General features: G+C 68.6%; 53 protein-coding genes and 2 pseudogenes (1 of these 55 running past the window's edge). 20 read left to right on the top strand and 35 right to left on the bottom strand.

Features of this window, described 5'->3' with window-relative positions:
• Positions 1-801: 801 nt before the first annotated feature.
• From ABD209_RS05135 to fabG, 3 genes are read right to left on the bottom strand one after another with little or no spacing between them, the layout of a single operon-like run.
• Positions 802-2,982: a tetratricopeptide repeat protein gene (locus ABD209_RS05135; protein ID WP_344063053.1), complete on the bottom strand. Its 2,181-nt coding sequence runs from the start codon at positions 2,980-2,982 to the stop codon at positions 802-804.
• Positions 2,983-2,989: 7 nt separating this feature from the next.
• A complete protein-coding gene (fabI, locus tag ABD209_RS05140) occupies positions 2,990-3,748 on the bottom strand; it encodes an enoyl-ACP reductase FabI (RefSeq protein WP_344063056.1) in 759 nt (252 codons plus the stop codon).
• A 49-nt stretch (positions 3,749-3,797) separates the two neighbouring features.
• On the bottom strand, positions 3,798-4,508 hold the full coding sequence (fabG, locus tag ABD209_RS05145) for a beta-ketoacyl-ACP reductase (protein WP_344063059.1): 711 nt from the start codon (positions 4,506-4,508) through the stop codon (positions 3,798-3,800).
• A gap of 173 nt (positions 4,509-4,681) precedes the next feature.
• On the opposite strand from fabG, the pseudogene ABD209_RS19740 reads away from it, so the two are divergent.
• Positions 4,682-4,873, top strand: a pseudogene (locus ABD209_RS19740) (DUF3099 domain-containing protein); the annotation flags it as partial.
• A 190-nt stretch (positions 4,874-5,063) separates the two neighbouring features.
• Here the strand turns inward: ABD209_RS19740 and ABD209_RS19745 are convergent.
• Both ABD209_RS19745 and moaA read right to left on the bottom strand, forming a co-directional pair.
• Positions 5,064-5,129 carry a hypothetical protein gene (locus tag ABD209_RS19745; protein ID WP_425564578.1) on the bottom strand — a complete coding sequence of 22 codons (66 nt, stop codon included), beginning with the start codon at positions 5,127-5,129 and terminating at the stop codon, positions 5,064-5,066.
• 20 nt (positions 5,130-5,149) lie between these two features.
• Positions 5,150-6,154, bottom strand: a complete 1,005-nt coding sequence (moaA, locus tag ABD209_RS05155; protein ID WP_344063230.1) for a GTP 3',8-cyclase MoaA — start codon at positions 6,152-6,154, stop codon at positions 5,150-5,152.
• Between the two features lie 398 nt (positions 6,155-6,552).
• Here moaA and ABD209_RS05160 point away from each other — a divergent pair, with 398 nt between their 5' ends.
• The 3 genes and pseudogenes from ABD209_RS05160 (at position 6,553) to ABD209_RS05170 (ending at position 8,011) form a co-directional block, all read left to right on the top strand.
• A complete protein-coding gene (locus ABD209_RS05160; RefSeq protein ID WP_344063064.1) occupies positions 6,553-6,885 on the top strand; it encodes a hypothetical protein in 333 nt (110 codons plus the stop codon).
• Positions 6,886-6,906: 21 nt separating this feature from the next.
• A pseudogene (locus ABD209_RS05165) lies at positions 6,907-7,128 on the top strand (M15 family metallopeptidase); the annotation flags it as partial.
• Between the two features lie 4 nt (positions 7,129-7,132).
• Positions 7,133-8,011, top strand: coding sequence for an SURF1 family cytochrome oxidase biogenesis protein (locus ABD209_RS05170; protein WP_344063067.1), 879 nt, complete (start codon positions 7,133-7,135; stop codon positions 8,009-8,011).
• 6 nt (positions 8,012-8,017) lie between these two features.
• On the opposite strand, the gene ABD209_RS05175 is transcribed toward ABD209_RS05170, so the two are convergent.
• The 8 genes from ABD209_RS05175 to ABD209_RS05210 all read right to left on the bottom strand — a co-directional run bounded on the left by ABD209_RS05175 (position 8,018) and on the right by ABD209_RS05210 (position 17,887).
• On the bottom strand, positions 8,018-8,713 hold the full coding sequence (locus ABD209_RS05175; protein WP_344063070.1) for a DUF47 domain-containing protein: 696 nt from the start codon (positions 8,711-8,713) through the stop codon (positions 8,018-8,020).
• 20 nt (positions 8,714-8,733) lie between these two features.
• Positions 8,734-9,765 carry an inorganic phosphate transporter gene (locus tag ABD209_RS05180; RefSeq protein ID WP_344063073.1) on the bottom strand — a complete coding sequence of 344 codons (1,032 nt, stop codon included), beginning with the start codon at positions 9,763-9,765 and terminating at the stop codon, positions 8,734-8,736.
• An 83-nt stretch (positions 9,766-9,848) separates the two neighbouring features.
• Positions 9,849-11,726 (bottom strand): ABC transporter ATP-binding protein, encoded by a 1,878-nt coding sequence (locus ABD209_RS05185; protein ID WP_344063076.1) that lies wholly within the window; start codon positions 11,724-11,726, stop codon positions 9,849-9,851.
• A 44-nt stretch (positions 11,727-11,770) separates the two neighbouring features.
• Complete coding sequence (locus tag ABD209_RS05190; RefSeq protein WP_344063080.1) at positions 11,771-12,490, bottom strand: sirohydrochlorin chelatase; 720 nt, start codon at positions 12,488-12,490, stop codon at positions 11,771-11,773.
• A gap of 9 nt (positions 12,491-12,499) precedes the next feature.
• Entirely contained in the window at positions 12,500-13,810 is a 1,311-nt protein-coding gene (cobA, locus tag ABD209_RS05195; RefSeq protein ID WP_344063083.1) for a uroporphyrinogen-III C-methyltransferase, read from the bottom strand.
• Positions 13,807-14,529 (bottom strand): phosphoadenylyl-sulfate reductase, encoded by a 723-nt coding sequence (locus ABD209_RS05200; protein WP_324385475.1) that lies wholly within the window; start codon positions 14,527-14,529, stop codon positions 13,807-13,809. The genes cobA and ABD209_RS05200 overlap by 4 nt, the downstream gene beginning before the upstream one ends.
• Positions 14,526-16,196, bottom strand: coding sequence for a nitrite/sulfite reductase (locus ABD209_RS05205; RefSeq protein WP_425564575.1), 1,671 nt, complete (start codon positions 16,194-16,196; stop codon positions 14,526-14,528). Before ABD209_RS05205 ends, ABD209_RS05200 begins: the two co-directional genes overlap by 4 nt.
• A 92-nt stretch (positions 16,197-16,288) precedes the next feature.
• Entirely contained in the window at positions 16,289-17,887 is a 1,599-nt protein-coding gene (locus ABD209_RS05210) for an ABC-F family ATP-binding cassette domain-containing protein (protein ID WP_344063089.1), read from the bottom strand.
• 160 nt (positions 17,888-18,047) lie between these two features.
• Here ABD209_RS05210 and ypfJ point away from each other — a divergent pair, with 160 nt between their 5' ends.
• Positions 18,048-18,968 carry a KPN_02809 family neutral zinc metallopeptidase gene (gene ypfJ / locus ABD209_RS05215; protein WP_344063092.1) on the top strand — a complete coding sequence of 307 codons (921 nt, stop codon included), beginning with the start codon at positions 18,048-18,050 and terminating at the stop codon, positions 18,966-18,968.
• A 16-nt stretch (positions 18,969-18,984) separates the two neighbouring features.
• Here ypfJ and ABD209_RS05220 read toward each other — a convergent pair whose 3' ends face one another.
• The 10 genes from ABD209_RS05220 to ABD209_RS05265 all read right to left on the bottom strand — a co-directional run bounded on the left by ABD209_RS05220 (position 18,985) and on the right by ABD209_RS05265 (position 27,489).
• A complete protein-coding gene (locus tag ABD209_RS05220; protein WP_344063095.1) occupies positions 18,985-19,605 on the bottom strand; it encodes an acVLRF1 family peptidyl-tRNA hydrolase in 621 nt (206 codons plus the stop codon).
• Between the two features lie 16 nt (positions 19,606-19,621).
• Positions 19,622-19,951, bottom strand: a complete 330-nt coding sequence (locus ABD209_RS05225) for a metal-sulfur cluster assembly factor (RefSeq protein ID WP_344063098.1) — start codon at positions 19,949-19,951, stop codon at positions 19,622-19,624.
• A gap of 11 nt (positions 19,952-19,962) precedes the next feature.
• Positions 19,963-20,394 carry a Fe-S cluster assembly sulfur transfer protein SufU gene (gene sufU / locus ABD209_RS05230; protein ID WP_344063101.1) on the bottom strand — a complete coding sequence of 144 codons (432 nt, stop codon included), beginning with the start codon at positions 20,392-20,394 and terminating at the stop codon, positions 19,963-19,965.
• Positions 20,394-21,701: a SufS family cysteine desulfurase gene (locus ABD209_RS05235; protein WP_344063104.1), complete on the bottom strand. Its 1,308-nt coding sequence runs from the start codon at positions 21,699-21,701 to the stop codon at positions 20,394-20,396. The genes sufU and ABD209_RS05235 overlap by 1 nt, the downstream gene beginning before the upstream one ends.
• 7 nt (positions 21,702-21,708) lie before the next feature.
• Positions 21,709-22,467, bottom strand: coding sequence for a Fe-S cluster assembly ATPase SufC (sufC, locus tag ABD209_RS05240; RefSeq protein ID WP_344063107.1), 759 nt, complete (start codon positions 22,465-22,467; stop codon positions 21,709-21,711).
• A gap of 6 nt (positions 22,468-22,473) precedes the next feature.
• Positions 22,474-22,839: a non-heme iron oxygenase ferredoxin subunit gene (locus ABD209_RS05245; RefSeq protein WP_344063110.1), complete on the bottom strand. Its 366-nt coding sequence runs from the start codon at positions 22,837-22,839 to the stop codon at positions 22,474-22,476.
• Positions 22,836-24,041 carry a Fe-S cluster assembly protein SufD gene (gene sufD / locus ABD209_RS05250; RefSeq protein ID WP_344063113.1) on the bottom strand — a complete coding sequence of 402 codons (1,206 nt, stop codon included), beginning with the start codon at positions 24,039-24,041 and terminating at the stop codon, positions 22,836-22,838. The genes ABD209_RS05245 and sufD overlap by 4 nt, the downstream gene beginning before the upstream one ends.
• Before the next feature lie 59 nt (positions 24,042-24,100).
• Positions 24,101-25,522 carry a Fe-S cluster assembly protein SufB gene (gene sufB, locus ABD209_RS05255; RefSeq protein ID WP_324385486.1) on the bottom strand — a complete coding sequence of 474 codons (1,422 nt, stop codon included), beginning with the start codon at positions 25,520-25,522 and terminating at the stop codon, positions 24,101-24,103.
• Positions 25,519-26,247 (bottom strand): helix-turn-helix transcriptional regulator, encoded by a 729-nt coding sequence (locus ABD209_RS05260; protein ID WP_344063233.1) that lies wholly within the window; start codon positions 26,245-26,247, stop codon positions 25,519-25,521. The genes sufB and ABD209_RS05260 overlap by 4 nt, the downstream gene beginning before the upstream one ends.
• A gap of 87 nt (positions 26,248-26,334) precedes the next feature.
• The gene (locus tag ABD209_RS05265; RefSeq protein ID WP_344063117.1) at positions 26,335-27,489 is read right to left on the bottom strand and encodes a PQQ-dependent sugar dehydrogenase; all 1,155 of its coding nucleotides are present in this window, start codon (positions 27,487-27,489) and stop codon (positions 26,335-26,337) included.
• 116 nt (positions 27,490-27,605) lie between these two features.
• Here ABD209_RS05265 and ABD209_RS05270 point away from each other — a divergent pair, with 116 nt between their 5' ends.
• The 6 genes from ABD209_RS05270 to ABD209_RS05295 all read left to right on the top strand — a co-directional run bounded on the left by ABD209_RS05270 (position 27,606) and on the right by ABD209_RS05295 (position 33,444).
• Entirely contained in the window at positions 27,606-28,313 is a 708-nt protein-coding gene (locus tag ABD209_RS05270) for an ABC transporter ATP-binding protein (protein ID WP_324385489.1), read from the top strand.
• Positions 28,310-29,062, top strand: coding sequence for an ABC transporter permease (locus ABD209_RS05275; protein ID WP_344063119.1), 753 nt, complete (start codon positions 28,310-28,312; stop codon positions 29,060-29,062). The genes ABD209_RS05270 and ABD209_RS05275 overlap by 4 nt, the downstream gene beginning before the upstream one ends.
• Before the next feature lie 58 nt (positions 29,063-29,120).
• Positions 29,121-30,638, top strand: coding sequence for a molybdopterin-dependent oxidoreductase (locus tag ABD209_RS05280; RefSeq protein WP_344063121.1), 1,518 nt, complete (start codon positions 29,121-29,123; stop codon positions 30,636-30,638).
• A 38-nt stretch (positions 30,639-30,676) separates the two neighbouring features.
• A complete protein-coding gene (locus ABD209_RS05285; protein ID WP_344063124.1) occupies positions 30,677-31,696 on the top strand; it encodes a DUF695 domain-containing protein in 1,020 nt (339 codons plus the stop codon).
• Positions 31,697-31,781: 85 nt separating this feature from the next.
• Positions 31,782-31,931, top strand: coding sequence for a hypothetical protein (locus ABD209_RS05290; RefSeq protein WP_344063127.1), 150 nt, complete (start codon positions 31,782-31,784; stop codon positions 31,929-31,931).
• Positions 31,921-33,444 (top strand): DEAD/DEAH box helicase, encoded by a 1,524-nt coding sequence (locus ABD209_RS05295; RefSeq protein WP_344063130.1) that lies wholly within the window; start codon positions 31,921-31,923, stop codon positions 33,442-33,444. Before ABD209_RS05290 ends, ABD209_RS05295 begins: the two co-directional genes overlap by 11 nt.
• Positions 33,445-33,486: 42 nt before the next feature.
• On the opposite strand, the gene pgi is transcribed toward ABD209_RS05295, so the two are convergent.
• Positions 33,487-35,157, bottom strand: a complete 1,671-nt coding sequence (gene pgi / locus ABD209_RS05300; protein ID WP_344063133.1) for a glucose-6-phosphate isomerase — start codon at positions 35,155-35,157, stop codon at positions 33,487-33,489.
• A 322-nt stretch (positions 35,158-35,479) separates the two neighbouring features.
• Here pgi and ABD209_RS05305 point away from each other — a divergent pair, with 322 nt between their 5' ends.
• Positions 35,480-36,418: a COX15/CtaA family protein gene (locus ABD209_RS05305; RefSeq protein WP_344063136.1), complete on the top strand. Its 939-nt coding sequence runs from the start codon at positions 35,480-35,482 to the stop codon at positions 36,416-36,418.
• Between the two features lie 177 nt (positions 36,419-36,595).
• Here the strand turns inward: ABD209_RS05305 and ABD209_RS05310 are convergent, their stop codons facing one another.
• The gene (locus tag ABD209_RS05310; RefSeq protein WP_344063139.1) at positions 36,596-37,537 is read right to left on the bottom strand and encodes a heme o synthase; all 942 of its coding nucleotides are present in this window, start codon (positions 37,535-37,537) and stop codon (positions 36,596-36,598) included.
• Between the two features lie 105 nt (positions 37,538-37,642).
• Between ABD209_RS05310 and tkt the strand changes: the two genes are divergently transcribed.
• The 5 genes from tkt to pgl are packed head-to-tail and all read left to right on the top strand — an operon-like array spanning position 37,643 to position 44,591.
• Positions 37,643-39,901: a transketolase gene (gene tkt / locus ABD209_RS05315; RefSeq protein WP_344063142.1), complete on the top strand. Its 2,259-nt coding sequence runs from the start codon at positions 37,643-37,645 to the stop codon at positions 39,899-39,901.
• Positions 39,902-39,928: 27 nt separating this feature from the next.
• Positions 39,929-41,041: a transaldolase gene (gene tal / locus ABD209_RS05320; protein WP_344063144.1), complete on the top strand. Its 1,113-nt coding sequence runs from the start codon at positions 39,929-39,931 to the stop codon at positions 41,039-41,041.
• Between the two features lie 43 nt (positions 41,042-41,084).
• Positions 41,085-42,629 (top strand): glucose-6-phosphate dehydrogenase, encoded by a 1,545-nt coding sequence (zwf, locus tag ABD209_RS05325; RefSeq protein WP_344063147.1) that lies wholly within the window; start codon positions 41,085-41,087, stop codon positions 42,627-42,629.
• Between the two features lie 55 nt (positions 42,630-42,684).
• On the top strand, positions 42,685-43,872 hold the full coding sequence (locus ABD209_RS05330) for a glucose-6-phosphate dehydrogenase assembly protein OpcA (protein WP_344063150.1): 1,188 nt from the start codon (positions 42,685-42,687) through the stop codon (positions 43,870-43,872).
• Entirely contained in the window at positions 43,869-44,591 is a 723-nt protein-coding gene (gene pgl / locus ABD209_RS05335; protein ID WP_344063152.1) for a 6-phosphogluconolactonase, read from the top strand. The genes ABD209_RS05330 and pgl overlap by 4 nt, the downstream gene beginning before the upstream one ends.
• A gap of 193 nt (positions 44,592-44,784) precedes the next feature.
• On the opposite strand, the gene ABD209_RS05340 is transcribed toward pgl, so the two are convergent.
• From ABD209_RS05340 to rapZ, 8 genes are all read right to left on the bottom strand, one after another.
• Positions 44,785-45,135 carry an RNA polymerase-binding protein RbpA gene (locus ABD209_RS05340; RefSeq protein ID WP_344063155.1) on the bottom strand — a complete coding sequence of 117 codons (351 nt, stop codon included), beginning with the start codon at positions 45,133-45,135 and terminating at the stop codon, positions 44,785-44,787.
• A gap of 99 nt (positions 45,136-45,234) precedes the next feature.
• Complete coding sequence (gene secG, locus ABD209_RS05345) at positions 45,235-45,480, bottom strand: preprotein translocase subunit SecG (RefSeq protein WP_324385504.1); 246 nt, start codon at positions 45,478-45,480, stop codon at positions 45,235-45,237.
• A gap of 141 nt (positions 45,481-45,621) precedes the next feature.
• Positions 45,622-46,416: a triose-phosphate isomerase gene (tpiA, locus tag ABD209_RS05350; RefSeq protein WP_344063236.1), complete on the bottom strand. Its 795-nt coding sequence runs from the start codon at positions 46,414-46,416 to the stop codon at positions 45,622-45,624.
• Positions 46,413-47,615 (bottom strand): phosphoglycerate kinase, encoded by a 1,203-nt coding sequence (locus ABD209_RS05355; protein ID WP_344063158.1) that lies wholly within the window; start codon positions 47,613-47,615, stop codon positions 46,413-46,415. The genes tpiA and ABD209_RS05355 overlap by 4 nt, the downstream gene beginning before the upstream one ends.
• Before the next feature lie 6 nt (positions 47,616-47,621).
• Positions 47,622-48,629: a type I glyceraldehyde-3-phosphate dehydrogenase gene (gene gap / locus ABD209_RS05360; protein WP_344063160.1), complete on the bottom strand. Its 1,008-nt coding sequence runs from the start codon at positions 48,627-48,629 to the stop codon at positions 47,622-47,624.
• A gap of 160 nt (positions 48,630-48,789) precedes the next feature.
• Complete coding sequence (whiA, locus tag ABD209_RS05365; RefSeq protein WP_344063163.1) at positions 48,790-49,770, bottom strand: DNA-binding protein WhiA; 981 nt, start codon at positions 49,768-49,770, stop codon at positions 48,790-48,792.
• Between the two features lie 45 nt (positions 49,771-49,815).
• The gene (locus ABD209_RS05370) at positions 49,816-50,763 is read right to left on the bottom strand and encodes a gluconeogenesis factor YvcK family protein (protein ID WP_324385508.1); all 948 of its coding nucleotides are present in this window, start codon (positions 50,761-50,763) and stop codon (positions 49,816-49,818) included.
• Positions 50,760-51,635, bottom strand: a complete 876-nt coding sequence (gene rapZ, locus ABD209_RS05375) for an RNase adapter RapZ (RefSeq protein WP_344063239.1) — start codon at positions 51,633-51,635, stop codon at positions 50,760-50,762. The genes ABD209_RS05370 and rapZ overlap by 4 nt, the downstream gene beginning before the upstream one ends.
• 96 nt (positions 51,636-51,731) lie before the next feature.
• Between rapZ and ABD209_RS05380 the strand changes: the two genes are divergently transcribed.
• Complete coding sequence (locus ABD209_RS05380; protein WP_344063167.1) at positions 51,732-52,727, top strand: polysaccharide deacetylase family protein; 996 nt, start codon at positions 51,732-51,734, stop codon at positions 52,725-52,727.
• Between the two features lie 10 nt (positions 52,728-52,737).
• Here ABD209_RS05380 and uvrC read toward each other — a convergent pair whose 3' ends face one another.
• Positions 52,738-54,654, bottom strand: coding sequence for an excinuclease ABC subunit UvrC (gene uvrC, locus ABD209_RS05385; protein WP_344063171.1), 1,917 nt, complete (start codon positions 54,652-54,654; stop codon positions 52,738-52,740).
• Between the two features lie 35 nt (positions 54,655-54,689).
• The gene (locus tag ABD209_RS05390) at positions 54,690-55,133 is read right to left on the bottom strand and encodes a Rieske (2Fe-2S) protein (protein ID WP_344063174.1); all 444 of its coding nucleotides are present in this window, start codon (positions 55,131-55,133) and stop codon (positions 54,690-54,692) included.
• Positions 55,134-55,394: 261 nt separating this feature from the next.
• Between ABD209_RS05390 and ABD209_RS05395 the strand changes: the two genes are divergently transcribed.
• Together ABD209_RS05395 and ABD209_RS05400 are read left to right on the top strand one after the other, a co-directional pair.
• Positions 55,395-56,624, top strand: coding sequence for a branched-chain amino acid ABC transporter substrate-binding protein (locus tag ABD209_RS05395; RefSeq protein ID WP_344063177.1), 1,230 nt, complete (start codon positions 55,395-55,397; stop codon positions 56,622-56,624).
• A gap of 140 nt (positions 56,625-56,764) precedes the next feature.
• Positions 56,765-57,671 carry the 5' portion of a branched-chain amino acid ABC transporter permease gene (locus tag ABD209_RS05400; protein ID WP_344063180.1) on the top strand. The gene runs 59 nt beyond the window's last position, so only the first 907 of its 966 coding nucleotides appear in the window; it begins with the start codon at positions 56,765-56,767; the stop codon falls past the right edge of the window.

Below are 57,671 nucleotides of genomic sequence, written 5' to 3' on the forward strand. Positions count from 1 at the left end.
GGTCCAGTACAGCGTCGGGTTCGCGGTCACCGAGACCATCCGCGAGGCCATCACGCGGGTGCCGAAACGGGCCTGGACCCCCGCGATGGACACCGACGGCGATGTTCCGTGAGCACGCCGACATCGTCGAGATCACCGGCCTACTCCCGAAGGAGATGACCGAGAAATGGCCGACCGGGATGCGGGTGATCGTCCGACAGGAACACCCCCACCCCGGCGCGCAACTCTCCCTCTTCGAACACGCCGACGGGTGGCGCTACCAAGCGTTCGCGACCAACACCACCACCGGACAGTTGGCGTTCCTCGAAGCCCGCCACCGCGCCCACGCCCGCGTCGAAGACAGCATCCGGCACGCGAAAGACACCGGCCTCGGCCGCTTCCCCTCCCCCGCAAGCGGGAGGTACCCNGCGCGCTGCCCGAGACGTTGAAGACCTGCGAACCGAAAGCCCTGCGCTACCGCTTCCTCCACATCCCCGCCCGACTCACCACCAGCGGACGACGCCGCCACCCCCCGCCTGCCGGAAACCTGGCCCTGGACCCAGGCCGCCGTCGCCGCATTCACCGCTGTGATGGCCATCCCGCTCCTGACCTGACAACACACTCGGCCCTGACCACCGCGACCCAAGGACCCTCGAAGACCCGCACCGCAGCGCCACGCGGCACCCCCCAGCCAGCCCACCCACCACAAACAGCACCAGCGCGAACATCAAGGCATCAAACCGCTGCCCGTGAAAGACGGAGGCTAGGGCCGAGTGCATCTTCCTGGCCGGGCCATTGTCCCCGGACGTCGTCGGGCTACTGTCACGTGCGCAGAAGCGCGGCATGTCTGGAGATGGCCGCGCGGTACTGCTGGCTGTCATCGTCGATCGCGCGGGCGAGGAGGGCGTCGATGAGGTCCGCCACGGCGACCTGCGCCCGGCCGGCCTCGAGGGCCGCGAGGGCTCCGAAGGCGATGACGGCCGCGCTCTCCGGTCGCTCGCTGGCCAGCTCGGCGAGCAGGGCGCTCGCCTCGTCGGCGCGGCCCGCGAGCCGCAGGCTCGAGGCGAGTTGGATGCGGGCACGGTGGCGGTGGGGCTCGCGCAATCCGGCGGCCAGGGCCGCTTCATACTGCTCGATCGCGGCGGCGGTCTCGTCCCCGGCGTCGAGGGCGCCGGCATACTCGAAGGTGACGCGCGGGTCTCCCGGATTGGCCGTATGCAGTGTGCTCGCCATCGCGATGCGCTCGGCCGGGTCGGTGCTCGCCCACACCGCGTCGAAGTTGGCGTCGAGGTCGTGTTTCCCTTGCGCCACCGTGACTTTGCGACGAATGTCGGCGGGCAGGTCGGGGGTTGCGCCCCGGCTGTGCAACCAGTCGACACAGGCGAGTCGCTGCTCGTGCGTCATGATCGCGATGACATCGCCGTCCGCTGCGAGGGCTGCGAGCGCCTCGAGGCCGGCGAGTTCGCTGGCATGCGCCGGGACGCTGCCGCGTCCGGTGCGTGCCAGCCCGATGCCGAAGTGCGTCTCGAAGTCGGCCGTGGTGCGATCGCGAAGGTATTTGTCCTTGTGGGCGATGACCACGACGTCGGCGCGTTGTCCGGCGATCTCGCCCAGGGACGCCAGGATCTCGTCGGTGCGGTCCCCCGCCGTCCCCAGCGCGAGCAGGACGCGCCCGCCCGCCGGGGTCAGCCCGCGGGCGACGTCGAGGAGGGCCTCCAGACCGGCCTCGTTGTGGGCTAGGTCGAGGATGACCGAGGCGCTGCCCCCGGCGACCGGCAGCGAGTAGATATTCATCCGGCCGGGGTTGAGGGTCTCGTCGGGGATGAAGGAGCGCAAGCCCTCGACCACGGCGTCCACGGGCAGGCCGAGCCCGAGGGCCGCGGCCGCCCCGGCGAGGGCGTTGGCGATGTTGTGCACCGACAGTCCGGACAGCGTGGCCGGAATATCGCGCAGCGGCAAGAGTCGCTCGGTGCGGCCGCCCGGATACAGGATCGTGACGTCCCCGTCGGCGACGGTGATTCCCCGCCCGCCGGCATCGATCGCCTCGCGCAGAGCGGGGGCGCTGGGGTCGAGGGCAAAGGCCCACGGCCGCCCCGGTGAGCGCGCACGCATGGCCCAGGCGCGGGGGTCCTCCCCGTTCAGGACTGTCCAGCCGGTCGGCCTGGTGACCGTGGTGACAATGGCCTTGACCTCGGCAAGTTGATCGACGGTGTCGATCCCCTGCAGACCGAGATGGTCGGCGGAGACATTGGTGACGACGCTCACGTCGTTGGTCGTGACGCCCATGCCCTTCAGGAGCAGGCCCCCGCGGGCCGTCTCGAGAACGCCGATCTCCAAGTCCGGGGTCGCGAGCACGCCGCGTGCGCCGGCCGGGCCGGAATAGTCACCGGGTTCGACGACCTCGCCCATGACGACGACACCGTCCGTCGAACTCCACGCGGTCTTCTTGCCGGCCGTCATCGCGATGTGCGCGACCAGCCGGGTGGTCGTCGTCTTGCCATTGGTGCCGGTGATCGACACGACGGGGATAGTCGGCGTCAGCACCGTAGCGGCCCGACCCCGCTCCGCAGCGTTCATCCGATCTGCCAGATCACTAAGGAGCGGCTCCGGCTCGGCACTTGAAAGCAGTTGCGCCAGAACGGGGGCCAGGCCGTCGCCGAGCACCTCGGCGCGGCCGCGAGAGCGCCAGACGGCCGCGACGACGACATCCTCGGGATGGACGCCGGGTCGGGCGCGGACGCCGACTCGGGCCGTGCCCGCCCGCTTGGCGACGGCGCGGACGAGGAAGACCGGCAGGCGCAGGATGAAGGCGCGACGTTGGACCGACCCGGGCGTGCCGACCCGGGCACGCATACCGAGTCGGTGCACGATCTCGGTCAGTTGCGCGGCCGGCGCGTCGAGATAGCCGGGCAGGGCCAGCATGACCTTCAGTGCGGGGCGGGTGAAATAGAGGTTGGGGCCCTCGAGTAGGCGGACCTCGGAAGCGCTGACAGGTTCGGTCATCGAGGAGTTACTGGCCCATGGCGTGCACGCCACCGTCGACGTGCACGATCTCGCCGGTGGTGGCGGGGAACCAGTCGCTCAGGAGCGCAACGCAGGCCTGGGCGGCCGGCACCGGGTCGTTGACATTCCAGCCGAGCGGGGCTCGCTCGTCCCAGATCTGCTCGAAGCGCTCGAATCCGGGGATCGACTTGGCAGCCGTCGTCCGGATCGGACCGGCAGCGACGAGATTGCAGCGAATCCCCTTGGGCCCGAGGTCGCGAGCCAGGTAGCGGTTGGTCGACTCGAACGCTGCCTTGGCGACACCCATCCAGTCATAGACGGGCCAGGCGAACTTCGCGTCGAAGGTCAGGCCGACGATTGAGCCGCCGACACCCATCAACGGCAGTGCCGCAACACCGAGGGCCTTGAGGCTGTAGGAACTGATCTGGATCGCGGTCGAGACGTCCTCCCACGTGCCTTCGAGGAAGTTGAAGGCGCCCTGCGGGGCGAAGCCGATCGAGTGCAGGACCCCGTCGAGGGTGTCGGTGTGCTCCTTCAGCCGCTCGGCAAGGGTGTCGAGGTGCCCCTGGTCGGCGACGTCGAGTTCGATGACGGCAGGTGTCTCGGGCAGACGCTTGGCGATCGTCGAGGTGATCTTCATGGTCCGTCCGAAGGAGGTCAGGATGACCTTCGCGCCCTGCTCCTGCGCCAGCTTGGCGACGTGGAAGGCGATGGAGGAGTCCATCAGAACTCCGGTGATCAACAAGGTCTTGCCCTCGAGCAACATCGGGCGTCCTTTCGCGTGGTGTCGGCGAGAATCTGGTGTGGAGTCGGTGTCAGTGGCCCATGCCGAGGCCGCCGTCGACCGGGATGACGGCCCCGGAGATGTAGGCCGCCTCGTCCGACGCGAGGAAGAGCACGGCAGCCGCCACCTCCGCGGGCGTGGCAAATCGGCCCGCCGGTATGGCCGCCTTGTAGGCCTTCTGCCGGTCCTCGGGCAGTTCCGCCGTCATATCGGTCTCGATGAAGCCGGGGGCGACGACATTGGCCGTGATACCGCGTCCACCGAGTTCGCGGGTGATTGAGCGGGCGAGGCCGACCAGGCCGGACTTGGACGCCGAATAGTTCGTCTGCCCCGGGCCGCCATAGAGCCCGACGACGCTGGAGATGAAGACGATCCGGCCGAAGCGCTTCTTGATCATGCCGGCGCTCGCCCGACGGGCACAGCGGAAGGCGCCGGCGAGGTTGGTGTCGATGACAGCCTCGAAGTCGTCATCCGACATCCGCATCAGCAGGCCGTCCTTGGTGATGCCAGCGTTGGCGACGACGACTTCGACCGGCCCACCGAAGTGCTCCTCAGCGGCCTTGAAGGCCGCATCCACGGACTCGGTGTCGGTGACATCGCCCTGGACAGCGGTCAATCCGTCCGGTGCCTCGCCCGAGCGGCTGGTGATCAACACAGTGTGGCCTGCCGCTTGCATCGCCTCGGCGATCGCCTGACCGATACCGCGGTTGCCGCCGGTGACGAGGACGTTGCGAGCAGTCATACGAAGATTCCTCCTGAGGGTCCGGAAAAGGCCGCTGGGGACGACCCTAGTGGGCCAGCGTGGACGATGACGGGACCGACGGTGTGGTGCCCGGGGCAGATGCTCGGATCACGGTCAGTCCGGCCCAGGAGGGCGAGGCATAGAGTTGAGCGGTGATCAGTGGGCCGCGCGAAGTGCCGTCGGTCACGACCGCACCCGAGAGCCTGGCGCTAGAACAGGAATCCCGCATCAAGCGCTACCTGATCACGATGGGCATCCGGACGACCTGCTTCTTGGCTGCCGTGCCGCTACACGGCTGGATGCGCTGGACTGCCGTCGCCCTGGCCGTCCTTTTGCCCTATATCGCGGTCGTCTTGGCCAATGCCGTCAAGCCTCGGCCCGAAGGCACGATGACGTATGCCGGCACGAGCGAGACGCCGTTGTGGCTCGAATCGCAGCCAGCAGCCAAGCCGTCGGGTGCCGAACGCGTCATTCTCGAGGGCCAGATCGTCACGCCCGACGACTCAGGCGTAGGCGGCACGCCTTCGGCGTCCCCGAGGATAGCCAAGGTCTCGATCAACGAGTCTCATCATCGACGGCGAGCAACACGGCCGCCCGCCGCCCGTTCTTGGTGACTTCCACACGCTGATGAGTCCGCGCGGTCAGCCGCCGATGGCGGACATCGGCCGGTCGGGCTGGTGGAAGTCCGGGCTGCCGATGCCATGGCCGCGGGCCTTGCGCCACATCTCACCCCGGATCAACTCGGCCAGCTCCGCGTCGCTCGCGCCGGCGCGCAGCGGCGTGCGCAGGTCGGACTCGGCGTTGGCGAACAAGCAGTTGCGGACCTGCCCGTCGGCGGTGAGCCGCACTCGGTCGCACGCGGCGCAGAAGGGCGCCGAGACGCTGGCGATGATGCCCACGGTCGCCGGCCCGCCGTCGATGAAGAAGCGCTCCGCGGGCGCACTCCCCCGCCCGGGCGCCGGCGTCAGGGCGAAGCGTGCGCTGAGCCGGTCGTGGATCTCCCCCGCGGTCACCATCTCGCTGGCCTGCCAGTGGTGGCCCGCGTCCAGCGGCATCTGCTCGATGAAGCGCAGCTCATAGCCGCGCGCCAGGCACCAGGCGAGCAGCTCGGCGACATCGGTGTCATTGATGCCACGCATCGCGACCGCATTGACCTTGACCGGGGTCAGCCCCGCCCGATGAGCCGCCCGAAGTCCCGCCTCGACATCGGCCAGCCGGTCGCGCCGCGTCAGGGCGACGAACTCCTCGGGATCGATCGTGTCCAGCGAGACATTGACGCGGTCCAGGCCGGCCGCGCGCAAGGGCTCCGCCAGCCGGTCGAGACCCAGCCCATTGGTCGTCATCGCGATGGTCGGCCGCGGCTCGAGTTCGGCGATCCGACGCACCAGGTCCACGAGCGAACGCCGCAGGAGCGGCTCGCCGCCGGTCAGCCGGACTTGACGCACGCCCAGCCCGGCGAAGACGCCGATCAGCCGGATCAACTCGTCATCCGAGAGCATCTCGGCCTTGGGCAGCCAGGGCAGGCCCTCCGCGGGCATGCAGTAGGTACACCGCAAATTGCACCGGTCCGTCACCGAGACCCGCAGATCGCGGGCCACCCGCCCGAAGGTGTCGACGAGCCCGTCGTCGGGCCGCCAGGTCGGCATGGGCAGATCGGTCACACAGCCCACCCTAAGTTGTCCGGGGCATGCCCCCCTGTTCAATAGCCGTATGCCGTTGGACCCGCCGCATTCACACCGCTCGGTCCCGCTTGTGGCTCGGACCGCAACGGTCGTGGCTGGGGTCGCGCTGTCGGCCGCCAGCACCGGGTCCGCTTCACCATCCACGGCCTCGCAGCCCACAGCCGCGACGACAAGGCTGTCCCCTTCGCCGAGCTCCGGGGGGTCGTCGTCATCCCCAGCGAACCGTGCGTCATCCGTCCCCAGCGCATCGCGAACGAGCACAAGCGTGCCAACCCCAACAGCGGGCCTGACGCCGTCACCCAGTCCCGCCGCGCTGCTCGCCCCGGCCGTGGGGGAGGGCGTCAACCCGGGTCATCACACGGGTGGACGACTCGACATGGGCCGCCCTCGAGGGCGTCGCATGGACCTCGGCCTGCCCGGTCGGCCGGGACGGGCTGCGCGTCCTCGCCGTGAACGCCTACGGATTCGACGGGTCCCGCCATCGCGGGCGCCTGGTCCTCGCGGCCGCTGCGGCTACCCCCGCGGCACTTCGCCGCGCTCTACGCCCAGCGCTTCCCGATCCGCCAGATGCATCCGCTCGACGCTCCTGGGGCCGCAACCCGAAGGGACCGGGAGCCGACGACTACGCCTCGATGACCGCCGACAACACCTCCGCCTTCAACTGCCGCTATGTGGGCGGTGCGGAGGCGAGCTAACGGTGGAGGACGCACGCATACGGGGTGGCGATCGACATCAATCCCTTCGAGAACCCGTATGTCAGCGCCTCCGACACCGTCTATCCCGACACCTACTTCCTCGAGCACCGCCGCGCGCCGGGGACCTTCACGAGTGCGACGAGCCCGGCCGTCCGCGCCTTCACCGATCAAGGGTTCACCTGGGGCGGGACGTGGGCGCAACCGGACCTGCAGCATTTCCAGCTGCCACGGCAGGTACCGTGAGCCGGTGATCCGCCCGCTGCTGACCCCTCGGTGGCTCGGCGCCCTGCTGCTCGCGGCTCTGTTCGCCTTCGTCGCCTACCACCTCGGCTGGTGGCAGTACTCGCGCTATCAGGCCAAGGCTGATCGCAACACCCGGATCTCGGCCCACTACGACGCCCCACCGCGGCCCCTCACCGACATCCTCACCGCGAGGCCGCTCCCCATCGCCGACGAGTGGACGCATGTCACCGCCACCGGAACGTATGCCGATCCCACCCTCGTCGCCCGCGGCCGCACCTTCAACGGCGACGTCGGTTATGAGGTATTGACGCCCTTCCGCACCACCGACGGCGCCCTCGTGCTCATCGACCGGGGCTGGATCCCCTTGGGCGACAACGGCGCCGAGACGATTCCGCGGATCGCCCCCGCGCCGGCAGGTCAGGTCACGATGACCGGTTGGCTGCGGGTCGGCGAGCAAGCGCGGGGCAAGGTTGCCGCGCAGGGGCAACTGGCCAGCATCAACCTCCCCGAGGCAGCCGCGGCCCTCGGCACCCCGCTGCTCGGCGGCTATGTCCAGTCGGCCGGCGACCCCGGCGCTGCCTCGACCCCGACCGCGGGCGGGGTGCCGACGCCGCTCGGCTTGCCCGACACCGGGCTCGGGCCCCACCAGGCCTACGCCTATCAGTGGTGGGTCAGCATGCCCTTGGGCTTCATCCTGATCTTCTTCGGACTGCGTCGCGAGGAAGGAGTGGCCGCGGACGAATCGGAGGCACCCGGCTCGGCTTCCCCGCCCACCGACGCTCTCGACACCCGCGCCGAAGCCCGCCCGGTCGCTCGACGGAGGCCGCGCGCGACGGAGCGCAAGCCGGGCAAGGTGCGGATCTGGGACGAAGAGGATGCCTGAGCGCCGTCAGACCAACTTCACCACGATGTCGTGCAGGGTGTCACCCGCCCGTGCCACCCGGTCGCCGGCATTGGACAGGTGCCGATAGACCTCACGGCGTTTGAAGACGTCCATCACCATCGCGTAGGCCGCGGGCCCCGTCGGTCCGTCCAGCGACTCCAGGCGGCGCACGTCCTCGGCTGGGTCGAAGAGCTCGGCAAGGGCCTTGCGATATTCCTTCTCGACGCGCCGTTCGCTGATGCGGGCCCTGTCCGCCAGGCCCTCGGCCATCGCCGTCTCGTGTTCGAGCTTGCCGTAGCCCTCGTCCAGGGCCCGGGCGCCCTCCAGCAGGAGCGACGCCATCCGGATGGTGTGTGCGTCCGGCGCCACGCGGAGCACCTCCATCTCGCGAACCGTCGTGCGGGCATAGGTGGTCAGCCGGTGCAGGGACGAGATCGCTCGGTAGAGCTCCTCTCGGTCCATCGGGGTCGAGAAGGCAGCGTTGAGGGCGTTCATGCTGGCCTCTTTCATCGCCGAGGCCGCGATCTCGTTGTCCTTGACCCGGGCCCCGAAGTCTGGGTCACCGTCGGACTCCATGAACTCCACGAGCAACTCCAGGCTCGCGACCGCTCCTTTGGATTGTGCGCGGAGCAGGTCGAAGAAGTCCGGGTTCTTGGGGAAGACCCGGCGCACCAGCCGCATCGGTCCGTGCTCAGTGTCCATTGGGCGCTCCTTGTCGGGGGTTACCAGAAGAGTCGGATGATCAGGATCGTCACCACGGAGACGGCGGCTGATCCGGGGATCGTGACCAGCCAGGTGGTGAGGATCTCCTTGGCCTTGGCCCAACGCACGTCGCGGGCATGGTCGGCGGCACCGATGCCCATGATCGAGGACGAGACGACGTGGGTGGTCGAGACCGGTGCGCCGAGCAGGGAGGCGGCGTAGATGACGCCGGCGGAGGTCAGTTGGGCATCGAGTGCGTGGATGGGCCGGATCTTGTAGATGCCGAAACCGACGGTCCGCACGATCCGCCACCCGCCCGAGAGGATCCCGCAGGTGATCGCGCTCGCGCATATCAACATCACCCAGAAGGGCACGGCGAAGTCGGCGATCCGCCCTGCGAGCAGGAGGACGAGGGTCAAGATACCCATCGACTTCTGGGCGTCATTGGCGCCGTGCGAGAAGGCCAGCCACGCCGAGGTCACCCATTGGGCGCGCCGCAGCCCGGTGTTGGCGCTCGGCCGGGCGCGACGAAGCAGCAGGGCGGAGATCTTCTGCAGCAGGAAGCCGATGACGAAGCCGACGATCGGGCTGAGCAGTAGCCCCATGAGCACCTTGGTCACGCCCGTGACATGCCCGCGTCCCAGCTCGCCGAAGCCCCAGATCACGTGTCCCGCACCGACACTCGCAACGACGGCGCCGCACAGGCCGCCGGTCAGCGCGTGCGATGACGATGACGGTATGCCGAGCCACCAGGTCCCGAGATTCCACACGATCGCGCCGACCAGGCCCGCGAGAATGATCAGGATCGCGCGTCGCGCATCCACGTCGCCGAGTTCGACGAACTTCCCGATGGTGTTGGCCACCGCCGAGCCACCGAGCAGGGGCCCGAGGAATTCGAACGTCGCGACGATGACGACCGCCTGGATCGGGGTCATCGCTCGCGAGGCGATGACGGTTGCAATGATGTTGGAGGCGTCGTGGAAGCCGTTGGTGTAGTCGAAGAGCACGACAAGGACGACGGCGAGCACCGCGAGCGCGGTCAAGCTCGTCATGGCGTCTTTGCCTTCCGTTCACCTGGAATTCATCCGGCGCCGACTGTAGGGCTCACCCTCGTATTTGGGAAGAGAGGCAAGACTCACCCCGCGACGGGCGCGTCCGCCTCGCTGAATTGGGTGCGGTAGAGATCGGCATACAAGCCACCGGCCGCGAGCAATTCGTGGTGGCGGCCACGCTCGACGATGCGGCCGCCGTCGACGACGAGGATCTGGTCGGCCCGGCGAACGGTGGAGAGGCGGTGGGCGATCACCAGGGCAGTGCGGCCGGCCAGCGCGGTGTCGAGGGCGCGCTGCACCATCAACTCCGACTCGCTGTCCAGGTGCGCGGTCGCCTCGTCCAGGACGAGCAGGCCCGGCCCCTTCAGCAGCAAGCGAGCAATGGCCAGTCGCTGCTTCTCACCGCCGGAGAGCCGGTAGCCCCGGTCACCGACGACCGTGTCGAGGCCATTGGGCAGGCCGGCCACCAAGCCGCCGATCTGCGCCGCCTCGAGAGCGGCATGGATCTGCTCCTCGGTCGCCTCGGGAGCCGCGAAGAGGAGATTGGCCCGGATGGTGTCGTGGAAGAGATGCGACTCCTGGGTCACCACGCCGACCGCGCCGGTGACCGAAGCTAACGTGGCGTCACGCAGATCCATCCCCTGCAGCCGGATCGTCCCGGAACTCGGATCATAAAGGCGCGCAACGAGATTGGTGATCGTCGTCTTGCCCGCACCGCTGGGGCCGACGAGGGCGACCAGCTCGCCCGGCGCCGCAGAGAAGGTCACCTCGCGCAGCACCACAGCCCCGGCGGACCGGTCCCCGGACACCGTCGTCTCGAGCGACTTCAGCGATGCCTGATCCGCGCCGGGATAGCGGAAGTCGACCTGGTCGAAGTCCACGCCCAGGGCTCCCCCCGGCAGGGGTTGAGCGTTCGGGGCCTGGCGGATCGCGGGGGTCAGGTCGAGGATCTCGAAGACCCGGGTGAATGAGACCAGGGCCGTCATGACGTCGACGCGCACATTGCTCAGGGTGGTCAGCGGCCCGTAGAGGCGGGCGAGCAGCGTGGCGAGGGCGATCAGGGTGCCGACGGTCAGGGTCTTGTCGATGGCCATGACGCCACCGAAGCCGTAGACCATCGCTGTCGCCAGCGACGCGATGAACGTCAACGCGATGAACAAGATCGTGCGGTTCATCGCGATCTTGATCCCGATGTCACGGACGCGGGCGGCGCGATCGGCATACTCGCGATCCTCGCGCTCGGGGTCACCGAAGAGCTTGACGAGCAGGGCTCCCCCCACGTTGAAGCGTTCGGTCATCCGGGAGCCCATCTCGGCATTGAGATTCATCTGCTCGTGCGCCAGGGCGGCGAGCCGACGCCCCATCCACCGGGCGGGCAGCAGGAAGAAGGGGACAAGGGCGAGCGCCGCCAGGGTCAGTTGCCACGACAGCGCGAGCATGGCGGCGACGATCAGGGTGAGTGAGACGATATTGCTCACCACGCTCGACAGCACGCTGGTGAAGGCCTGTTGCGCCCCGATGACGTCATTGTTGACGCGAGAGACGAGGGCACCCGTCTGCGCGCGGGTGAAGAAGGCGATCGGCTGCCGCAGGACGTGTCCGAAGACCTGCGTGCGCAGGTGATAGATCAGCCCCTCGCCGATGCGCGCGGAATACCACCGCGAAAAGACCGAGACGCCGGCGTCGAGGACGGCGATGACGGCGATGATCGAGGCCAGCTCTATGACCAGCGCCTTGTCGCCGGGGATGACCCCGCGATCGACGAGCCGGGCGAGCAGCAGCGGGGTGGCGACGACGAAGAGGGCGTCGATGACCACCAGCGTGAGGAAGGCCGCGATGACCGCGCGGAAGGGGCGGGCATACGTCAAAACGCGACGCGCGGTCCCGGGCGGCAGCGCGGTCTGGGCGACGCTGCCGTCGCGGGTGAGGCTGTGCATCACTTGCCAGGGCGACGTGCTCATGGCCCAAGTCAACCGTCAGGCACCGACAACGATTCCCGTGTGGGTCACCGCGCGGCAGCGGCCCGGGCCAGCACCAGCCGTGCCACCGCATCGGTATCCCCGAGCACGCCCCCGACAAAAGGTATGCCGTCGGCGCGGCACCGCGCGACCATCCGGTCGCGCAACACCCCCTCGGCGAGCATCGCCGAGACCCCGACCACCTGGGCGCCCCCGTTAAGGTGGCCGACGGCATCGTCCAGGGGTTTGTAGTCGTCCAGGGTGGCGAAGGCATAGTGCGGGCCAGGCGGCACACCCGCAGCGATCGCGGCGAGCAGTTCGTCGACGGCGGCACGCCGCGAACTCCCGGCGACGTAGACGACGACGCCGTCGGCGCTCGGACGATCCCGCCGCAGGAGCTCCCCGATGGCCTCCCCGATCGCCGCGTCCGGGCCCAGAGCGTCCGCCAGCAGGACGCGACGCCCGTATGCCGTGGCCAACGCCGCGGCCGCATCGGGGACGTCCACCTCGACATGGAAGGCGCGGCTGAGCAGGGCCGGAACGACCACGACGTCCCGGTCGGCACCCGCAACCGACAGCACGTGACCGCTATGCCCCGGGGTCGGGCCATGGTGATCGAGATAGGCGATCCGGACCTCGCGGCCGGGGTCGAGCACGGCGACGCGGGCGGCCAGTGCCTCGATGCCGTGCGCGTGCCGCGGATCGGGCGACCCATGCGCGAGCAGCACGATGGTGGCCGCCACGGCGTCGTCGGGAAGTGGCGTCATACGTCCGATCTAAGCCGACGCGGTCGGCCCGGCAAAGGGCTCGGCCGACCCGGAGAGGAGCTGCAGTTGTTCGCGAACCGCGACGACGTCGCCGACGACGATCACCGCCGGGGCGCGAACGCCGACGCGGGGGGCGTCGGCAGCGGCGCGCTCCAGAGCGGTGACGGTCGTGCGTTGCTCGGGTGTCCAGCCGGACTCGATGATCGCCACCGGGGTGCGGGGGTCGCGGCCGGAGGCGATGAGCCCCTCGGCGATGGTGGCGAGCGCGGAGACCGCCATCAGGAGCACCAGGGTGGCATCGGGTGCCGCGTCGCGGGCGGCGGCGAGCACGGACGCGGGCCCGTCGTGGCCTGAGGCGAGCACAAAGGAGGCGGTGATGCCCCGGTGGGTGACCGGGATGCCGGCGGCGGCGGGGACCGAGATGCCGGAGGTCACACCGGGCACGACCTCGATCGGAATGCCGTGCGCCGCGCAGTGCAAGGCCTCCTCACCGCCGCGGCCGAGGACGAAGGGGTCGCCGCCCTTGAGGCGGACCACCTGGGCGCCCTCCTTCGCGTGGCGCACGAGCAGTTCATTGATCTCGAATTGCGGCACCGGGTGATGACCGGCCGTCTTGCCCACGGGCACGATGAGCGCGTTGGGCGCCAGGTGGGCGAGCGCGGTCGTGGGGCCGAGGCGGTCGGCCACGACGACGTCCGCCTGCGCGAGCAGGCGGCGGCCACGGACGGTGATCAGATCCTCGGCGCCGGGCCCGCCCCCGACGAGGGCGACCCGCCCGGGCGGCTCCTGTCGAGCGTCGTTACCGCGCTGCCGGCGGCTGGGCAGCTCTCCGGTGTCCAGAGCGACGAGGATCGCATCGCGCAGCGCCGTTGCGCGCCGAGGGTCCCCGCCCGCGGTGACGGCGACCTGGATGCCGTCGGCGTCCCCGCGGCCGACGCCGACGGCCGGCACCCAGGCGGCCGACGCCGACGCGTCGTCCGCGCGGATGCACCAGATCGCCTCTGCTGCAGCCGCATCCGCGACCGCTTGATCCACCGTTGGCACGCCCGTTGCCGTATGCACGAGCCACGCCCGAACGGGCAGCGTCAGGTCCCCGGGGGCGAAGGTGCGTTGCGCCCACTCCACCTCACCGGTGGCAGCGAATGCGCGCAGCGCTTCGGTGGCAGCGGGCGAGACGAGGTGCACGGCGGCGCCAGCGGCGACGAGGCGCCGGACGCGGCGCTCGGCCACCACTCCCCCGCCCACGACGAGGACCCGGCGGCCGCGCACGTCCAGCGTCAGCGGGTAGTCGGGGGCGCAGCCGAGCGTCAGCGCGGTCATATGTGCAGCCCGCATTCGACCTTGTCCTGGCCCGCCCACCGGCCGGCCCGGGGGTCCTCGCCTTCACCGACAGCGCGGGTGCACGGCGCGCAGCCGATGGAGGCAAAACCCAACTGCCGCAACGGGTTCAAGAAGACGCCGTTCTCGGCGGCGTAGCGGTCCGCTTCGTCGTGGGACCAGCCGACGATCGGGTTGATCTTGAGCATCGAGCGCTTGGCATCCCACTCGATGAGCTGGGCGTCGGCGCGGGTCGCGGCGTCGGCGCGACGCACCCCGGTGACCCAGGCGGCATACCCCTCCAGGGCGGCATTGAGCGGCGCGACCTTGCGCATCCGGCAGCAGAGGTCGGGGTTGCGGTCGTGCAGCCGGGGACCGAATCGCACGTCCTGGCTCTCGACGCTCTCGCGCGGGTAGACCGTGCGGATCGACAGGGGGAGCATCACGGCATACGCATCGCGGGTGCCGATCGTCTCAGGGAAGTGGTAGCCGGTGTCGAGGAAGAAGACGTCGAATCCCGGGGCCGTCGTCCCGGCGAGGTGGAGCAGGATCTCATCGCCCATCGAGCTGGCAATGGTCAACTGGTCCCCGAAGCGCTCACGAGCCCAGGCGAGGACGTCGCGCCCGAGGGCGATCTTCTCCTCATAGGTGGTGGCCGCGGCCTCGCGCTCGAGGAACTCCTCGATGTCGGCCGTCTGATTCTCGGCGGGGATCACGCTCACCGCAGGTCGTCCTCGTCGGCTCGGTGCGCCCACGCCGCGAAGCTCTCACCCTCGGCGCGCTGCTCGAGATAGTGGCCGGCAACCCGGTCGATGTAATCGGGCAGGTCCTCGGCCGTGACCTTCAGGGCGCGGGTCTTGCGCGCCAGCGTCGGGTTGATGCCGAGTGCACCGCCGAGATGCACCTGAAAGACCTCCTGCAGTTCGTCGTTCTCGTCGCGCTGCACCATGCCCTTGAGGCCGATGTCGCCGACCTGGGTGCGAGCGCATGCGTTGGGGCAACCGTTGACGTGGATGCCGAAGGGCACATCCATCTCGGGCCGGCGTCGTTCGAGCGCGACGACGACCGTGCGGGCCCGGGCCTTGGTCTCGGTCAGGCCCAGCTTGCAGAACTCGATCCCGGTGCAGGCCAAGGCATTTCGTCGATAGACGCTGGGCTGCGCGATCAGGTCGTGGGCCGCGAGCCGCTCGGCCAAGGCGGGTGCGTCCGCCTCCTCGACGTCGAGGACGAGGAACTTCTGATGAGGGGTCAGCCGGACACGGAACGAGCCGTAGCTCTCGGCAAGGTCGGCGACCGCGGTCAGTGTCGATCCGCTGACGCGGCCGGCGATAGGAGCCGTGCCGACCCAGACCTTGCCGTCCTTCTGCTTGTGGATGCCCACGTGGTCGCGGTGGCCGTCCGGCGGCGTGACCGGCTCGGGACCGTCGGGGAGGGCATACCCCAGGTATTCGTCCTGGAGGATCCGCCGGAACTTCTCCGGACCCCAGTCGGACATCAGGAACTTCAGCCGGGCCCGGTTGCGCAGGCGGCGGTAGCCGTAGTCGCGGAAGATGCCGATGACCCCGGCCCAGACCTGTGGCACCTGCTCGAGGGTGACGAAGGCGCCGAGCCGGCGGGCGAAGATCGGGTTCACCGAGAGGCCGCCGCCGACCCACAGGTCGAACCCGGGGCCAAGCTCAGGGTGGTTGACCCCGACGAAGGAGACGTCGTTGATCTCGTGGACGACATCGAGTGCCGGCGAGCCCGAGATCGCGGTCTTGAACTTGCGTGGCAGGTTGGAGAACTCGGGGCTGCCGATGTAGGTGCGGCGGATCTCCTCGATCGCCCACGTGCCGTCGATGATCTCGTCCGCCGCGATTCCCGCGACCGGTGAGCCGATGATCACGCGGGGGGCGTCGCCGCAGGCTTCCAGTGTGTGCAGACCGACCGCATCGAGGCGCTCCCAGATGGCTGGCACGTCCTCGATGCGGATCCAGTGCAGCTGGATGTTCTGCCGGTCGGAGATGTCGGCGGTATCGCGCGCGAACTCGGTGCTGAGCGCGCCGATCGTGCGCAACTGTTCGGTCGTCAGGATGCCGCCGTCGCTGCGCACGCGCATCATGAAGAACTCGGCGTCCAGTTCCTCGGGGGCGAGGGTCGCGGTCTGGCCGCCGTCGATGCCCTCCTGGCGCTGGGTGTAGAGGCCCATCCAGCGGAATCGGCCGCGCAGGTCGTCGCTCGGGATGGACGCGAAGCCCTCCTTGGCGTAGACGTCGATGATGCGCTGCCGGACGTTCAGCGCGTCGTCGGCCTGCTTGAAGGCTTCGTTTCCGTTCAGCGGGGTCAGGTCGCCGTCCGCCCAGGCGCCGGTGACGGCGGTCCGAGTCGGTCGGGTTGCAGTGTCGGTCACATCGCAAATGCTACAAGGTGACGTTATGGACCGCATAACGCACCGTTATACGTATCACGTGTTGGACAGGACGTCTGGCCGCCTCGGGCCGGTCAGGCGAGGGCCACCAGGTCGAGGTAGTCCGGGCCCCAGAGGTCCTCCACACCGTCGGGGAGCAGCAGGATCCGCTCCGGCTGAAGTGCTGCCACGGCGCCCTCGTCGTGGGTGACGAGCACGACCGAGCCCTTGTAGGTCGACAGGGCGCTGAGGATCTCGGCCCGGGAGGCGGGGTCGAGGTTGTTGGTCGGCTCGTCCAGGAGCAGCACGTTAGCCGCCGAGACGACAAGTAGAGCGAGCGATAGGCGGGTCTTCTCGCCACCCGAGAGCACCCGCGCTGGCTTCTCGACGTCGTCACCGACGAAGAGGAAGGAACCGAGCACCTTGCGCACCTCGGTCTCCCCCAGGTCGGGAGCGGCCGACTTCATGTTCTCCAGGACCGAGCGCGCGAGGTCGAGATTTTCGTGCTCCTGCGCGTAGTAGCCGAGCTTGAGCCCATGCCCCGGCTCGACCTGCCCGGTGTCCGGCGGGTCGATGCCGGCCAGGATGCGCAGCAATGTGGTCTTGCCTGCCCCGTTGAGGCCGAGGACGACGACCTTCGAGCCGCGGTCGATCGCCAGATCGACGTCGGTGAACACCTCGGTCGAGCCGTATGACCGCGACAACCCGCTCGCCCGCAGTGGCGTGCGCCCGCTCGGGGCCGGGTCGGGGAAGCGCAGCTTGGCCACCCGGTCGTGCTGGCGCTCCCCCTCCACGCCGGCGAGCATCCGCTCGGCGCGCCGGATCATGTTCTGTGCAGCCGTGGCCTTGGTCGCCTTGGCGCGCATTTTCTCGGCCTGGTCGAGCAGGGCGCCGGCCTTCTTCTGGGCGTTGGCGTATTCGCGTTTGCGACGCCGCTCGTCGAGTTCGCGCTGCTCGAGATAGGCCTTCCAGCCGACGTTGTAGACGTCGATGACCCCGCGGTTGGCGTCGAGGTGGAAGACCCGGTTGACGACGACCGCGAGCAGGTCGACATCGTGGGAGATGACGATCAGGCCACCCGGGTAGCCCTTGAGGTAGTCGCGAAGCCAGACGATCGAGTCGGCATCGAGGTGGTTGGTCGGTTCATCGAGCAGGAGCGTCTCGGCCCCGGAGAAAAGGATGCGCGAGAGTTCGATCCGGCGGCGCTGGCCGCCGGAGAGGGTGCCGATCTCCTGGTCCAGTTGCTTCTCGGTGAGCCCGAGAGCGGCGGCGATCGATGCGGCTTCGGACTCGGCGGCATACCCGCCGGCGGCGGTGAATTCGGCGTCCAGGCGGGCATACCGGCGCATCGCCTTCGAGCGCGCTTCCTCGGTGGCGGCCGCCATCGCGTGCTCGGCCTTGCGCAGGTCGCGAACAATGGTGTCCAGGCCGCGCGCCGAGAGGATGCGGTCGCGGCCGGTGACACTCAAGTCGCCGGTGCGCGGGTCCTGCGGGAGGTAGCCGACCTCGCCGGAACTGACGGCCGACCCGGCCGCGGGCAGCGCCTCACCGGCCAGGACCTTGCACAGCGTGGTCTTGCCGGCGCCATTGCGGCCGACGAGCCCGACGCGGTCGCCGGCGTTGATCCGGAAGGTCGCGTCGTCCAAAAGAAGCCGCGAACCGACGCGCAGTTCGAGACCGCTGACAGCGATCACGGCAGACTCCTGGTTGATACGATGTGGGCCCGGGCGCGCGCAGGTCACGACACGGTCATTACGGGCTCCCTCAGGAACACGTCACTGAGGGCTGACAGTTAGTCTAAGGCGCACGCACACCGGGGCCGAAATGGCCCCACTGCCGGGAAAGGTCCCCTGCATGAGTTTTAACGACGACGTCCAACTGGACACCTCCTCCATCGGTAGCGGTGGAGGAGGCGGGGGGGGCCGTGGCGGGCTGGTGGTCGGCGGCGGCATCGGTGGGTTGATCCTGGCGATCATCATCATGCTGCTCGGCGGCAATCCCGGCAGCCTCGGTGGCGATCAGACCGGCTCGGACCCGAATGCGCAGAATGTCGACAGCAGCGCGATCCAGCAGCAGTGCAAGACCGGCGCGGACGCCAACAAGTACGCCGAGTGCCGCATCGTCGGCACGGTGAACTCGGCCAAGTCCTTCTGGAGCGATGAATTGCCCCGCTACGGCAAGCAGTTCCGCGAGCCCGGGACGATCATCTATAGCGGAGCCACGCAATCAGCCTGCGGCACGGCCTCCAACCAGGTCGGCCCGTTCTATTGCCCGCTGGACGAGAAGATCTACATCGACGCGAGCTTCTTCGACCTGCTCACCCAGCGCTTCGGCGCCGACGACGGAGCGCTCGCGCAGGAGTATGTCGTCGCGCACGAATACGGCCACCACATCCAGAACATCCTCGGCTTGCTCGGCCGGGCGCAGCAGGACCCGCAGGGCGAGACCAGTGGAGCCGTGCGCATCGAGTTGATGGCGGACTGCTTTGCCGGCATGTGGGCCGGGCACGCCTCTAGCACCAAGGACGCGACCGGCACCACCTATCTCAAGCCGCTGACCGAGACCGACATCCGCTCGGCCCTCTCGGCCGCCTCCGCCGTCGGCGACGACCAGATCCAGGAGAAGACGCAGGGCCGGGTCACTCCGGAGTCCTGGACCCACGGCTCCGCCGAAGGGCGTCAGCGCTGGTTCATCCAGGGGATGAAGGCCGGCGACGACATCAACAAGTGCAACACCTTCAACGTCAACGACCCCAACACCCAGGTCGTCAGCTGACCCAGCGCCGATGAGGTCAGGCGATGGGCGTGTCGAGCAGGTAGACGCGCACGGACGTGCCGCGCTTGATGGCGGTCTCCAGCACGGCCCGGTTGGGGTCGGGCAGGTCGTAGAGGCCGCGCCGGGGCAACTCGCGCAGGGCGGCGAGCCGGCGATCGGAGAGCACGGACGCGACCAGTTCGCGGTCGCCGCCGACGATCAGGCCCGGGCCGGGAGGCAGCGCCCCACCGGCAGGCAGTTCGCCTGTCTCATCGATCGGGGCGGCGAGGTCGACAAGGATCCGGGCGGCGTGGTCGGCCACGGCGCCCACCAACTCGTCGGCCTGGTTGTCGCGACGCCGGGCATACCGCTGTTGCGACCAGCCACCGGCCGAGGTGCGCGATTGAACGTAGCGCGTCCCGACCTTGTGCAGCACCAGGCGGCCGGCGCGGACGCGCCCCACGGCATACCCGCCGCGGCGCACCAGGATCAGGCCCAGGGGGTCGTGATCGAAATATTCCAGGCGGGCGACGGCGCCGTCGTCGCCGACGATCCGGTCGGGCCGGCCGGTCGCTGTGGGGCCGCCGTGGCGGTCGGCGAAGCCGGTCAGCCAGCCGGCCAACCGGTCCGCCGCCACTTCGACGGTGCGCGGTGCCACGGGGACACCACCTGCGTTAGATGTTGAAACCAAGGGCACGAAGTTGCTCCCGGCCGTCGTCGGTGATTTTGTCAGGGCCCCATGGTGGCATCCAGACCCAATTGATGCGATACGACGCGACGAGACCGGTCAAAGCTTGATCGGTTTGATCCTCGATCACGTCGGTCAGCGGACAGGCCGCGGACGTCAGGGTCATATCGAGCACAGCATGGTTTTGGACGTCCACGGTGATCCCGTAGACGAGGCCGAGGTCGACGACATTGATCCCGAGCTCGGGGTCCACGACATCGCGCATCGCTTCTTCGACGTCGGCGACATTGGCGGGCAGGGTGTCGGTGTCAGACATGGCACTCCAATTCAGAGATCGATTCCGGTCATGGCCAGCGCATCGGCGAGGGCCATCCAGGGCAGTAGGGCGCACTTGACGCGCGCGGGGTAGCGGGCGACGCCAGCCAGGGCGACGGCGTCGCCGATGACGTCCTCGTCGCCGCGGTCGGCACCCTTGGAGGTCAACATCGCCCGGATGGCGGCGTATTTCTCCCGCGTCGTTGCCACCGCCTCCCCAGTGACCAGGTCGGTGAGCATAGAGGCCGACGCCACCGAGATCGAGCACCCGAGCGCGTCATACGAGACGTCGCTGACGCGGCCATCGTCCAACGCGACGCGCAAGGTCACCTCGTCGCCGCAGGTGGGATTGACGTGATGGGCCTGCGCCGCGAATGGCTCGCGCAGCCCGGCACCCTGGGGGCGCTTGGCGTGCTCGAGGATGAGTTCCTGATAGAGGTCCATCAGTGCGTCACCCCGAAGATGTCCGGCACCCGGTCGAGGACGGCGAAGAAGGTCGCGATCTCCTCGGGGGTGTTGTAGGGCGCGAGGCTGGCGCGGGTCGTCGCCGCAACGCCGAAGCGCCGGTGCAGGGGCCATGCGCAGTGGTGGCCGACGCGGACGGCGACGCCGTGGTCGTCGAGGATCTGGCCGACGTCATGGGCGTGCACGCCGTCGACGACGAAGGAGACCGCTCCCCCGCGATCTTGCAGGTCGTCCGGGCCGACGACGCGTGTCCAGGCGCGCGCGTGGAGTCCGTCGAGGAGCAGGGCCGTCAGGGCGTGCTCGTGGGCGGCCACGCGGCCCATGCCAAGATCGGTCAGGTAGTCGCAGGCGGCGGCCAGGCCGATTGCCTGGGCGGCGTTGGGCACCCCCGCCTCGAACTTCTGCGGGGCTGGGGCATAGGTGGCCCGCTCCATCGTGACGGTCTCGATCATCGAGCCACCGGTGAGAAAGACCGGCATCTCGGCCAGCAACTCCCGGCGGCCCCAGAGCACGCCGATGCCCATCGGGCCGAGCATCTTGTGACCGGAGAACGCCACCAGGTCGACGTCGAGCCCCGCGACATCGATGGGCAGGTGCGGCACGGATTGGCAGGCGTCCAGCACGACCAAGGCCCCGACTGCATGGGCGCGGGCCGCGATCGTGGCAACCGGATTGATCGTCCCGAGCACATTGGACGCGTGCACGATGGCGACAACCTTGGTGCGCTCGGTGACGATCCGGTCGAGATCGCTCAGGTCCAGGCGGCCGGTGTCCGTGACCGGCAGCCACTTGAGCGTCGCGCCGGTGCGCCGCACAAGCTCTTGCCACGGAATGAGATTGGCGTGGTGCTCCATCTCGGTGACGACAATCTCGTCACCCGGACGCAGCAGGAAGCGGTTGCCCGCACCCCCGCCACCGCCGCTTGGTGCATTGGAGAAGGCATAGGCGGCGAGGTTGAGCGACTCGGTCGCGTTCTTCGTGAACACCACTTCGTCCGCGGCCGCGCCGATGAAGCGGGCGATCGTGACGCGGGCGGCTTCATACGCTTCGGTGCCCTCCTCGGAGAGCGCGTGTGCGCCGCGGTGCGGGGCGGCGTTGAGCCGGGTGTACCAGTCCCGCTCGGCGTCGAGCACGGCATACGGCTTCTGCGAGGTGGCTCCGGAGTCGAGGTAGACCAGCGGCCGGTCCTCGCGGACGGTGCGGCCCAAGATCGGGAAATCGGCGCGGATGCGCGCCAGCTCCTGATCGCTGAAGGCGCCCGCGACAGCCGTCGTGGTGGTCGTCATCGGCGGTTCAGACCCCGGCGGTGAGGAAGCGGTCGTAGCCTTCGTTCTCGAGGCGTTCGGCGAGCTCGGGCCCGCCCTCCTCGGCGATGACGCCGTCGACGAAGACGTGCACGAACTCGGGCTTGATATAGCGCAGAATCCGCGTGTAGTGCGTGATCAGCAGGACACCGAGGTCGGTGTTCTCCTGGGCTCGGTTGACGCCCTCGGAGACGACGCGCAGGGCGTCGACGTCGAGGCCGGAGTCGGTCTCGTCGAGCACCGCGAAACGCGGCTTGAGCAACTCCAGCTGGAGGATCTCGTGGCGCTTCTTCTCGCCGCCCGAGAAGCCTTCGTTGACACCGCGCTCGGCGAAGGCGGGGTCCATGCGCAGATTGCCCATGGCCTCCTTGACATCCTTGACCCACGTGCGCAGCTTGGGGGCCTCGCCGTCGACGGCGGTCTTGGCGGTGCGCAGGAAGTTGGACACGGTGATGCCGGGGACCTCCACGGGGTACTGCATGGCCAGGAAGAGCCCCGCCCGAGCGCGCTCGTCGACGCCCATGGCCAGGACGTCCTCGCCGTCGAGAGTGATCGAGCCGCCGGTCACGGTGTACTTGGGGTGGCCGGCGATGGAATAGGCAAGGGTGGACTTGCCGGAGCCATTGGGGCCCATGATCGCGTGCGTCTCGCCGGAGTTGATGGTCAGGTCGACGCCGCGGAGGATTTCCTTCTCGACGTCGTCGGCGGTGATGCTGACGTGCAGGTCGCGAATTTCGAGTGTGGACAAGGGATTTCAGCTCTCGGTGTCGATGACGAAGGATTCAGGAATGGAGATGACCACGTCGCCGTCCTCGATGGCGACGGGGTAGGTCGCCACCGGCACGGTCGCCGGGAGGCAGTCGGGCTCGCCGGTCCGGATGTCGAAGCGCGAGCCGTGCAGCCAGCACTCCAGGTGGCAGCCGTCGAGCTCGCCCTCGGAGAGCGAGACATTGGCGTGCGTGCAGACATCGTCAATCGCATAGACCGCGCCGTCCTCGGCGTGGACGATGGCGATGGCATGCCCGTTGATCTCGGCCTTGACCGGTCCGACCGCCGGGAGTTCATCGAGCCGGCAGACGGTCAGGGGCACGAGTTCCTCGGTGTGGGCCTGCGCGCTCATGCGGTGACCTGCTCGGCCTGGGCGATGGTCGCGAGCTCGGCGTCGATTGCTGTCATCAGGTGGCCGATGACTTCGGGGATGCCGATTCGGCTGACAATGCTGGCGAAGAAGCCGCGCACGACCAGGCGGCGCGCCTCGGTCGCGGTGATCCCCCGCGACTGAAGGTAGAACAACTGCTCGTCGTCGAAGCGCCCTGTCGCAGAGGCGTGTCCGGCCCCCGCGATGTCACCCGTCTCGATCTCGAGGTTGGGGATCGAGTCGGCGCGCGCGCCGTCGGTGAGAATCAGGTTGCGGTTGAGCTCGTACGTGTCGGTGCCTTGCGCCGCCGCGCGGATCAGCACATCGCCCACCCAGACCGTGTGGGCACCGTCGCCCTGGAGCGCGCCCTTGTACTCGACATTGCTGCGGCAGTGCGGCACCGCGTGGTCGACGAAGAGCCGGTGCTCGAGGTGCTGGCCGGCGTCGCAGAAGTAGACGCCGAAGGCCTCGAAGCTGCCGCCCGGGCCGGCATACGACGCATTGGTGTTCAGGCGCACGATGGCGCCGCCGAGGGTGACGGCGATGTGCTTGACGCTGGCGTCGCGCCCGACCACGACGTCGTGCTGGCCGAGGTGGATGCTGCTGTCGTCCCACTCCTGCACGCTGACGACCGTCACGTGCGCACCGTCGCCGGCGACAATGGTCACGATTTCCCCGTATGCCGCCCGGCCCGCATGCCCGAGGATCACCGTCGCGTCCGCGTGGTGACCGACCCGGATGAGCAGGTGGCCGTGCACGAGCGCACCGTCCGCACCGGTCAGGGTGAGCCGGACGGGCTCGGTGAGCTCGGCCTCGGCGGGAATGTCGACGACACCCACCCCACCGCTGTTGGCGGCCGCCACGGCAGCCGCCCGGTCGGCGGGCATGGGTGCGCCCGAGGCCTGCCAGTCGGCGACCGACATCGTGCCCAGCCGCACGCCGGCGGGCAGGGTCTCCTCCCAGTCCAGGCAGTTCCCCGTCGCTTCGTCGGCGAAGAGCTTGCGCAGCCGGTCGACCGGCGTGAAGCGCCACTCCTCCTCGCGGCCCGTGGGCATGGCGAAGTCGGCCACAGCATACGAGCGGGTTCGTTCGGCGCGCGACTGGTCGGGGACGAAGGTCGCCGCGCTATCGGTGTGGGCGACCAATCCGCTTGCGCGAGTGGTCTTTTCAGCCAGAAGGCTCATTTTCGGGGACCTCGTGACGTACGGGAGGAGCGGAGCGGGGGAAGACTTCGCGGGGTCATCTAGCCGACCGCTCCTTCCATTTGCAGTTCGATCAGGCGATTGAGTTCGAGGGCGTACTCCATCGGCAACTCGCGCGCGATCGGCTCGACGAAGCCGCGCACAATCATCGCCATGGCCTCCTGCTCCGAGAGCCCGCGCGACATCAGATAGAACATCTGGTCCTCGCTGACCTTCGAGACGCTCGCCTCGTGGCCCATCTGGACGTCGTCCTCGCGGATGTCGACATAGGGGTAGGTGTCGGAGCGGCTGATCTGGTCCACGAGCAGCGCATCGCAGACGACGCTCGACTTGCTGCCGTGGGCGCCCTCGACGATCTGGATCAGGCCGCGATAGGAGGTGCGTCCGCCGCCGCGCGCGACCGACTTGCTGACGATGGTCGAGGAGGTGTTGGGCGCCGCGTGCACCATCTTGGCGCCGGCGTCCTGGTGCTGGCCCTCGCCCGCGAAGGCGATGGACAGCGTCTCGCCCTTGGCGTGCTCACCGAGCAGGTAACACGCGGGGTACTTCATCGTGACCTTGGATCCGATATTGCCGTCCACCCACTCCATCGTCCCGCCCTCGGCGACCGTGGTGCGTTTGGTGACGAGGTTGTAGACGTTGTTAGACCAGTTCTGGATGGTCGTGTAGCGGACGCGGGCGTTCTTCTTCACCACGATCTCGACGACCGCCGAGTGCAGGCTGTCGGACTTGTAGATGGGCGCTGTGCATCCCTCGACGTAGTGCACATAGGAGCCCTCGTCAGCGATGATGAGCGTCCGCTCGAACTGGCCCATATTCTCGGTGTTGATCCGGAAGTAGGCCTGCAACGGGATGTCGACGTGCACGCCCGGGGGGACATAGATGAACGAGCCACCCGACCATACGGCCGTGTTGAGCGACGCGAACTTGTTGTCGCCGGCCGGGATGACGGAGGTGAAGTATTCGCGGAAAAGGTCTTCGTGCTCGCGCAGCCCGGTGTCGGTGTCGACGAAGATGACCCCTTTTTCCTCCAAATCCTCTCGGATTTGATGGTAAACAACTTCGCTTTCATATTGCGCGGCCACGCCGGCGACGAGGCGCTGCTTCTCGGCCTCGGGGATGCCGAGGCGGTCATAGGTGGTGCGGATGTCCTCGGGCAGTTCCTCCCAGGAGGTGGCCTGCTTCTCGGTGGACTTCACGAAGTACTTGATGTTCTGGAAGTCGATGCCGGTCAGGTCGCTCCCCCACTGCGGCATCGGCTTCTTGTCGAACAGCCGCAGGGCCTTCAGCCGCAGGTCGGTCATCCACTGGGGCTCGTTCTTGCGGCGGGAGATGTCGCGGACGACCTCGTCGTTCAGGCCGCGCCGGGCGGTCGCGCCCGCGTCGTCCCTGTCGGCCCAGCCGTATTCGTAGTGGCCCAGGCCCTTCAGTCCGGGGTTGAGGTCTTCGATGCTCTGCGTCATCGGTCTCTCCGTTCGGTTGGGATGGTGCTGGACGGTGCCGGCTCGGTCGGGATGAAGGTCGTGCAGACGTGGTCGCCGTGCGCGAGGGTGGCGAGGCGCTGGACGTGTACGCCGAGCAGTCGGGAGAAGGCTTCGGCCTCGGCGTCGCAGAACTGCGGGAATTCCGCCGCGACCGACTGCACCGGGCAGTGCCCCTGGCACAACTGGATGCCAGTCAACGGAGCAGCCGCTCCCGGCAGGCCGATCGGCCGGGCGCTCGCGTCGAAGCCGTCGCGGGTCAGCGCACTGACGAGGGCGTCGACGCGCTCACCCGTGCCCTCCAGGTCGGCCAACTCGACGGCATACCCCTTCTCCAGCTTCGCGATTCGAGCGCGGGCGAAGGAGGCGACGGCGACAGGCCCGGCGGTCTCGGCGAGGAAGGTCAGCGCCTCGCTCGCGAGGTGGCCGTAGTCGCTGGTCAGTGCCTCGTGGCCGCTGTCGGAGACGACGTATGCCCGTGCCGGTCGCCCGCGACCGCGGCGCGGCCCGAGGTCGTCGCGGACCTCGATCAAACCCGCCTCGAGCAGGCCGTCGACCTGGCGACGGACGGCGGTGTCGCTGATCCCGAGGAGGGTGGCGAGGCGAGTCGTGGTCACGGGCGCATGACGGCTGATGGCGCGCAGCACTCGTCCACGGGCCCCGGCCTCGGGGGCCACGGGCACGCTGGCATGGTGCGCTGCCGTCATGCCTTGAATAACCACACACCCATGTTAGGTATTTCCCCGCGGCGTGTCTAAGGAAGGTAACCCTAAGTGTCGCTGTCGTGGACGCGGTCAGTTCGGCGTCACCCGCAGGAGGTGCGCGCCTTGACCGTCTTGAAGCAGGTAGATCGCCCCGTCCGGGCCCTGCTCGACCTCGCGAATGCGGGCGTTCATCGGCCACTGATCGCCTTTGGTCGCCGTCGTCTCGTCGAGGTCGACGCGGATCAGGGCCTGGCCGGAGAGGGCACCGACGAAGGCATCGCCGCGCCACTGCGGGAAGAGCGGGCCGGAGTAGATCATCAGGCTGCCGGGTGAGATCGAGGGATTCCACCAGACTTTGGGCGCCTCGAAACCGTCGCCAGCCCGGTGGTCGGGGATGTCCTGGCCGCTGTAGTGCGAGCCATTGGAGGCCGCGGGCCAGCCGTAGTTCGCGCCCGCCCGGATGAGGTTGATCTCGTCGCCGCCCATGGGGCCCATCTCGGACTCCCAGAGGTTCCCGGCGGCATCGAAGGCGATCCCGAGCGGATTGCGGTGACCGTAGCTGTAGATCTCGTCTGCCGGAGACCCCTTGTCTACGAACGGGTTTCCCGGTGCCGGCGCGCCGTCGAGAGTGAGGCGGACGGTCTTGCCGAGGGTGGTGCCCAGGTCCTGGGCGGGGTCGAACTTCTGCCGTTCACCGCTGGTGACGAACAGGAAGCGCTTGTCGGGACTGATCGCCAGCCGGTGGCCGAAGTGGCCGCTGCCGCTGGTTTTGGGCTGTTGGCGCCAGATCACCGTCAGACCCTCCAGGCGGGCCCGGTCGCCGTCGAGGACGAGTCTGGCCCGGCCCACGGCCGCGCCGGTGCCCCCGTCGCCGGCTTCCGCCCAGCTCAGATAGACCCGCTGAGTCTTTGCGAAGTCCGGGCCGACGAGGACATCGCCGAGCCCACCCTGGCCTTCGGCCACGACCTTGGGCGTCCCACTGACCTCGATCCGCTTGCCGGAGTCCAGGTTGCGAATCGACAAGGCGCCGTCTCGCTCGGTCACCAGCAGGCGCGAGGAGTCGGGCAGGAAGGTCATCGCCCACGGCTCGTCGTAGGTCGCGATCTCGGTCACCCGGAACGGCAAGGTGCTGGACGACGCCATCGACGACGACGCCACCGTCGGCGATGCGGTCGGGGAACTCGGGGTGCAGGCCGCGACACCGAGCGCCACGAGAGCGGCGGGCAGGAGGCGAGCGCACGGCATACGGGCACGGTAACCCGGTGGGCTGGGCGGGGACCGGGCCGGCGAGCGGCCAAACCAGCCGGTGCAGGGTGCGACCGCCGCGATGTCGGCGAACCGGCCCGGCATACACTCCCCGGGTGTCCGCAGTCGAGGTCTCCGACGTCCACAAGTCGTATGGCGCGACGCAGGCCTTGGACGGCGCGACCTGGTCGGCTGGGGGCGGCCGGGTCACCGCGGTGCTCGGCCCGAACGGCGCCGGCAAGTCGACGACGATCGAGTGCTTGCAGGGTTTGCAGCGCCCCGATTCGGGGTCGGTGCGGGTGCTGGGTGTCGATCCTTGGGGAGCCGACGCCGAGCACCGGGCACGCGTTGGGCTGATGCTGCAGGACGGCGGCCTGCCCACGATGGTCAAGCCCCTGCCGCTGCTTCGGCATCTGGCCGCCCTCTACGCCGATCCCGCCGACGCGTCGAGGCTCGCCGCCCGTCTCGGCATCGACGGGTTCGCCGGCACGATCACCCGACGGCTCTCGGGCGGGCAGCGTCAGCGGGTGGCGCTCGCGGCGGCCCTCATCGGCCGGCCGGATGTGCTCTTCCTGGACGAACCGACCGCGGGCCTGGATCCGCATACACGTCTAGAGGTGTGGGACATCGTGCGCGAGGAGGCGGACCGCGGCGTCACCGTCGTGCTGGCCACGCACTCCTTCGAGGAGGCCGAACGGGTGGCCGACGACCTCGTCATCATCAGCCACGGTCGGGTCCGGGCCGCAGGCACGCGGGCAGAGGTCGAAGGTGAGGACACCTTGGAACGCGTCTACTTCAGCCTGACGTCGGGTGCTCAGCGGTGAGCACGTCGAGGGATCGCGCGGCGCCGGCGGGTCGGCGCGTGCGCCGGCAGGCGGGCTTCGAGGCCGGGATCCTGTTGCGCAATGGCGAACAGTTGTTGGTGGCGATCATCCTGCCGGTTTTGGCCCTGGTCGGCCTGCAGGTGGCGAATGTGCCCGACCTCGGGACAAACCGGATCGCCCTCGTCGCGCCGGGCGTGCTGGCGCTGGCCGTGGCGTCGACGGCGTTCACAGGGCAGGCGATCTCTTCTGCCTTCGACCGGCGCAATGGGGTGCTGCGGTTGCTCGGGACCACGCCGCTGGGACGTGGCGGGCTTGTGGGCGGCAAGATGATCGCGACGTCGGCAGTGCTGGCGATCCACCTGGTGGTCCTGGCGATCATGGCCGCGCTCTTCGGGTGGCGACCGATGGCCGGCGGAATCCTGCCCGGGTTGGTGACGATCGTGCTGGGCGAGGCATGCTTCGTGGCGCTCGCTCTGGCGGTGGCGGGCCGGATGCGGGCGGAAGCCGTTCTGGCAGTGGCAAATCTGCTCTGGGTGCTCTTCCTCGGGCTCGGTCTGCTCTTGCCCACGGGGGTGTTACCGTCGGCGATGGCCGTGGTCGCCCGCATCCTGCCATCGGGCGCCCTCGGGGACGGCTTGCGCTCGGCGTTCGCGAACGGTCACTGGCCGATCGCGTGCTGGGGGGTGCTGATTGTCTGGCTTGCCCTCGGGGCCGCCGTCACCGCCCGCACCTTCCGCTGGTCCGACTGACTCTCGACGTAAGGCGGGCGTAATCGGTTGAGGTGAGCGGGCGGCATACGCTCCGAATATGCGGACTTCCCGTAGGGACGCGTGGGCAGGCATCTCGGCGGTCGCCGCCGGCGCTGGTGTCGGCCACCTCGTGGCCTCGATCATCGCGCCCGATGCCTCCCCGGTCTTGGCGATCGGCTCGGCCATCATCGACGCCGCGCCGACGCCGCTGAAGGAGTTCGCCGTGCGGTGGCTGGGGACTGCCGACAAGCCCGTGCTCGTCGCGGGGGTGGCGCTTGGGGCGTTGGCCTTCGGGGCTGTAGCAGGGGTGTTGCAACGGCGTGGTCTCGGGATCTGGCTGATCCTCGTGCTGGCGGCCACGTGCGCTTGGGCGACGACGACGCGCCCGTCGAGTGGCAGCTATGCGATCGTGCCGAGCCTGCTGGCCGGGCTGATCGGCATGGCCGTACTGACCGGGCTGACCGGCCGGGCCGACGGCCGCGAACCTCCCGCTGCTCCATCGACTGCCGCCGCGGCCCTCGATCGCCGCACAACTATCGGGTCGGCGCTCGCCGTCGCAGGCGGACTGGTCGCCGGGGGTGTGGGTGTCCTTCGCAACGGCAGCGCGCTGCCCGCGGACGCGGTGACGGCCCTCCCCCGTTCGGCCACCCCACTGCCGCCGCTGGCTGTCGGGCTGGAGCAGACCACCCCCGGATTGACGGCTTTTCGGACACCGGTGGCCGATTTCTACCGGATCGACACCGCCTTGGCCATCCCCCGCGTCTCGCTCCCAGACTGGCGGCTGACGATCGACGGCGACGTCGATGCGCCCTATGACTTGACGTATGCCGATCTGCTCGCCTTGCCCATGATGGAGGCGGACATCACGCTCAACTGCGTCAGCAATCCGGTCGGCGGTGACTACATCGGCTCCACCCGATGGCTCGGCGTGCCCGTGCGCGATGTCTTGCGACGGGCCAGAATTCGCGCGTCAGCCGATCAGATCCTGAGCACCTCGGTGGACGGGATGACCATCTCGACGCCGGTCGACGCATTGCTCGACGACCGTGGCGCGCTGCTTGCGGTCGCCATGGACGGACGGCCGCTCACCCCCATGCACGGCTATCCGGTGCGGCTGGTGACGCCCGGCCTATATGGCTACGTCGGTGCCACGAAGTGGCTGACCCGGCTCACCGCGACGACCTACGCCGCCCAGCAGGCCTACTGGACCGAGCGCGGCTGGGCCGAGCGCGCGGAGGTCCAGACGCAGGCGCGAATCGACCTACCGCGTGACCGTCGAGTTGCGGCCGGCCCGGTCGTGATCGCCGGGGTCGCCTGGTCCCAAGCGCGACAAGGGATTTCACGCGTCGAGGTGCGCGTCGACGACGGGGACTGGGTCGAAGCCGACCTCGGCCCGGACGCCGGCGGGCACTATTGGCGGCAGTGGCGAACGACATGGAAGGCGACGGCGAGCGGGCGGCATACGGTCACGGTACGGGCGGTCGACGGCACGGGCGCCGCACAGACCGACCAGGTCGCCGATCCCTTCCCCTCTGGCGCAACCGGGCTGCACACCCTCGACGTCGAGGTGGACTGACCCTCGCCGCCAGTGGCAGCCGTGCCAGGCTGGCGCCCATGTCGCGCGCAACCGAGGCCGAGTCGATCGCCGAGTTCTGGCGCTGGTGGACGACAACCGGGGGGGCCACGGTCGCCTCGGCGATCGAAGGCAAGCGTCCCGCTGCCATCGCGGGAGAAGTGTCCGCGCAGGTCCACGCCCTGCACCCGGACCTCGCGTGGGAAACCGCGGCCGGGGATCTCACCAGGCACCTGCTCGTCGTCACTGCCGCGGGTGACGGCGCCGTGCGCGCTCTCGCGCGCCGCTGGCTGCTAGCCGCCCCGGCCAGCGACGACACCTGGTCGTATGCCGATCTGCGGCAGCCGCTGCTCGACCCCGGCACTGGCTCGCTCGTCGTCGCCGGCGAGGACATCGACTTCGCTCGGACCGTCGTCGGCGCGCGTGCCGTTGGCAACCATCTCGACGTGACCGTTCAGCACCCCGCCTTTGCCGCTCTCGGGGAGGACGATCGGCTCCAGGCGGCCTATCTCGTCCTGGACGCAGTCGCTGGCGAGGAAGCCGTCGAGTGCTGGCTCGGTGAGATCGCCGCCTCGACGATCGCGCCATTGGACGCCTTCCCCGTCCAACACCTGGGCGTCTTTGTGCGCACCTTCGCCCGCGAGCGGCAAGACGACGAGGGCAATCCGCAGTGGGTGCTGCTCCGTGGCACCGGGCCGGCCGGCCCCGTGATGGCGCTCGCGCTCTCGACCTTGTCGTGCGTCATCGCCCCGCTCTTCGACACGCACGTCGCCATCGACCTGCCGTATGCCGGTCGCACCGCCGAAGAGCTGCCGGATCCCCTTGCGCTGGAGTCACTTCGCACGATTGAGGATCGCTTGGTCGACCGCCTCGGGGCCGCCGGGCTCCTGGTTGCCGCCGAGACGAGCGCCGGCGTGCGTCGCCTGCACTTCTACGTCGAGACCGATGGCGCCGGCGCCGGGCTGCTGGCCGCCCAAGCCGACAGTTGGGGGGACGGCACGGCCGACGTCACCGTCACGGCCGATCCCGGCTGGGGCGAAGTGGCGCACTTGCGCTCCTGACCGGCTCCGAAAGCGCGTGAGCATCGACGCTCGCCGGGTCGCTACGGCCGCGTGAGCGCTGACTGTGTCCCGGTGGGACCACGATGTGCCGTACACTTGTTTCATCGGCCCGACCAGTTCTGCCGCGGGCTGCTTCGTCTTCTCGATTGCCATTGCTGCTGCGGACCACGACGTCCTCGCCGGGCAGAACGACTCGTTCCGAGACTCATTGGAGTACCTCTTCGGTGTCCCCTGACACGACCTTCGGCGCGCTCGGCGTGCCCGCATCCCTGATCGCCGTCCTCGCGGAGCGCGGCATCACCTCCCCGACCCCCATCCAGACCGCGACCCTGCCCGACTCCCTCGCCGGGCGCGACGTCCTTGGCCGCGGCCGCACCGGCTCCGGCAAGACCTACGCCTTCCTGCTGCCGCTCGTCGCCCGCCTGAGCGTCTCCACCTCCCGCCGGATGCCGTCGCGCCCCCGCGCGCTGATCCTCGCCCCGACCCGTGAGCTGGTCGCCCAGATCGAGGAGTCGCTCGCGCCACTGGCCAAGGCGGCCCGGCTCACGTCACGCACCGTTTTCGGCGGCGTCGGCCAGAGCCCGCAGGTCACCGCCCTGCGCGCCGGCGTCGACATCGTCATCGCCTGCCCCGGCCGACTCGAGGACCTCATCGGCCAGGGCCATGTCAGCCTCGATGCCATCGAGATCACCATCCTCGATGAGGCCGACCACATGGCTGACCTCGGCTTCCTCCCCGTCGTGCGCCGTCTGCTCGACCGCACGCCGCGGACCGGTCAGCGCATGCTCTTCTCCGCGACCCTGGACGCCGGCATCGACGTCCTCGCCAAGCGCTATCTGACCAAACCCGTGACGCACCAAGCGGATTCGGCGCAGTCCCCCGTCGCCGAGATGGATCACCACGTCCTGCACGTGGCTGCGGACGCGCACTTCCCCGTGCTCAAGGACCTCACCGCTGCGCCCGGGCGCACGATTGTCTTCACCCGGACCAAGCACCGCGCCAAGAAGCTCGCCCGTCAGCTCAATGCCGCCGGGGTGCCAGCCGTCGAGTTGCACGGCAACCTCTCGCAGAACGCCCGGACGCGCACGATGGATGCCTTCCACAGCGGGGCCGCTGAGACGCTTGTGGCCACGGATATCGCCGCCCGCGGCATCCACGTCGACGATGTCGGCCTGGTCATCCACGCCGACCCGCCGGTCGAGCACAAGGCCTATCTGCACCGCTCCGGCCGCACGGCGCGCGCCGGCAACTCGGGCACGGTCGTGACCATGATGCTCGACGAGCAGCGCGCCGAAGTCCGCGACCTGACCCGCAAGGCCGGCATTCGACCGACCACGACCCGCGTTGACGCGACCCACCCGCTGCTGCAGTCCCTCGCGCCCGGCGACCGCACCCTGCCCGGCCCGTATGTCGCCGACACACCTGCGCCGGCCGCCCGCCCCTCGCGTGGGGGTCAGCCGAGCAAACGCCGCTCCGCCGGGGGCCCCGGCCGACGCGGCGACAACGCTTCCGCAGGGGCGTCCAGCAGGCGGGGCGAGGTCGCCTCCCAGGACCGGCGCGCCCAGGGCGCCAGCCCGGGGCGCGGTGACGGGAACGCCCAGAACTGGGCGGGCGATCGGCATACGCCCTCGGGTTCTGCCCCGGGACGCCGCTCGCGACCATCCGTTGGGACGTCAAACGGTCGTCCTGGCGGGGGCGCGGCCGGTTTCTCAGCCGGCACCCGCGTGGGCTCTCGCGGCGGTCGCTGAACGAGGCCGAGCCAGACGGCTGCACGTCCGAGTCGGATCCGATCAGCGGCGCTGCGATCGGTAGTACTCGATCAAGGCGCGGGTGCTCGGGTCCTGAGCAGCCAAGGCCTCGTCGTCCTTGCTGATCGCCGGCGCGATCTGCATCGCCAGTTGCTTGCCGAGTTCGACACCCCATTGGTCGAAGGAGTCGATGCCCCAGGCGATGCCCTGGACAAAGGTGATGTGCTCATAGAGCGCGATCAACTGCCCGACAACCGAGGGCGTCAGAGCCGGGGCCATGATCGAGGTCGTGGGCCGGTTGCCCGGGAAGACCCGCGCCGACACGATCGCCTCCGGCGTGCCCTCGGCGCGGACTTCTTCCTCGGTCTTACCGAAGGCCAGCGCCTTGGTCTGGGCGAAGAAGTTGGCGAGGAACAACTCGTGGACGTCTTGATCGCCGTCCTTGACCGGGTGCGCGGTGTTCGCCAGGGCGATGAAGTCGCAGGGGATCACCTGCGTGCCTTGGTGGATCAACTGGTAGAAGGCGTGCTGGCCGTTGGTCCCCGGTTCGCCCCAGAAGACCTCGCCGGTGTCGACGCTGACGGGTGAGCCGTCGGTGCGCACCCGCTTGCCGTTCGACTCCATCGTCAGTTGCTGCAGGTAGGCCGCGAACCGGTGGAGATACTGCGCATACGGCAGCACGGCGTGGCTCTTGGCGTGGAAGAAGTCGACATACCAGACGTTGAGCATCCCCATCAGGACCGGGACATTGTCCGCGAAGGGCGTCTCGACGAAGTGCCGGTCGACGGCATGGAAGCCGCTGAGGAAGTCGGCGAAATTCTCCTTGCCGATCGCGACGGCGACGGCGGTTCCGACGGCCGAGTCGACCGAATAGCGGCCGCCGACCCAGTCCCAGAAGCCGAAGGCATTGGCCGGGTCGATACCGAACGCCGCGACCTTGTCCAGGGCCGTCGACACGGCGACGAAGTGCTTGGCCACTGCGCCCGTCCGGGTCTCGTCGGTGTCCTCGATCGCCCCCTGCTCCACGAGAGCGTTCCAGAGCCAGGCCCGCGCCATCCGCGCATTCGTCAACGTCTCCAAGGTGGTGAAGGTCTTGGAGGCAACGATGAAGAGGGTGGTCTCGGGGTCGAGGTCGGCGACCTTCTCGGCGAGATCGGTGGGGTCGATATTGGAGACGAAGCGACACGAAATGCTCTCCAGCACATAGGGCTTGAGGGCTTCGTAGACCATGACCGGCCCGAGGTCGGAGCCACCGATCCCGATATTGACGACCGTCTCGATGGGCCGGCCGGTGACGCCGACCCATTCCCCGTCGCGGACCTTGTCGGCGAAGGCGTAGATCTTCTCCAGGACCGCATGGACCTCGGCAACGACCTCGACGTCATCCACGACGAGTTCGTCGCCAGCCGGGCGCCGCAAGGCCGTATGCAGCACCGACCGGTTCTCGGTGACATTGATCCGATCGCCTCGGAACATCGCCTCCCGCCGCTCGGCCAACCCCATCTGCTCCGCGACCGCGACCAAGGCGTCCTTGATCTGGGCGTCGAAGAGGTTCTTGGACAGGTCGACGTGGAGGTCGGCGCACGCGAATGAGAAGGTACGCGCGCGCTCTGGGTCGGCGTCGAAGGCGGCCCGCAGGTCCGGGTGGTATCCGGCATATAGCTCGTTCAGCGTTGCCCAGGCACCAGTGGCGGTGGCGTCGGTGATCGTCATACCGGTAACAGTAGTGAGAAGCGGTGACGCTCGTCAGGTCCCGATCCGCCGGGCGAGCCTGTGGATAACTCCAGCCCGTTGTCGGCGTCGAGGCCGCGGGCTGCCCGTCCTACTGGGTCATCGACCCGGACCATCCCTCGATCATCGCCTGGGACCTGCTTGACGGCACGTATGCCGAGACCGCCCACGCCCACCGTGACGAGATCTTCCGGGTGACGGCACCCTTCGCCCTCGAGCTGGTCCCGAACGACCTGGTGGCGTGAGCCACCGCACGCCGCTCCCGGCGCAATGGCCGAGCGCAGCCCGGGTTAGCCTGATTGCCGTGACCACGCTCGGCCAGGCAGCACCTCCAACCACCCGGACCGATCGGGCGACGACCCACCCGTGGCTGCGTCCGATCCTGCTGGCCAATCTCGTGGTCGAGGTGCTCATCGTCGTCACCGGCGGCTTGGTCCGCCTGACCGGCAGCGGGCTGGGCTGCCCCAGCTGGCCGCAGTGCGTCCCTGGGTCTTATGTGCCGGTCGAGCACCAGGCCCAGGGCTTTCATAAGTACATCGAGTTCGGCAACCGCACATTGACCGGCCTGGTCAGCATCGCCGCGATCGCGGCGCTCGTCGCCGTGTGGCGCTGGTCCGACCGGCGGCGCGCCCTCGTCCTACCCGCCGGCCTGGTTCTCGGTGGCGTCGCTGTCCAAGCCGTTCTCGGCGGGATCACCGTCCGGACCGGCCTGAACCCGGCGACCGTCGCCGCGCATTTCCTTGTCTCGATGACCCTGGTGGCCGCGGCGGCCTCTGCGTATGCCGAGTCCGCGCTCCCCGGCGGCCCGCGCGTGCCGAGCGTGCCGGCGATCGTGCGCACCACGGCATACGCCACCATCGCCCTCGGCGCGGTGGTGCTGGCCTTGGGCACGATCGTCACCGGATCCGGCCCGCACTCCGGCGATGCAGACGAGCCGGCGCGCTTTGGCTTCGACCCGCGCACCATCTCCTGGCTGCACGCCGACGCGGTCATGCTCTTCACCGGCCTCGTCGTCGCCATGGTGCTCGCCACGCATCTGCGCTCCACCTCGTCCAGACCGCGCGATGCGTGGCGGTCAGTGCTGCTGATCACCCTCGCCCAGGGCGTCGTCGGCTATGCGCAGTACCTGACGAAGCTGCCCGTAGCGCTGGTACTGATCCACATGCTCCTGGCCACGCTCCTGGTCATCGGGTTGACGTATGGCGCCTACTCCCTCACCGAGCCCGGCAACCAGTCCGACTGACGCAGACAATTCCCGTGATACGCGTGCTGGCATTGATTCGCCGCCCGACTCTCCCGGTCATCTAGTCCTTGACCGGAAGCAGGTATGCGCGATGGCGAAGTCACCGGCACCAGCACGCCCGAATGTCCGAACCGCCCTACGCACGCGCGCTCGGACAAGTTGGGCGACGGGGGTCCCTCAGCCGATCGCCAGATAGAGCAGCGGGTCGAGGGCGACGGCGAGGAAGAGCACGGTCACATAGGTGATCGAGAAGTGGAAGAGCCGCATCGGCTTCATCACGGCCATCGAGGCGCCGGCGCGGGCCGCGCGAAGCAGGCGGTGGGCCTCGGCAAGGAAGAGTCCGCCAACGGCAACTGCGGCGACGGCGTAGAGCCAGCCCATGGGTGCGACCGGGATGAGCGTCAGGGAGACCAGGACCATCACCCACGAGTAGGCGACGATCTGCCTGCCGACGACCACATTGCTCTCGACGACCGGGAGCATCGGCACCCCGGCCGTGGCGTAGTCGTCCTTGAACCGCATCGACAGTGGCCAGTAGTGCGGCGGGGTCCAGAAGAAGATGATCAGAAAAAGCACGACCGCTGGCCAGCCGACCGAACCGGTGACAGCCGACCAACCGATCAACACCGGCATACAGCCAGCCGCGCCACCCCAAACGATGTTCTGCGCGGTCCGGCGTTTGAGGATCATCGTGTAGCCCACGGCGTAGAGCACGATCGCGCCGAGCGAAAGGGCGGCTGACAGCGGATTGACGAGCAGCGCGAACCAGGCCGTCGACATCACGGCGAGTGCGGTCGCAAACACAACGGCCGCTCGCGGGGTCACCGCCCCCGTGACGAGGGGCCGGTTGGATGTGCGGCCCATGTGCGCGTCGATGTCGCGGTCGTAGACCATGTTGTAGGCGTTGGCCGATCCCGCGCTGAGCGTTCCGCCCACCAAGGTGACCAGCACCAGCCACCACGACGGCACCCCCCGCTGCGCGAGAAACATCGTGGGAACCGTTGTGACAAGCAGCAATTCGATGATGCGCGGCTTCGTCAAGGCGACGTATGCCGCGAGCGTGCGTCGCCACGACGGGGCCGGCGCGGCGAACGCGGGCGTCGAGTCGAGCGTGGTCACGGAGAAACCTTCGCAGAGGGAGTGCCGGCTTCCGGCAAGTCCGTGCAGTCTATCCACCGACCATCGGGCGACGTACGTCACACGCACACTAGGCTGCATACGTTCATGCCTGATGGCCTGCCCAAGGAAAGGTTCCCCGTGATCGCAACGTCGACCACCCCGGCTTCCAAGCGCTCCCCCAAGGCGCCGCCCGCTCGCTCCGTCCCGGCGCCGAAGGCGAAGAAGGCCGGGTGGTCCGACGTCGATATCCGCGCCGTCGACACGGCGCGCGTCCTCGCGGCCGACGCCGTCCAGAAGACGGGCAACGGCCACCCGGGCACCGCGATGAGCCTGGCCCCGGCGGCGTACTTGCTCTACCACAACGTCATGCGCATCGACCCGGCCGACCCCCATTGGCTCGGGCGCGACCGCTTCGTCCTCTCCTGCGGGCACTCCAGCCTCACGCAGTACATCCAGCTCTACCTTTCGGGCTACGGCCTCGAACTCGACGACCTCAAGGCGCTGCGCACCTGGGGGTCGTTGACCCCCGGCCACCCCGAGGTTGGCCACACAACGGGGGTCGAGATCACCACCGGTCCACTCGGCTCCGGCCTCGCGTCGTCCGTCGGCATGGCGATGGCCCAGCGCCGTCAGCGCGGCATGTTCGACCCGAACGCCAAGAAGGGCTCCAGCCCCTTCGACCACCACATCTGGGTGCTCGCCAGCGACGGCGACATCATGGAAGGTGTCACCCACGAGGCCAGCGCCCTCGCCGGTCACCAGGAACTGGGCAATCTGACCGTCATCTACGACCAGAACACCATCTCGATCGAGGACAAGACCGAGATCTCCTTCTCCGAGGACGTGGGCAAGCGCTACGAGGCTTACGGCTGGAATGTCGAGACGATCAACTGGCGCGGCGACGGCAACGGCTCAACCTATGTCGAAGATGTCGACGCGCTTCTCGCCGCGTGCGAGCGCAGCCGGAGCGCGAGCAGGCCGACGCTGATCATCTTGCGCACGATCATCGCCTGGCCCTCGCCGACCAAGCAGGACACCGGCAAGTCCCACGGCTCAGCTCTCGGCGACGCCGAGATTGCCGGTCTGAAGGAGGCGTTGGGCTTCGACCCGAAGAAGACCTTCGAGGTCGGGCGCGACGTGATCACGCATACGCGCCGGTCGCTCAAGGAGCGGGCTAAGGCCGCCAAGAAAGAGTGGGACGTCGACTACAAGGCGTGGCGCAAGGCGAATGCGGACGGCGCAGCCCTCCTCGACCGGCTGGTGGCAAAGGAACTACCGGCCGGCCTGGACAAGGCGGTGCCGAGCTTCCCCGCCGATGCCAAGGGTCTGGCGACGCGCGCCGCGTCCGGCAAGGTCCTGACGGCGCTCGCTGATGTCGTGCCCGAGTTGTGGGGCGGCTCGGCCGACCTCGCCGAGTCCAACAACACCACGATGGACGGCCAGCCGTCCTTCATTCCCACGGGCAAGCAGACGCGGGAGTGGTCGGGCGGTCCGTATGGACGCACGCTCCACTTCGGCATCCGCGAGTTCGGAATGGGTCTGATCCTCAACGGCATCGCCCTGCAAGGATTGACCCGCCCGTATGGTGGCACCTTCCTCGTCTTCTCCGACTACATGCGCGCCGCCGCGCGCCTGGCCGCGATCCAGCAGCTCGGCGTGACCTTCGTCTGGACGCACGATTCGATCGGCCTTGGCGAAGACGGCCCGACGCACCAGCCGATCGAGCACCTCGCGGCGCTGCGGGTGATTCCGGACTTCGATGTCGTCCGGCCGGCCGACGCCAACGAGACCGCTGCCGCCTGGGTGGCCATCCTGCGCAATGACCGCCCGGCCGGCTTGTGCCTGAGCCGGCAGGCTCTGCCGACCCAGGACCCCAAGGTCGCGAAGATCGCCAATGTCGCCAAGGGCGCGTACATCCTGCGCGAAGCCTCCACCGGCACCCCGGACGTGATCCTGATTGCTACCGGCTCCGAGGTCGGGTTGGCCATGAGCGCAGCCGAGGCCCTGGAGAAGGGCAAGATCGCCACGCGGGTGGTGTCGATGCCGTGCCGGGAATGGTTCGAGCGCCAGTCAAAGTCCTACCAGGAGAAGGTCCTTCCCACGGCGGTCAAGGCGCGTGTCAGCGTCGAGGCCGGTGTGCCGATGGGCTGGCGTGAACTGGTCGGCGACGCCGGCGAGATCATCGCGATTGACCACTTCGGGGCGTCAGCAGATGCAGCGACCCTCTTCCGCGAGTTCGGCTTCACCCCCGAGAAGGTGGTTGCGGCCGCCAAGAAGTCCCTCAAGGCGGCGGCCGCCGGTCGCGGCCCACAGGTTCCCCCGCCCAGCGCGGGCATGGTCGACACCCCCGATTCGGCCAACTAGTCCACGACGAGCACACGGAGCGAAACCATGAGTGACAACGCGAACCTCAAGGCCCTCACCGACGCGGGAGTGTCGGTTTGGCTCGATGACCTCTCTCGCGAGCGGCTGACGTCGGGCAATCTGAAGGACGTCATGGAGCACAGCGGGGTGGTGGGCGTGACCACCAACCCTTCGATCTTCCAGGCGGCGCTCTCCAATGGCGACTCGTATGCCGCCCAGGTCGCGGAACTGGCGCAGGCCGGATCCTCGGTCGACGACGCCGTCTTCGCGATCACCACGACCGATGTTCGCGACGCCTGCGATGTCATGCGGCCCATCTATGACGCGACCAGCGGCCAGGACGGCCGGGTCTCGATCGAGGTCGACCCTCGCTTGGCGCACGAGACCCAGGCGACTATCGACCAGGCAATCCAACTCTTCGACGCCGTCGACCGGCCGAATGTGATGATCAAGATCCCGGGCACCGAGGCCGGCCTGCCCGCGATCACCGAGGTCATCAGCCGGGGCGTCAGTGTCAATGTCACCTTGATCTTCAGCCTGGAGCGCTATCGCGAGGTGATGAATGCCTACATCAGTGGGCTGGAGAAGGCCCGTGAGTCCGGGGTCGACCTCGCGACGATCCACTCCGTCGCGAGCTTCTTCGTTTCCCGGGTCGACACCGAGATCGACAAGCGCCTCGATGCCATCGGCACCGCCGAGGCCACGGCGCTCAGGGGCCAGGCGGCCGTCGCCAACGCGCGGCTCGCCTACCAGGCCTACGAGGAGGTCTTCTCGACCGCCCGCTGGGAGAGCCTGGCCGCGGACGGCGCGCACAAGCAGCGTCCGCTTTGGGCCTCGACGGGCGTGAAGAACCCCGACTACTCCGACACCCTCTATGTCACCGACCTGGTCGCGGCGAACACCGTCAACACCATGCCGGAGAAGACGCTCAATGCCGTCATCGACCACGGCAATATCTCCGGCGACCAGGTGACCGGGCATTACGCTGACGCCGCGCAGGTGCTCGACGCCATTGCCGGCCAAGGCATCTCCTATGCCGACGTCACGCAGGTGCTCGAGGACGAAGGCGTCGCCAAGTTCGAGGAGGCCTGGGGGTCGCTGCTCACGGACCTGCAGGCGGCCCTGGACGCGGCCAAGTAGATTCCACGAGAAGCCAACCAAGCACCATACGGAAAGGCAGTCGATGGCTCCCGCGCGAGTCGCTCCAGGAATCAACCCCCTCCGAGACCCGCGCGACAAGCGCCTGCCTCGGATCGCCGGGCCCAGCGCTCTGGTCCTCTTCGGAGTCACCGGAGATCTCGCGACCAAGAAGCTGATGCCGGCGATCTACGACCTTGCCAATCGCGGGTTGCTGCCGCCCGGCTTCTCGCTGGTCGGTTTCGCCCGCCGGGACTGGGCCGATCAGGACTTCGGCAAGATCGTCTATGAGGCGATCAAGGCCCGGTCGCGGACGCCTTTCCGTGAGGAGGTGTGGCGCTCGCTCGCCGAGGGCATCCGCTTCGTGCCGGGCACCTTCGACGACGACAGCGCCTTCGACTTGTTGGCGGCGACCTTGGCCGAGCTGGACGAGATGCGCGGAACCGGTGGCAACACCGCCTTCTACCTCTCGATCCCGCCGGGCTTCTTCTCGACCGTGTGCCAGCAACTCGAGCGCGCGGGGCTGTCCACCCCGCGCGCCGGGTCGTGGCGCCGGGTGGTCATCGAGAAACCCTTCGGGCACGACCTGACGAGTGCCCGGGAACTGAACCGGATCGTCGAGAGCGTCTTCCCGCCGGACGCGGTCTTCCGCATCGACCACTATCTCGGCAAGGAGACGGTGCAGAACCTCTTGGCGCTGCGCTTCGCCAACCAGATCTTCGAGCCGGTCTGGAACTCCAATTACGTCGACCACGTGCAGATCACGATGGCCGAGGACATCGGCATCGGCGCGCGGGCCGGCTACTACGACGGCATCGGTGCCGCGCGCGATGTCATCCAGAACCACCTCCTCCAGCTGCTCGCCCTGACCGCGATGGAGGAGCCGGTCTCCTTCGACGCCAGTGGCCTGCGCCTGGAGAAGGAGAAGGTGCTCGGCGCGGTCCGCATCCCCAAAGACCTCTCGAGCGGCACCGCGCGCGGGCAGTATGCCGCGGGCTGGCAGGGCGGCGAGCAGGTCGTCGGCTATCTCCAGGAGAAGGGCGTGCCCACCACGTCCACCACTGAGACGTATGCTGCGGTCCGCCTTGACATCGAGACCAGGCGCTGGGCCGGGGTGCCCTTCTATCTGCGCACTGGCAAGCGCCTGGGGAAGCGGGTCACCGAAATCGCGGTCGTCTTCAAGAAGGCTCCGCACCTGCCCTTCGACGACACCGCGACCGAGGAGCTGGGTCAGAACGCCGTGGTCATCCGGGTCCAGCCCGATGAGGGCGTGACCCTGCGGTTCGGGGCCAAGGTCCCCGGTGCGCAGATGGAGGTGCGCGATGTGACCATGGACTTCGGCTATGGCCGCGCCTTCACCGAGTCCTCCCCCGAGGCGTATGAGCGCCTCATCCTCGATGTGCTGCTCGGCGAGCCCCCGCTCTTCCCCCGCCACGAGGAGGTGGAACTGTCCTGGCAGATCCTCGACCCGATCGAAAAGTTCTGGGCGGCCAAGGGCGCCAAACCCGATCAATACCAGCCAGGCGGCTGGGGCCCGAAGTCGGCCGACGAAATGATGCGCCGTGACGGCCGCGAGTGGAGGCTCCCATGACCACCCCAATCAGTTCTCCGCTCCTGCGTCGCCCCGAGACTGATAGGGGTCCCCGGTGATCGTCGACCTGCCCAGCACCACGACCAGCGCGATCTCCAAGCGACTGGTCACCCTGCGCGATGACGTAGGTGCGATGGCCTTGTCCCGGGTGTTGACCCTGGTGGTCATCACCGACGAGGCCGACGCCAACCAGGCCATCGAGACGGCCAACCGCGCCAGCCGCCTGCACCCGTGCCGCATCATCGTGGTGGTCTCGGCCAACAAGCGCGGCTCCGCCCGCCTCGACGCTCAGATCCGTCTCGGCGGCGACGCGGGCGCCAGCGAGGTCGTCGTCCTGCGGCTCTACGGCCCGCTGACCGATCAAGGCCGTTCGGTCGTCATCCCGCTCCTGTTAGCCGACTCGCCCATCGTCGCCTGGTGGCCGGGCACCCAGCCCAAGGACGCGGGCACCGACCCGATCGGGGCGATGGCGCAGCGCCGGATCACCGATGCCTCGCGGGCGGGCGTCAAGCCGAAGACGGTCCTCGCCCGGCTCGCCGACACGTACACCTCTGGCGACACCGACCTGGCGTGGTCGCGGATCACTCTGTGGCGCGGCTTGCTCGCGGCGGCTCTGGACCAAGCACCATACGAGCAGGTCACCGAGGCGCTCGTCGTCGCGTCCCCGGATTCCCCATCGGGTGACCTGCTGGCCGGCTGGCTCGCCCAGAGCCTCAGGTGCCCCGTGTCACTGGCCCGGGCCACGACCGGCAGCGGCATCATCTCGGTTCGGCTGACCCGCAAGGCCGGGACCATCGACCTGGTGCGGCCGCAAGACGGCAATGTCGCCACGTTGATGCAGACCGATCAACCCGAGCGGACCATTGCCCTGCCGCACCGCAAGGACGCCGAGTGCCTGGCGGATGAGTTGCGGCGGCTCGATGAGGACGAGGTCTACGAGGACGCCCTGCGCCTGGGGTGGCCCAAGGTCGGGTCCAAGACCGTCACCCAGAGCACTGCCGTTCGTGCGGGGCTGGTGACCTCGGAGGCCGAGGCCGCGAAGATCGCTGCGCGGGTCCGGCGCCGCTCCCGGCTCGGGAAGGCCGCCTCCATGGTCACGACGATGCCGCCCGAAGTCGACGACCCCAAGGCGGTTCAGGTCGCCACTGCCGAGAAGCTTGCGGCCTCGCCCAAGACCGAGCACGACGCCCCAGCCGCGCCCAAGTCCCGCGCGGTCAAAAAGGCCATCGGAGACGCGAAGTGAGTGCGCCCGCGCGGGTAGTTGTCCATCCCGGCAAGCAGGCCCTGGCCGACGGCGCGGCCGCCCGCCTCGTCCTCGCCCTCCAGGACGTGCAAACGGCCCGAGAAACGGTTCACATCTCGGCGACCGGCGGCTCGATGGGATCGGCGCTCTGGGCCGCGGTGGCCCACTCCCCGCTGCGTGATCTGGTCGATTGGTCGCACGTGCACGTGTGGTGGGGCGACGAGCGCTATCTGCCGGCCGGCGACCCCGACCGCAATGACACCCAGAACGACGCGGCGGGTCTCGCCGCCCTGGGGCTCCCGCCGCAGAATGTGCACCGGGTGGCGGGGCCGGACACTAGCGCGTCCCCCGAGGCGAGCGCGCTGGCGTACGGCGAGGAGTTGCGGGCGGCGGGCTCGGGCGCCTGGGATGTGATGATCCTCGGCGTCGGTCCGGACGGGCACGTCGCCTCGCTCTTCCCCGGTCACCCGGCGCAGCTGAGCGCGGAGGCGATCGCGGTGGCGGTGCATGACTCGCCCAAGCCGCCGCCCACCCGCGTGTCGTTGACCCTCGAGTGCCTCGCCCGATCGCAACGGGTGTGGTTCATCGTGGCCGGCGCGGACAAGGCCGAGGCGGTGCGCAACGGGCTAGCCGGTGCCGCCCCCGAGATCTCAACAGCGGCCCAGGTGCACGGCGACGCCGAGACCTTGTGGCTGCTCGACGCCGACGCCGCAGGGTGAGCCTGCCTCCCGAGCTTGAGCTTGCGGCCATTGACGGACTTCAGCGAACGACGGGAAGATTCATGGATGCGCCCACGTCCTTAGCGACGTCGCTCACCGCATAGCTGTCGGCGGACAGCTTTGGCGGGTCGATGATGAACTCGGACGGATAGCAATATTGGTGGACGAGGGTGCCGTCTGCCGATATGAGGCTTCAGCGGATCAGGCCGCGTCCGCGCAGGGATTCGAGCGCCTCGTCGAGTATCTGGGCGCCGTCGGTGTCGGAGCGGCGCTCCTTCACATAGGCCAGGTGGGTCTTGTAGGGCTCGACCTTGGGCGCGGTCGGCGGGTTCTCGTGGTCCTGACCCGCGGGGAGACCGCATCGGGGGCAGTCCCACAACTCGGGAAGCAGCAGCCCGGCTTCCTGCGCGAAACTCGGCCGGGTTTCATGCCCATTGGCGCAGTAATAGGAGACGAACACCCGGGCGGCAACCTCACCGCGCTCGGCCTCGCCCATCGGTCCGGCGCCGACCCGGCTCCCACGAATTGCGTTACCACCAGCCATATGTCCCTGGCATCCTCTCTGAGCCGAGCGATCACATTGTGCGAAACGTCCGGGTCCGCGACCCGGGGGTGGTGCAGATGGGGGCCGCCGCCCCGCCGATCACGTGTTGAAGCGGTCGATCAGCCCGATGCCGACGATCGCCGTCGTCCAGATCAAGGCGATGACGATAGTGATGCGGGTGAGGTTCTTCTCGGCCACCGATGAGGAGCTCATCGAGGTCGACAGTCCGCCGCCGAACATGTCCGAGACGCCGCCGCCCTTGCCCTTGTGCAACAAGATGAGCAGAGTCAGGAAGCCACCGGAAATCACCAGCAACACCTGCAAACCGATTCGGACCGCGTCCACGCCATCAGCCTTTCACGTCTTCTCGAACGCCACGAGCAGCCGAAACCGGCCTCGGGCAGGATACCCCGCAGCACCCACCTCGACCCAACGACGGCGCGGGAATGCCTGGTTCCCGCGCCGTCGTCGATGGGACCGGGACGGTCAGCTCGCCGTCAGGTGCGACTGGTAGCGGCAGATCGCCGCAAACTCCGGTGCGTCCAGCGATGCTCCACCCACGAGCGCGCCGTCGACGTCGGGGCCGGCCATGATCGCGGCGATGTTGCCGGACTTGACCGAGCCGCCATACAGGATGCGAATGCCGTCCGCGGTGTCGCCGGAGTAGAGCTCGGCGAGTTCGCCCCGGATCGCCCCGCACACCTCCTGCGCGTCCTCCGGCGTGGCGACCTCGCCGGTGCCGATCGCCCAGATGGGTTCGTAGGCGATGACGACGGATCGCACCTGCTCCGGGGTCAGCTGGGACAGGCCGGCGCGGACCTGGTCGAGCACGTGCGCGACCTGGTTGCCGGCCTTGCGCACCTCGAGGCCTTCGCCGCAGCAGAAGATCGGCGTCAACCCATAGCGGTATGCCGCGATCAACTTGTCCGCGACGACAGCGTCGCTCTCGTCGTGGTATTCGCGGCGTTCGCTGTGCCCGACAATCACATAGGTGCACCCGAGCTTGGCCAGGAAGGCGCCGCTGATCTCACCGGTGTAGGCGCCGCTGTCATGGACGGAGAGGTCCTGCGCGCCGTACTTGATCGACATCTTGTCGCCGTCGACCAGGCTCTGGACGGTGCGGATGTCGGTGAAGGGCGGACAGACCGCGACCTCGACGGAGCCGTAGTCGTGCTTGGCGTCCTGAAGGCTCCAGTCCAACTTCTGCACGAGATGAGTCGCCTCGATGTGATCGAGGTTCATCTTCCAGTTCCCCGCCATCAGGGGAGTACGGGACATTATTTGCCTTCCAGAATGGCGATGCCGGGGAGCGTCTTGCCCTCGAGGTATTCGAGGGATGCCCCGCCACCGGTGGAGATGTGGCCAAAGTCGGAGTCGGCATACCCGAGCTGCCGCACGGCGGCCGCCGAGTCGCCGCCACCGACGACGGTGAGCGCGCCGGCCGAGGTCGCGTCGACGAGCGCCTGGGCGACGGCCTTGGTGCCGGCAGCGAAGGGGGCCATCTCGAAGGCACCCATCGGGCCGTTCCAGAAGACCGTCTTGGCGTCGGCGAGCTTGCTCGCGTAGAGCGCGGCCGACTCCGGGCCGATGTCGAGACCCATCATGTCGGCGGGGATCGCGTCAGCGGCGACGACGGCGGCCTCGGTGTCGGCGCTGAAGTCCGTGCCGCACACGATGTCGACGGGCAGGACCAGCTCGACACCCTCGGCCGCGGCGCGCTCGAGATAGCCCTTGCACGCGTCGACGCTCGCCTCGTCGAAGAGGCTCTTGCCGATCTCGTGGCCCTGGGCGGCGAGAAAGGTGAAGAGCATCCCGCCACCGATCAGCAGGCGGTCGGCCTTACCGAGCAGGTTGTCGATGACGGCGAGCTTGTCGGCCACCTTGGCTCCGCCGAGCACCACGACATATGGGCGCTGCGGGTCCTCGGTCAGCCGCTTGAGCACGTCCACCTCGGCGGCCACGAGCCCACCCATCGCGGACGGCAGGATCGTCGCGACGTCGTACACGCTCGCTTGCTTGCGGTGCACGACACCGAAGCCGTCGGAGACATAGGCATCCGCTAGGCCGGCGAGGGCGCCCGCGAACTCCGCGCGTTCCTCGTCGGTTTTGGCCGTCTCCCCCACGTTGAAGCGGAGGTTCTCCAAGAGCACGACGCCACCGTCGGCGAGGCCGTCGACCGCAGCTTGCGCGGAGGGGCCGACGGTGTCGTCGGCGAACGTGACCGGCGCGCCGAGCAGCTCGGAAAGCCGCGCGGCCACCGGGGCCAGCGAATACTTGGTCTCGGGAGCGCCCTTGGGACGGCCAAGGTGCGCGCACACGATCACGCGTGCGCCCGCCTCGGTCAGGGCCTTGATGGTCGGCAACGAGGCCCGGATGCGCCCGTCGTCGGTGATCGTGGTCCCGTCAAGGGGGACGTTCAGGTCGGACCGGACGAGGACGCGTTTGCCGCGCAGGTCGCCCAGCGAAGCCAGGTCACCCATGGTGGATCAGAGGCTCTTGCCCACGAGGTTGACCAGGTCAACGAGCCGGTTGGAGTAGCCCCACTCGTTGTCGTACCAGCCGACGACCTTGACCTGGTTGCCGATGACCTTGGTCAGCGGCGCGTCGAAGATGCAGGATGCCGGGTCGGTGACGATGTCCATCGACACGATGGGGTCCTCGGAGTACTTGAGGTAGCCCTTGAGCTGTCCGGACTCCGCGGCCTTTTTGACGATCGCGTTGACCTCCTCGACCGTGGTCTCGCGGCTGGCCTCGAAGGTCAGGTCGGTGGCGGACCCGGTCGGGGTGGGCACGCGCAGGGCGTAGCCGTCGAGCTTGCCCTTGAGCTCGGGCAGCACCAAGGCCACGGCCTTCGCCGCACCGGTCGTGGTCGGGACGATGTTGAGGGCGGCGGCGCGGGCGCGACGCAGGTCCTTGTGCGGGCCGTCCAGGAGGTTCTGGTCGCCGGTGTAGGCGTGGATGGTCGTCATCAGGCCGCGGACGATACCGAGCTCGTCGTTGAGCGCCTTGGCCATCGGGGCGAGGCAGTTGGTCGTGCACGAGGCGTTGGAGATGATGTTGTGCTTCTCCGGGTCGTAGTCGCCGTCGTTGACGCCCATGACGAAGGTGGCGTCCTCGTTCTTGGCCGGCGCGGAGATGATGACCTTCTTGGCGCCACCGTTGATGTGGGCCTTGGCCTTGGTCGCGTCGGTGAAGAAGCCGGTGGACTCGATGACGATGTCGGCGCCGACCGACTTCCAGTCCAGGTTGGCCGGGTCACGGTCGGCGAAGACCTTGAAGGACTTGCCGTCCACGGTGATCGACTCGTCGTCATAGGTGACGTCACCGTCCAGGCGGCCCAGCACGGAGTCGTACTTGAGCAGGGTGGCGAGCGTCTTGTTGTCGGTCAGGTCGTTGACCGCGACGATCTCGACGTCTGCACCTGAGTCCAGCACGGCTCGGAAAAAGTTGCGGCCGATGCGGCCGAAGCCGTTGATGCCAACGCGAACAGTCATGCGAAAGCCTTGCCTTCCGATAGGGGTGTTGGTGACGCGGCAGTGCGTTCACCCGATCCACTCCCCAGCTTATTGCGACGGTGTGACAGGCCGCACGTCGCCCACGGATCGGACACAACGACGCCGTTCGTCTCGCCTGTCGACCGGCCGTCGGAAGCGGTCAGGAATCGAGCATGTCGAGGGTCAGCGAGGCCTCGGTGTCCGGTATGCCGAGCTCCGCGGCTCGCTTGTCGGCCATCGCCAGCAGGCGGCGGATTCGCCCCGCGACAGCGTCCTTGGTCATCGGCGGATCGGCCAGGCCGCCCAACTCCTCCAGCGAGGCCTGCTTGTTGGCGACGCGCAGGTCCCCAGCCACACGAAGGTGATCCGGCACATCGTCGCCGAGGATCTCCAGCGCTCGCTGAACGCGGGCGCCCGCCGCCACCGCGGCGCGTGCCGAGCGACGCAGGTTGGCATCGTCGAAGTTCGCGAGACGGTTGGCCGTGGCGCGTACCTCGCGGCGCATCCGCCGCTCCTCCCACACAAGCACGGCCTCGTGTGCTCCCATCCGCGTCAACATCGCGCCGATCGCGTCGCCGTCCCGTATGACGACCCGGTCGATGCCGCGCACATCGCGCGCCTTCGCGGGGATCTCGAGCCGCCGCGCGGCCCCGACGAGCGCGAGGGCCGCCTCGGGCCCCGGGCAGGTGATCTCCAGTGCCGAACTGCGACCGGGCTCGGTCAGCGAGCCGTGCGCGAGGAAGGCACCACGCCACGCGGCGACCGAGTCGCACACGGAGCCGCCGACGACCTTGGGTGGCAGCCCGCGCACCGGCCGCCCGCGCGGATCGATCAGGCCCGTCTGGCGGGCCAGGGCCTCACCGCCTTCGATGACGCGGACGACATACCGGCTGCCGCGGCGCAGGCCGCCCGCGGCGAGCACAAGCACCTCGCTGCGATGCCCATAGAGCTCGTGGATCTCGCGGCGCAACCGCCGCGCGACATTGGGGGTGTCGAGCTCGGCTTCGACAACGATCCGGCCGCCGATGATGTGCAGACCCCCGGCAAAACGCAACATTGCGGCCACCTCTGCCTTGCGGCAGCAGGACTTCGTCACCTCGAGACGACTCAGTTCGTCTTTCACGGATGCGGTCATGGCCATCGGCCCATCCTGCCATCCCCGGCGAGGGTCGGCGTCCCTGGGAAGTCAGACCTCGTGGCCGCCGAAGATGTCGCGATAGGCGGCCGCGAGCCGCAGCGGATCGTGCGCACCCGGAGTGCGCGGCGAGGAGACCGGCGTGACCAGGAGCGCGGCACCGAGGCTAGCGACAGCGGCTCGCAACTCGTCCTCGTCCTCGACGATCGATGGATCGGCGAGGACGACGTCGAAGCGCAGCCCGGGCGCATGCATACGAAGCGAATCGATGTGGCGCACAGCGGAATAGCCGAGAGTCTCCTTGGTCTGCATCTCCAGGTTCAAGGTCAGCATCTTGCGCGCCGGACTGTCCTGCAGGGCCTGTTTGAGCGCCGGAACGAGAAGGTGCGGCAGGACCGAGGTGAACCAACTCCCAGGTCCGAGAACGATCCAGTCGGCTTCCATCAAGGCGGCGAGCGTGCCGGCATGTGCCGGTGGATCGCTGGGGTGCAGGGCGACCGACTGCACCTGCCCCGCCGTTCGCGCAACCTGCTGCTGGCCCACGACCGCGACCAGGTTCCCGGGTCGCTCGGGATCCATGGCCACCTGAGCGGTGATCTCCAGGGGGACCGCGGCCATGGGCAGCACCCGGCCGTGCGCATTGAGCAGCCGTCCGACCAGGTCGAGCCCGTGGACCGGCTCGGGGTCGAGATCCCACAGCGCGACGATCAACAGATTGCCGAGAGCATGTCCCCCGAGCGGCCCGTCCCCGGAAAAGCGGTGCTGCAGGACATCGCGCCACTGGTGGCCCCATTGCGTGTCATCACACAGGGCCGCCAGCGCCATCCGCAGGTCGCCGGGCGGGAGCACGCCGAACTCTTCGCGCAGCCGCCCACTCGACCCGCCGTTGTCGGCGACCGTGACGACGGCCGTGATTCGATCGCACACCAGCCGCAGCGCGGTCAGCGAGGCGGCCAGGCCGTGCCCGCCGCCGAGGGCGACGACAACCGGGGCGTTCACTCGCGCCCCAGATCGCGGTGCACGACGAAGGTCGAGAGCCGGGGGCCGGTCAGTTCGGCAGCGAGACGCTCCGCAACGGCGACCGAGCGGTGTTTGCCACCGGTACAGCCGACGGCGACGGTGGCATACCGGCGCCCCTCGCGGGCATACCCCTCGGTGACGGTTTCCATGAGCGAGACCACCTTCTCGACGAATTCGGCGGCGCCGTCCTGCGCGAAGACGAACTCCGACACCGGCGCCTCGATGCCGGTGTGATGACGCAACTGTGGAACCCAGAACGGATTGGGCAGGAAGCGCATGTCGAAGACGAAGTCGGCGTCCAAGGGCACGCCGTACTTGAACCCGAACGAGAGCACCGCCACCCGCGTCCGCTCCTCGGAGATGGCAAAGAGCGGTGTCACCTTCCGCGTCAGCTGATGAACGTTCAGGCCGCTGGTGTCGAGGACGACGCTGGCCATCGCGCGCACATCGTGGAGGAGTGCTCTCTCCTCGTGGATGCCGTCCAGAAGTCGGCCCTCCCCCTGGAGCGGGTGCGGCCGTCGGACACTCTCAAAGCGGCGCACCAGGGCCTCATCGGTGGCGTCGAGGAAGATGACATTCGGCGTCCAACCGCGCCGTTCGAGGTCGCCGATCGCCTCGCTCAAGGTGACATTGAACTCGCGCGCTCGCACATCCACCACGGCAGCGACCCGGGTGCGAGCGGCATCGCTGCCGCGTTCCCTCTGCAGACGCGACGCGAGTTGGACGAGGTCGAGGATCAGCGCGCCCGGGAGGTTGTCGACGACATACCAACCGAGATCTTCCATCACCCGGGCCACGGTGGACCGGCCGGCTCCGCTCATCCCGGTGACGATGATGAAGTCGATCTCCATGCCCTTCACTGCCGGCCTCCTCGACACGGTCGGTGCTCGTCGTCACCCTATCCGGGCCACCCAGGCGACACCCGAGCACTTACGGTTGGTGACCATGTGCCCGAGCGACGACCTGCGACGTATGCCGCGCCGGAGCGCCCTCGCCGTGGCCGCCGCGAGCGTGCTCGGCGCCTGCACCCGACCGGCGCCCGAGCCGTCGCCCACCTCGTCATCGGCGTGCCACCGACGTCCGGGTCCGCAGCAACGGGGACAACCACGCCTGCTCTCCCGGCACCCGAACCACCGATTTCTCCCGCAGTGGTCGCCCTCACCATCGACGACTACCCCCGCCCGACGTTGGAGATCCTGGTCTCTCTGCTGGCCGCACGCCGCTTGCCCTGGACCTCGGCGCTGAACGCCGACACCGTCGATGACGGCTATATGTATGCCCCGTGGTCGACCGGCCTGTCGTGGGCGAATGTCGCCGCGCTGCCCTCCGCGTTGGTGGAGATGGCCAATCACGGAGCCAGCCACCGGGACATCACCGACCCCGCTGCGGTCGATGCGGAGATCACCGGATCCCTGGCCCGGCTCCGGTCTGCGCCGCCCGCTCGCGTGGTGCAGGGCTGGGTGCCGCCGGGCTCCGACTACCCGGGTCTGGCGCTGAAGACCCCACCGCAGGCGCGGGGCATCGCCGACTATCAGTCGAGCGTCGCGGGTAGATCCATCCTGAACGATCATGCGTGGGCGCTGGGCCAGGATCCCCGTCCGCAGGACGCTGTGGGGCCGGTGATCACCTGGCCGCGGGACGGGCATCCGGTCCCGGTCCCGGGGAGGCAATGGCTGGATTTCCCTCATGGCGCCGGCCTGCAGTCAGGCGGCGACCCAGCGGGCGGCTTCGGTGGATTGTGCGTCGCGGCCGCGATCGCCCGGGGGCACGGAGCGATCCTGGGCCTGCATACCGCCCACCTCGTCGGCCAGGGTGGGCAGGACCGTTACGACCTGGGTCAGTTGAGCGGCTTCCTCGATCACCTCACCGGGTTGCGCGACGCGGGGCGGATCGCGGTCGTGCGCGTCAGCGACTGGATGAGCGCCAAGGTCGTTGCGCGGTGAGGCGTGCGGATCAGTCGGCCAGGACCTCGCCGGTGGTGAGGTTGACGGCCGGCTCCACCTGATCGGCCGCGGCACCGAGGTGCGCGGCGATGGTCCCCGCCAGCGTGGGACCGATGCCGGGGACGTCGGCGATTTCCTCGGCGCTCGCCGCCCGGATCTTCGTCATCGACCCGAAATGCCGCCGCAGCGCGGCCTGCCGCGACTTACCCAGACCTGGTATGCCGTCCAGACCGCTCACGGTCATCGCCTTGCTGCGACGTTCGCGGTGAAAGGTGATGGCGAACCGGTGCGCTTCGTCGCGGACGCGCTGGAGCAGGTAGAGCCCCTCGCTTCCGCGCGGGAGGATGACCGGGAAATCGTCGTCGGGCAGCCATACCTCTTCCAGTCGCTTGGCGAGCCCGACCACAGCGACGTCGACGACGCCCAACTCGCGCAGGACGGCGCCGGCGGCATTCGCCTGCGGCTGCCCGCCGTCGACCACCAGGAGATTGGGCGGATAGGCGAACTTCTTGGCGCGTCCGTCCTCGGTTTCGGTGCGCTCAGTGAGATAGCGCTGGAAGCGCCGGGTGAGGACTTCGCGCATTGCGGCCGTGTCGTCCACGGCCTCTCCTCGGACGATGAACCGGCGATACTCGGACTTGCGGGCCAGTCCGTCCTCGAAGACGACCATCGAGGCGACGACATTGGTGCCCTGGACGTGGCTGACATCGAAGCATTCGATCCGCAGCGGGGCCTGATCGAGCCCGAGGTGCTCGGTGAGTTCCTCGAGGGCCTGCGCGCGGGCGGACAGGTCACCGGCCCGCGCGACCTTGTGCCTGGCCAGGGACTGGTCGGCATTGCGCTGGACGGTCTCCATGAGCGTCTTCTTGTCGCCGCGCTGCGGCACCCGCAAGGCGACCTTGGCCCCGCGGATGGAGCCGAGCAACTCCGACATCGCGGCGGGCTCCGGGGGCAGCACGGGCAGCAGGACTTCGCGCGGGATGCCCTCGGCCGATTCGGCCCCGTAGACCTGCATGAGCAATCGCTCCATAAGCTCCGGGACGCTCTCGGCATCCATCTCGGCGACCCATCCTCGCTGGCCGCGGACCCGGCCGCCACGCACGTGGAAGACCTGGACGGCCATCTCGAGCCGGTCCTCGGCAACCGCAAAGACGTCGGCGTCGGTCGCGTCGGTGAACACCACGGCCGATCGTTCCAGCGCCTTGGTCATGGCCGCGATGTCGTCGCGCAGCCGCGCGGCGCGCTCGAAGTCGAGCTCGGCTGCGGCCTGCTTCATCTGTTCGGTCAGTGACTTCACGAAGCGGCCGGTGTTGCCGGCCATGAAGTCGCAGAAGTCCTCGGCGATCTGACGATGGGTATCGGCGTCCACCCGGCCGACACAAGGAGCCGAGCACTTGTCGATATAGCCGAGCAGGCACGGTCGGCCAACCTGGCCGGCTCGCTTGAAGACACCGGCGCTGCACGTGCGGACGGGAAAGACCCTGAGCAACTGATCGAGCGTCTCGCGGATGGCCCAGGCGTGGGCATAGGGCCCGAAATAGCGGGTGCCGGGACGTTTGGAGCCTCGCAATACCTGAGCTCGGGGGAACTCCTCCCCCATCGTCACCGCGAGATAGGGGTAGGACTTGTCGTCGCGGTATTTGACGTTGAAGCGCGGATCGAACTCCTTGATCCAGCTGTACTCGAGTTGGAGTGCCTCCACCTCGTTTGCCACGACGGTCCATTCGACGGATGCGCCGGTGCGGACCATGCGTGCAGTGCGTGGGTGCAATCCGCCGATGTCCTGGAAGTAGGAGGACAGGCGTGAGCGCAAGGACTTGGCCTTGCCGACATAGATGACCTGGCCGTGCTGATCGCGGAACCGATAGACCCCCGGGTCGACCGGGATGCTTCCCGGTGCCGGTCGGTAGGTCGTCGGATCAGCCACTCCTGCACTGTATGCGGGCTCGCCGACAGCCCCCGTCAGGTCACCGTGACGAAGTCGCCGTCAACCGTTGCGGTCTTGGCGGGCAACGGCTGCGTGGCGGGTCCTTGAACGACGGCACCGTCCGCGATGGCGAACTGGCTGCCGTGACACGAACACCCGATGGTCTTGGCCACGGAGTCGACCGGGCAGCCCTGGTGCGTGCAGATCGCAGAGAAGGCCTTGAACTGACCCGCGGTGGGCTGGGTGACCACGACCTTCTCCGCGGACAGGAGGACGCCGCCGCCCTCCGGGACCTGGTCCTTGCGGACCCGCGTGCCGCCGGCCGAGGAGCCGGATGAAGCACCCGCGCCAGCGCTCGTGGGCGAGGAGGATTCGGAACCGCACGCCGAGGCGGCAAGGACAACGAGCCCACCCGCCCCCATCCCGAGAACGGCTCGGCGCGCGTTGGAGGGATCGCCGTGGGGGGAGGTATCGGTCATACGTGCGTCCTTTCAGGTGGCGGCGACTTGCCGTCGGAGGTAACGGGCGAGTGGACGCTACCGGATGCCGCTGAGCGGGCCATCTTCCGCTCCCCATTGTTTCTTGACCGTTAAATCTCCGGTTTTGGCATAACGAGAGGGACACGCGAGCGGCGAGGCGTATTGCGGCGCGACTTTTTGCGGCTACTGTGCCCTTGCTCCGTCCCGAGACGGTGCCGACGAGGTCGTTCTCGTCAGATCGTTTAACCAGGAGGAATCCCCGTGTCCAAGCGCTCCGTCGCGTCCGTCGGCGCCACTGTCCTTGCCGCGTCGCTCATGCTTTCTGCCTGCGGCTCGCGCGGTGGCTCCGATACCACCAGCGGCTCCGGTGGCGGTAACAGCAGCTCGAAGGTCGCCAAGATCGGCGTCATCGCCCCGCTCTCCGGTGACCTGGCCGCCCTCGGCCTCGGCATCAAGAACTCCGTAGACCTGGCCATCAAGCAGGCCAACGACGCCAACGCCATTCCCGGCTGGAAGCTCGAGCTCGCCGCCGAGGACGACCAGGCCACAGCCGATGTGGGCAAGAATGCCGCCACCAAGCTGGCCGGCGACAAGGACGTCATCGGCGTCGTCGGAACCCTGAACTCCTCGGTCGCCCTACAGGTCCAGCCGGTCCTCGCCTCCGCGAACATCGTGCAGGTCTCGCCGGCCAACACCGGTGTCTCGCTGACCAAGGGTGACGATGCCGCCAACCCGAAGCGGCCCTTCCCGACCTACTTCCGCACCTGCACTACGGACGCCGTGCAGGGTCCCTTCGCCGCGCGCTACCTCTTCGAGAAGGCCGGCATCAAGGAGGTCGCGACCGTCCACGACAAGAAGGCCTACGGCCAGGGTCTGGTCGCAGCCTTCACCGAAGAGTTCAAGAAGCTCGGCGGCACCATCGTCGCGGCCGAGACCATCAACCCCGACGAGGACAAGTACGACGCGGTCGTCTCCGCCATCAAGCCGAAGGGACCGAAGGCCCTATACTACGGAGGCGAGTACCCGAACGCGGGCCCGCTGAGCCAGCAGATGAAGGCCCAGGGCCTGAGCATCCCGCTGATGGGTGGCGACGGGATCTTCGACGGCAAGTACATCGAGCTCGCCGGCAAGACCTCCGAGGGCGACCTCGCAACGTCGGTCGGCGCCCCGACCGACAGCACCGAGTCGGGCAAGAAGTTCCTCGAGCAGTACAAGAGCGCGGGCTACTCCGACCCGTCGGCGGCCTACGGCGGCTACGCGTATGACGCGGCCAACGCGATCATCAACGCACTCAAGGTCAGCCTCAAGGACGCCGGCAGCGTCGCGGATGCCCGCGCCAACACCGTGACCGACCTGGGCAAGGTCAGCTTCGACGGTGTGACCGGCAAGGTGGCGTTCGACGAATTCGGCGACACCACGACCAAGGTCTTGACTGTTTACAAGGTCTCGGGAGGCGCCTGGGTCGCGGAGGACACCTCCGAGTTCAAGTGATCGATCGCGATCCGCAATAACTGATCGTCGGTGGGGGGCAGCGTGGCCTGCTCCCCACCGACGTGCTTTATCGCTAGGTTTCTCCCCAACGTGACCACCGTCACGTTCGCCCCCCGACCCAACGAAGGAGTGTCCACAGGGTGACTACCTTCCTGCAGCAGCTCATCAACGGGCTGACGCTGGGCTCTCTCTATGCGCTGATCGCCGTCGGCTATACGGTCGTTTACGGCATCGTGCAGTTGATCAACTTCGCTCACGGCGAGGTGTTCATGATCGGCGCATTCGGAGCCCTTGCCACCTACCTCCTGCTCTTCAAGGGCCAGACCGCCTTGTGGGTCCTGCCGATCATGATCATCGGCGCGATGATCGCGGCCGTCGGCACGGCGGTGCTGATGGAACGAGTGGCCTACCGGCCGTTGCGTCACGCACCACGATTAGCACCGCTGATCACCGCTATCGGTATCTCGGTCTTTCTGCAGGAATTCGTGCGGCTCTTCTTCGACAAGATCCCCGGCACCAACTTCCCGTCGGCGAAGGCGAAGATTCCCTTTCCCCAGATCGATGTGGTCACCGGACCGGCCATTGACCTCGGTGGCGTCACGATTCAACGCGCGGCCGTCTTCACCTTCGGGGCCCTCCTCATGTGTGCCGCCGGCCTGTGGTACTTCGTCAACCGGACCAAGGTGGGCCGGGGCATGCTCGCGGTCTCGCAGGACCCCGACACAGCGCGCCTGATGGGCATCAATGTCGACCGGATCATCGTCGTGGCCTTCGCCGTCGGCGCCGGTCTGGCCGCCATCGCCGGCGTCGCGCAGGGCCTGCAGAACACCAATATCAACTTCAAGATGGGCTTCATCGCCGGTCTGAAAGCCTTCACCGCGGCCGTCCTGGGTGGAATCGGCAATATCCAGGGTGCCGTCGTGGGTGGCCTGGTGCTCGGCGTTGCCGAGTCGCTGATCACCCAGTACTCCGGAATGCTGCCGGGCTTCCTCGGTCAGTTCGGTGGGTCGTCCTGGAAGGACGTCTGGGCCTTCGCGCTCCTCATTC

It is taken from the genome of Nostocoides vanveenii (assembly GCF_039531165.1).
Taxonomy (GTDB): Bacteria; Actinomycetota; Actinomycetes; order Actinomycetales; family Dermatophilaceae; genus Nostocoides_A; species Nostocoides_A vanveenii.

Bases quoted from the DNA above. Each gene is read 5' to 3' on its own strand.
- ABD209_RS05390 (WP_344063174.1), bottom strand. From the start codon at position 55,133: ATGACCGATACCTCCCCCCACGGCGATCCCTCCAACGCGCGCCGAGCC.
- fabG (WP_344063059.1), bottom strand. From the start codon at position 4,508: ATGACTGCTCGCAACGTCCTCGTCACCGGCGGCAACCGCGGTATCGGT.
- ABD209_RS05190 (WP_344063080.1), bottom strand. From the start codon at position 12,490: ATGACGCCACTTCCCGACGACGCCGTGGCGGCCACCATCGTGCTGCTC.
- sufB (WP_324385486.1), bottom strand. From the start codon at position 25,522: ATGACGCAGAGCATCGAAGACCTCAACCCCGGACTGAAGGGCCTGGGC.
- sufU (WP_344063101.1), bottom strand. From the start codon at position 20,394: ATGGACCTCTATCAGGAACTCATCCTCGAGCACGCCAAGCGCCCCCAG.
- ABD209_RS05245 (WP_344063110.1), bottom strand. From the start codon at position 22,839: ATGAGCGCGCAGGCCCACACCGAGGAACTCGTGCCCCTGACCGTCTGC.
- zwf (WP_344063147.1), top strand. From the start codon at position 41,085: ATGGCTCCCGCGCGAGTCGCTCCAGGAATCAACCCCCTCCGAGACCCG.
- tal (WP_344063144.1), top strand. From the start codon at position 39,929: ATGAGTGACAACGCGAACCTCAAGGCCCTCACCGACGCGGGAGTGTCG.
- cobA (WP_344063083.1), bottom strand. From the start codon at position 13,810: ATGACCGCGCTGACGCTCGGCTGCGCCCCCGACTACCCGCTGACGCTG.
- whiA (WP_344063163.1), bottom strand. From the start codon at position 49,770: ATGGCCATGACCGCATCCGTGAAAGACGAACTGAGTCGTCTCGAGGTG.
- ABD209_RS05180 (WP_344063073.1), bottom strand. From the start codon at position 9,765: ATGACGAGCTTGACCGCGCTCGCGGTGCTCGCCGTCGTCCTTGTCGTG.
- ABD209_RS05285 (WP_344063124.1), top strand. From the start codon at position 30,677: ATGTCGCGCGCAACCGAGGCCGAGTCGATCGCCGAGTTCTGGCGCTGG.
- ABD209_RS05265 (WP_344063117.1), bottom strand. From the start codon at position 27,489: ATGCCGTGCGCTCGCCTCCTGCCCGCCGCTCTCGTGGCGCTCGGTGTC.
- ABD209_RS05235 (WP_344063104.1), bottom strand. From the start codon at position 21,701: ATGACGACCACCACGACGGCTGTCGCGGGCGCCTTCAGCGATCAGGAG.
- moaA (WP_344063230.1), bottom strand. From the start codon at position 6,154: ATGCCGACCTGGCGGCCCGACGACGGGCTCGTCGACACCTTCGGGCGG.
- ABD209_RS05355 (WP_344063158.1), bottom strand. From the start codon at position 47,615: ATGGGTGACCTGGCTTCGCTGGGCGACCTGCGCGGCAAACGCGTCCTC.
- ABD209_RS05280 (WP_344063121.1), top strand. From the start codon at position 29,121: ATGCGGACTTCCCGTAGGGACGCGTGGGCAGGCATCTCGGCGGTCGCC.
- ABD209_RS05260 (WP_344063233.1), bottom strand. From the start codon at position 26,247: ATGACGGCAGCGCACCATGCCAGCGTGCCCGTGGCCCCCGAGGCCGGG.
- rapZ (WP_344063239.1), bottom strand. From the start codon at position 51,635: ATGGAGATCGACTTCATCATCGTCACCGGGATGAGCGGAGCCGGCCGG.
- ABD209_RS05175 (WP_344063070.1), bottom strand. From the start codon at position 8,713: ATGGACACTGAGCACGGACCGATGCGGCTGGTGCGCCGGGTCTTCCCC.
- pgi (WP_344063133.1), bottom strand. From the start codon at position 35,157: ATGACGATCACCGACGCCACCGCCACTGGTGCCTGGGCAACGCTGAAC.
- fabI (WP_344063056.1), bottom strand. From the start codon at position 3,748: ATGTTGCTCGAGGGCAAGACCTTGTTGATCACCGGAGTTCTGATGGAC.
- sufD (WP_344063113.1), bottom strand. From the start codon at position 24,041: ATGAGCCTTCTGGCTGAAAAGACCACTCGCGCAAGCGGATTGGTCGCC.
- tkt (WP_344063142.1), top strand. From the start codon at position 37,643: ATGCCTGATGGCCTGCCCAAGGAAAGGTTCCCCGTGATCGCAACGTCG.
- ABD209_RS05340 (WP_344063155.1), bottom strand. From the start codon at position 45,135: ATGGCTGGTGGTAACGCAATTCGTGGGAGCCGGGTCGGCGCCGGACCG.
- ABD209_RS05225 (WP_344063098.1), bottom strand. From the start codon at position 19,951: ATGTCTGACACCGACACCCTGCCCGCCAATGTCGCCGACGTCGAAGAA.
- gap (WP_344063160.1), bottom strand. From the start codon at position 48,629: ATGACTGTTCGCGTTGGCATCAACGGCTTCGGCCGCATCGGCCGCAAC.
- ypfJ (WP_344063092.1), top strand. From the start codon at position 18,048: ATGAGTTTTAACGACGACGTCCAACTGGACACCTCCTCCATCGGTAGC.
- ABD209_RS05135 (WP_344063053.1), bottom strand. From the start codon at position 2,982: ATGACCGAACCTGTCAGCGCTTCCGAGGTCCGCCTACTCGAGGGCCCC.
- ABD209_RS05185 (WP_344063076.1), bottom strand. From the start codon at position 11,726: ATGAGCACGTCGCCCTGGCAAGTGATGCACAGCCTCACCCGCGACGGC.